General features: G+C 66.1%; 36 protein-coding genes (2 of these 36 running past the window's edge). 22 read left to right on the top strand and 14 right to left on the bottom strand.

Annotated elements, in window-relative coordinates; all coding sequences use genetic code 11:
• The 4 genes from AC1RDJ_RS17140 to AC1RDJ_RS17125 all read left to right on the top strand — a co-directional run.
• Positions 1 to 1,467, top strand: the 3' portion of a protein-coding gene (locus AC1RDJ_RS17140) for an alginate export family protein (RefSeq protein WP_083411700.1). The gene continues 30 nt to the left of window position 1, outside the view; only the last 1,467 of its 1,497 coding nucleotides appear in the window; its start codon lies off the left edge, out of view; the stop codon is at positions 1,465 to 1,467.
• Positions 1,468 to 1,493: 26 nt separating this feature from the next.
• A complete protein-coding gene (locus AC1RDJ_RS17135; protein WP_493028221.1) occupies positions 1,494 to 2,825 on the top strand; it encodes a serine hydrolase domain-containing protein in 1,332 nt (443 codons plus the stop codon).
• A 155-nt stretch (positions 2,826 to 2,980) separates the two neighbouring features.
• On the top strand, positions 2,981 to 4,522 hold the full coding sequence (locus AC1RDJ_RS17130; protein WP_493028220.1) for a CHASE2 domain-containing protein: 1,542 nt from the start codon (positions 2,981 to 2,983) through the stop codon (positions 4,520 to 4,522).
• Positions 4,523 to 4,586: 64 nt separating this feature from the next.
• On the top strand, positions 4,587 to 4,985 hold the full coding sequence (locus AC1RDJ_RS17125) for a GFA family protein (RefSeq protein ID WP_493028219.1): 399 nt from the start codon (positions 4,587 to 4,589) through the stop codon (positions 4,983 to 4,985).
• Positions 4,986 to 5,020: 35 nt separating this feature from the next.
• Here AC1RDJ_RS17125 and AC1RDJ_RS17120 read toward each other — a convergent pair whose 3' ends face one another.
• The 3 genes from AC1RDJ_RS17120 to AC1RDJ_RS17110 are packed head-to-tail and all read right to left on the bottom strand — an operon-like array spanning position 5,021 to position 10,253.
• On the bottom strand, positions 5,021 to 7,795 hold the full coding sequence (locus AC1RDJ_RS17120) for an Hsp70 family protein (protein WP_493028218.1): 2,775 nt from the start codon (positions 7,793 to 7,795) through the stop codon (positions 5,021 to 5,023).
• Positions 7,796 to 7,800: 5 nt separating this feature from the next.
• Positions 7,801 to 9,669, bottom strand: coding sequence for an Hsp70 family protein (locus AC1RDJ_RS17115; protein ID WP_289885920.1), 1,869 nt, complete (start codon positions 9,667 to 9,669; stop codon positions 7,801 to 7,803).
• Complete coding sequence (locus AC1RDJ_RS17110) at positions 9,666 to 10,253, bottom strand: DUF2760 domain-containing protein (protein WP_071322952.1); 588 nt, start codon at positions 10,251 to 10,253, stop codon at positions 9,666 to 9,668. The genes AC1RDJ_RS17115 and AC1RDJ_RS17110 overlap by 4 nt, the downstream gene beginning before the upstream one ends.
• Positions 10,254 to 10,517: 264 nt before the next feature.
• Between AC1RDJ_RS17110 and AC1RDJ_RS17105 the strand changes: the two genes are divergently transcribed.
• From AC1RDJ_RS17105 to urtE, 7 genes are all read left to right on the top strand, one after another.
• On the top strand, positions 10,518 to 11,117 hold the full coding sequence (locus tag AC1RDJ_RS17105) for a transglutaminase-like domain-containing protein (protein WP_071322953.1): 600 nt from the start codon (positions 10,518 to 10,520) through the stop codon (positions 11,115 to 11,117).
• 33 nt (positions 11,118 to 11,150) lie between these two features.
• A complete protein-coding gene (locus AC1RDJ_RS17100; protein WP_493028217.1) occupies positions 11,151 to 11,939 on the top strand; it encodes a DUF4349 domain-containing protein in 789 nt (262 codons plus the stop codon).
• Positions 11,940 to 12,146: 207 nt separating this feature from the next.
• Positions 12,147 to 13,400 (top strand): urea ABC transporter substrate-binding protein, encoded by a 1,254-nt coding sequence (gene urtA, locus AC1RDJ_RS17095; RefSeq protein ID WP_493028216.1) that lies wholly within the window; start codon positions 12,147 to 12,149, stop codon positions 13,398 to 13,400.
• A gap of 109 nt (positions 13,401 to 13,509) precedes the next feature.
• Positions 13,510 to 15,111 carry an urea ABC transporter permease subunit UrtB gene (urtB, locus tag AC1RDJ_RS17090; protein ID WP_493028215.1) on the top strand — a complete coding sequence of 534 codons (1,602 nt, stop codon included), beginning with the start codon at positions 13,510 to 13,512 and terminating at the stop codon, positions 15,109 to 15,111.
• Positions 15,108 to 16,229 carry an urea ABC transporter permease subunit UrtC gene (gene urtC, locus AC1RDJ_RS17085; protein WP_493028214.1) on the top strand — a complete coding sequence of 374 codons (1,122 nt, stop codon included), beginning with the start codon at positions 15,108 to 15,110 and terminating at the stop codon, positions 16,227 to 16,229. The genes urtB and urtC overlap by 4 nt, the downstream gene beginning before the upstream one ends.
• A complete protein-coding gene (gene urtD / locus AC1RDJ_RS17080; RefSeq protein ID WP_493028213.1) occupies positions 16,226 to 17,056 on the top strand; it encodes an urea ABC transporter ATP-binding protein UrtD in 831 nt (276 codons plus the stop codon). The genes urtC and urtD overlap by 4 nt, the downstream gene beginning before the upstream one ends.
• Positions 17,057 to 17,059: 3 nt before the next feature.
• A complete protein-coding gene (gene urtE, locus AC1RDJ_RS17075; RefSeq protein ID WP_071322958.1) occupies positions 17,060 to 17,758 on the top strand; it encodes an urea ABC transporter ATP-binding subunit UrtE in 699 nt (232 codons plus the stop codon).
• A gap of 2 nt (positions 17,759 to 17,760) precedes the next feature.
• Here urtE and AC1RDJ_RS17070 read toward each other — a convergent pair whose 3' ends face one another.
• Entirely contained in the window at positions 17,761 to 18,345 is a 585-nt protein-coding gene (locus tag AC1RDJ_RS17070; protein ID WP_289885927.1) for a chromate transporter, read from the bottom strand.
• Entirely contained in the window at positions 18,342 to 18,929 is a 588-nt protein-coding gene (locus AC1RDJ_RS17065; protein WP_493028212.1) for a chromate transporter, read from the bottom strand. The genes AC1RDJ_RS17070 and AC1RDJ_RS17065 overlap by 4 nt, the downstream gene beginning before the upstream one ends.
• A 224-nt stretch (positions 18,930 to 19,153) precedes the next feature.
• Here AC1RDJ_RS17065 and AC1RDJ_RS17060 point away from each other — a divergent pair, with 224 nt between their 5' ends.
• A complete protein-coding gene (locus tag AC1RDJ_RS17060) occupies positions 19,154 to 19,375 on the top strand; it encodes a hypothetical protein (protein WP_071322961.1) in 222 nt (73 codons plus the stop codon).
• Positions 19,376 to 19,792: 417 nt separating this feature from the next.
• On the opposite strand, the gene AC1RDJ_RS17055 is transcribed toward AC1RDJ_RS17060, so the two are convergent.
• Positions 19,793 to 20,383, bottom strand: a complete 591-nt coding sequence (locus tag AC1RDJ_RS17055; protein WP_232251165.1) for a response regulator — start codon at positions 20,381 to 20,383, stop codon at positions 19,793 to 19,795.
• Between the two features lie 353 nt (positions 20,384 to 20,736).
• The gene (locus AC1RDJ_RS17050; RefSeq protein WP_493028211.1) at positions 20,737 to 21,279 is read right to left on the bottom strand and encodes a phosphohydrolase; all 543 of its coding nucleotides are present in this window, start codon (positions 21,277 to 21,279) and stop codon (positions 20,737 to 20,739) included.
• 216 nt (positions 21,280 to 21,495) lie between these two features.
• On the opposite strand from AC1RDJ_RS17050, the gene AC1RDJ_RS17045 reads away from it, so the two are divergent.
• On the top strand, positions 21,496 to 24,633 hold the full coding sequence (locus AC1RDJ_RS17045) for an NAD(P)-binding protein (protein ID WP_493028210.1): 3,138 nt from the start codon (positions 21,496 to 21,498) through the stop codon (positions 24,631 to 24,633).
• A gap of 44 nt (positions 24,634 to 24,677) precedes the next feature.
• Positions 24,678 to 25,577, top strand: a complete 900-nt coding sequence (locus AC1RDJ_RS17040; protein ID WP_493028208.1) for an alpha/beta hydrolase — start codon at positions 24,678 to 24,680, stop codon at positions 25,575 to 25,577.
• On the opposite strand, the gene AC1RDJ_RS17035 is transcribed toward AC1RDJ_RS17040, so the two are convergent.
• Positions 25,574 to 28,477 carry a hybrid sensor histidine kinase/response regulator gene (locus tag AC1RDJ_RS17035; protein ID WP_493028207.1) on the bottom strand — a complete coding sequence of 968 codons (2,904 nt, stop codon included), beginning with the start codon at positions 28,475 to 28,477 and terminating at the stop codon, positions 25,574 to 25,576. The two genes, AC1RDJ_RS17040 and AC1RDJ_RS17035, sit on opposite strands and share 4 nt — an antisense overlap.
• A 172-nt stretch (positions 28,478 to 28,649) precedes the next feature.
• Here AC1RDJ_RS17035 and AC1RDJ_RS17030 point away from each other — a divergent pair, with 172 nt between their 5' ends.
• The gene (locus tag AC1RDJ_RS17030; protein ID WP_198043890.1) at positions 28,650 to 29,279 is read left to right on the top strand and encodes a LysE family translocator; all 630 of its coding nucleotides are present in this window, start codon (positions 28,650 to 28,652) and stop codon (positions 29,277 to 29,279) included.
• Here AC1RDJ_RS17030 and AC1RDJ_RS17025 read toward each other — a convergent pair.
• Complete coding sequence (locus AC1RDJ_RS17025) at positions 29,242 to 30,012, bottom strand: YceI family protein (protein ID WP_493028205.1); 771 nt, start codon at positions 30,010 to 30,012, stop codon at positions 29,242 to 29,244. The two genes, AC1RDJ_RS17030 and AC1RDJ_RS17025, sit on opposite strands and share 38 nt — an antisense overlap.
• Before the next feature lie 567 nt (positions 30,013 to 30,579).
• Between AC1RDJ_RS17025 and AC1RDJ_RS17020 the strand changes: the two genes are divergently transcribed.
• From AC1RDJ_RS17020 to AC1RDJ_RS17010, 3 genes are read left to right on the top strand one after another with little or no spacing between them, the layout of a single operon-like run.
• Entirely contained in the window at positions 30,580 to 42,228 is an 11,649-nt protein-coding gene (locus tag AC1RDJ_RS17020; protein ID WP_493028204.1) for a hypothetical protein, read from the top strand.
• Between the two features lie 52 nt (positions 42,229 to 42,280).
• Positions 42,281 to 45,586, top strand: a complete 3,306-nt coding sequence (locus AC1RDJ_RS17015) for a hypothetical protein (RefSeq protein ID WP_493028203.1) — start codon at positions 42,281 to 42,283, stop codon at positions 45,584 to 45,586.
• A gap of 8 nt (positions 45,587 to 45,594) precedes the next feature.
• Complete coding sequence (locus AC1RDJ_RS17010; RefSeq protein ID WP_289885936.1) at positions 45,595 to 46,668, top strand: OmpA family protein; 1,074 nt, start codon at positions 45,595 to 45,597, stop codon at positions 46,666 to 46,668.
• 2 nt (positions 46,669 to 46,670) lie between these two features.
• On the opposite strand, the gene AC1RDJ_RS17005 is transcribed toward AC1RDJ_RS17010, so the two are convergent.
• Entirely contained in the window at positions 46,671 to 47,567 is an 897-nt protein-coding gene (locus AC1RDJ_RS17005) for an alpha/beta fold hydrolase (protein WP_493028202.1), read from the bottom strand.
• 110 nt (positions 47,568 to 47,677) lie between these two features.
• On the opposite strand from AC1RDJ_RS17005, the gene AC1RDJ_RS17000 reads away from it, so the two are divergent.
• On the top strand, positions 47,678 to 48,559 hold the full coding sequence (locus AC1RDJ_RS17000) for a LysR substrate-binding domain-containing protein (protein WP_493028200.1): 882 nt from the start codon (positions 47,678 to 47,680) through the stop codon (positions 48,557 to 48,559).
• Between the two features lie 506 nt (positions 48,560 to 49,065).
• Here the strand turns inward: AC1RDJ_RS17000 and AC1RDJ_RS16995 are convergent.
• A complete protein-coding gene (locus AC1RDJ_RS16995; RefSeq protein ID WP_493028199.1) occupies positions 49,066 to 51,759 on the bottom strand; it encodes a M1 family metallopeptidase in 2,694 nt (897 codons plus the stop codon).
• 206 nt (positions 51,760 to 51,965) lie between these two features.
• Here AC1RDJ_RS16995 and AC1RDJ_RS16990 point away from each other — a divergent pair, with 206 nt between their 5' ends.
• Positions 51,966 to 52,676: a glutathione S-transferase family protein gene (locus tag AC1RDJ_RS16990; RefSeq protein ID WP_493028197.1), complete on the top strand. Its 711-nt coding sequence runs from the start codon at positions 51,966 to 51,968 to the stop codon at positions 52,674 to 52,676.
• 35 nt (positions 52,677 to 52,711) lie between these two features.
• Positions 52,712 to 53,335 carry a glutathione S-transferase family protein gene (locus tag AC1RDJ_RS16985; protein ID WP_493028196.1) on the top strand — a complete coding sequence of 208 codons (624 nt, stop codon included), beginning with the start codon at positions 52,712 to 52,714 and terminating at the stop codon, positions 53,333 to 53,335.
• Between the two features lie 89 nt (positions 53,336 to 53,424).
• On the opposite strand, the gene AC1RDJ_RS16980 is transcribed toward AC1RDJ_RS16985, so the two are convergent.
• Both AC1RDJ_RS16980 and AC1RDJ_RS16975 read right to left on the bottom strand, forming a co-directional pair.
• The gene (locus tag AC1RDJ_RS16980) at positions 53,425 to 55,530 is read right to left on the bottom strand and encodes a prolyl oligopeptidase family serine peptidase (RefSeq protein WP_493028195.1); all 2,106 of its coding nucleotides are present in this window, start codon (positions 55,528 to 55,530) and stop codon (positions 53,425 to 53,427) included.
• Positions 55,531 to 55,720: 190 nt separating this feature from the next.
• Complete coding sequence (locus tag AC1RDJ_RS16975; RefSeq protein ID WP_071322973.1) at positions 55,721 to 56,116, bottom strand: RidA family protein; 396 nt, start codon at positions 56,114 to 56,116, stop codon at positions 55,721 to 55,723.
• Between the two features lie 145 nt (positions 56,117 to 56,261).
• Between AC1RDJ_RS16975 and AC1RDJ_RS16970 the strand changes: the two genes are divergently transcribed.
• Entirely contained in the window at positions 56,262 to 57,221 is a 960-nt protein-coding gene (locus AC1RDJ_RS16970; protein WP_493028193.1) for a LysR family transcriptional regulator, read from the top strand.
• Here AC1RDJ_RS16970 and AC1RDJ_RS16965 read toward each other — a convergent pair.
• On the bottom strand, positions 57,206 to 57,671 hold the end of the coding sequence (locus tag AC1RDJ_RS16965; protein WP_493028191.1) for a CehA/McbA family metallohydrolase. Its footprint extends 1,373 nt past the window's final position; the window shows 466 of its 1,839 coding nt (coding positions 1,374-1,839); the start codon falls outside the window, past its right edge — the gene reads right to left on this strand; it ends in the stop codon at positions 57,206 to 57,208. The two genes, AC1RDJ_RS16970 and AC1RDJ_RS16965, sit on opposite strands and share 16 nt — an antisense overlap.

Here is a 57,671-nt window from a genome sequence, read left to right as displayed (position 1 = left end):
CGTGCTGTCGCCGTGGCCCTGCTGGGATGGAGCGCTGCCTGCGGCGCCGCCGGCCAGCTCGATCCCGATGGCCTGAGCAGCATGGAAAAGGAAGTGGCCCGGCGCGCCGCCGTCGAACCGGCCATCGGCGCCGACTGGCAAGTGACGCGTTCCGTGGAAGCGGGCGTGCAGATCGCTGGCGAAAGCAATTTGTTCTGGAAGCTGTCGAACACGCCGGCGCGCAATCCGGACTTCGATTTCCATCCCTACTGGTACGAGTTCTATGCCAAGCCGGCGCTCGGCTTCAAGCGCAACCTTGGCGACGGCAAGCAGCTGTATGCGCGCGTCTCGGCCGTCGGCTCAGGCACTCTGCGCCACGATCCTTTCGGCGCCGGCGATACGGGCCGCATCTCGATCGAGGAATTCGTCGCCGGCATCCGGATGCCGCTCGGCGGCGCCGGCGCGCTCATCGACCTGTCGGCCGGCGCGCAGAATTTCACGCTCGGCACCGGCATGCTGATCGCCAATGGCGGCTCGAACGGCTTTGACCGCGGGGCGCTGAAACTGGGGCCGCGCAAGGCCTTCCAGAATTCCGTGGTGGCCAAGGTGAGCCAGGATGCCTACAGCGCCCAGGCGTTTTATCTCGACCCGAATGAAAACCCCGACAACGATTCGGGCACGCGCGTGGTGGGCGTCGACCTCAGTTACGCCCCCGCGAACGACCGCAAGGCCGGCATCGCGTATGGCAAGGTGCCGCATTCGCGCGCCGCGTATCCGCAGGCGGCGCCGGGCGGCATCGGCGCGCCGCTGGCGGTGCCTGACGGCCGCAAGGACCTGCAATTCGTGTATGGCTACGCGCGCGTTCCCGTGCTGCCCGCCGTGCTGTCGAAAGGCTGGTTCGGCATCGACGCCGCGCGCGAATGGAATACGCGCGAACCGCTGCGGGCCTGGGGCTGGCGCACGGAAGGGGGCTTTTCGCTGCCCGACGTGGCATGGACACCGAAGTTCACCCTGGGCTACCAGAGCTTTTCCGGCGACGATCCGCACACGGCGCGCAACGAGCGCTTCGATCCGCTGTTCTTCGAAGGCACGCCTGGCGCCTGGGCCTCGGGCAGCAAGGCCACCTGGGTCTTCGTCAACTCCAACGTGAATGCCTTGCAGGCGACGATCGAGTTGCACCCGACACCGAAGGACACCGTGACCGCTTACCTGGCCCAGGTGCGCGCCAACCGGATGGGCAGTCCGCTGCAGTTCGGCCAGGCCACGCGCCTCGACGTGCCGGGTGATGCGCCGGTGGTGATAGCGGGCGTGCTGCGTCCCATGCTGGCCAACGATGTCTTCGTCAAGTACGTGCGCGTCGTCAATCCGAATACCTACCTGACCCTGGGTTTCAGCGCCTCGTTCGCGCAGTCCGGCGTCAAGCAGCTGGTGAACGGCCAGGCCAGGACCTGGACGGGCTGGCTGGCGAATGTCGTATGGGTGTATTAAGTATTGTCTATCAAGGAGAGCATCACATGAACGATTTTCCCAGCATGAAACGCCTGGCCCTGGCCGCAGCCTGCCTGGCGCTGGCAGCCGGCGTCCAGGCGGCCGAGACGGCGGGAGCGCCGCTGTCGGCCGCCGCCAGCGATCCGGCAGCGTTGAAATGGATGGTGGGTTCGCCGCCGCCGGCCGACAAGATCATCCGCTTCGACGACGGCAGCTATTTCACTTTCCCGCAGCTGCGCTGGAGCGTCTCGCACTTCCGCCAGCTGATGCCGACGGTGGAGGTGTCGCGCGGCCTGGGCGCGCCGCAGCCCCTGCAGCGCGCGTTGCGCAGCGATATCGACAGCCTGCGCTTCACGCCCCTGGGGGCGAAGGACACGATGACGTGGGAGCAGTCGCTGGGCGCCAATTACACGGATGGCATCGTGGTGCTGCACCGCGGCCGCATCGTGTATGAACGCTACCTGGGCGTGTTGAAGGACAGCGGCCAGCATGGCGCCATGTCGGTGACGAAATCCGTGATGGGCACCATGGGCGCCGCGTTGGTGGCCGAAGGCAAGCTCGATCCCGGCAAGAAAGTGGCCGACTACATACCGGAATTGGGCAAGTCGGCGTTTGGCGACGCCACCGTGCGCCAGGTGCTGGACATGACCACGGGCCTGAAATTCAGCGAAGACTATGCCGATCCGAACGCCGAGGTATGGAAGCATGCGGCGGCCGGCAACCCGCTGCCCAAGCCGAAGGACTACACGGGGCCGCGCAGCTATTTCGAGTACCTGCAAACCGTGCAGCACGAGGGCAGGCATGGCGAGGGCTTCGGCTACCGCACGGTCAATTCCGACGTGCTGGGCTGGATCATCGCGCGCGTCACGGGACAGAACGTCAACGACTACCTGTCCGAACATATCTGGAAGAAGCTGGGTGCCGAGCAGGATGCCTACATGTCTGTCGATTCGACCGGCACGCCGTTCGCCGGCGGCGGCTTGAGCGCGGGCTTGCGCGACCTGGCACGCTTTGGCGAAATGCTGCGCAACGATGGCCGCTACAACGGCCAGCAAATCATCCCGAAGGCGGCGGTTGCCGACATCCGCCGTGGCGGCGACAAGCAGCTGTTCGCCAAGGGCGGCTACGACTTGCTGAAAGGCTGGAGCTACCGCGACATGTGGTGGGTCACGCATAACGACCACGGCGCCTACATGGCGCGCGGCGTGTATGGACAGCGCATCTACATCGACCCGAAAGCGGAAATGGTGATCGTGCGTTTCGCCTCCACGCCGACGGCGGCCAACGCGGCCAACGACCCGACCACCACGCCGGCCTTCGAAGCGCTGGGCAGGCTGCTGCTGGCCAAGCCGAAATAGGGTTGGCCGCCATGCCGGGTGGTCCGCGCGCGGGCCACTGCACCGGCAGCGCGCCAGCCGTGCGGCAGCCTGGACATAATTGCCATACTATATTCCTTTTGTTATCAATTGTTGCCTGAAATATATGCTGGCGGCGACAGACGGGGGAGCGCATCGTGGAAACCAGCCAGCCAGACCACCCGCGCCCGCCGCTCCGGCGGCGCTTGCTGTGGCCATTTTCCCAGCTCGGTTCGGCGTTCAAGCTGACGGGCACCCACTTGCTGCACCACGTGATCGGCGCCAGCCTGATCGCCTCGCTGATGCTGGCGCTGGAAGGCTTCCACGTGCTCGAATGGCTCGATGCGGCCATGCTGCGCGCCAGCGCGGAACAGGCGCCGCTGCTGCACAAGGGCCGCGATCCCGGCGCCGCCTACCGGCCCGGCATCATCGAAATCGACCAGCCCGCGTTTGAACAGGTATTCGACGAGCGCGAACCGCTGGAGCGGGCGCGCCTGGAGCAGTTGCTGGCCAGCGTGGCGCAGCGCGGCGCGCGCGTGCTGGCCATCGACCTGGACCTGGCGCCGGCCGTCTACGAGCAGCACAAGGCAGGCGAGCGGCCGCTGGACCGCCTGCTCGACCGGCTGGCCGCCGATGGCCGGCAGCTGGTGCTGATCCTGCCCGAGCAATCGGACCAGAATGCGAACCTGCCGTGGCTACGCGCGCGCTGCGCGGCCGGCGTGCATTTCGCCAGTCCGCGCATCCGCGAACGCATGGGCGCCGTCACGCGCATCGAACTGAAAAGTCCCGTGCTGGCGGCCGTGGCCTTCGAACTGGCGCACGGCATGCGCCAGCAGGAGCAGAACCAGCCCATGCCGGCCGCGCTGTCCGAGCAAAAGGAAGGCTACCGCCTGGCCGGCCGCGTGTGCCAGCTGGCGCGGCGCACGGGCAGCGAAAAGGAGTTGGCGCGCTGGGCCTTCGAACCGGTCATCCACGGCGACGCCAAGGATGCGGCCGAACAGAATGCCGTCACCGCGCCATTCCATCCGACCGCCATGGCGCCCGCGTTCCTCGACCCCACGCGCGCCGGCGTGCGGCTCGTCGACGGCAAGGCCGGCGTGGCGCAGGACGCGCCGCGCAAGCAGGTGCTGTTCATCGGCGCCAGCTACGACGTACGCGACCGCTATACGACGGCCGAAGGCGAGCAGGCCGGCCTGCACCTGCACGCGGCCGCCTATACCTCGCTGGGCATCGGCACGGCCGACGTGAACAAATACGTGGTGTTCGCGGTCGACATCGTGATCGGCGTGCTGCTGGGCTGCCTGTTCGGCGGCTTGTGGACCCTGTATGGCAGGGCCGAACTGGCCATCGACGAGCGCATGGCCGACCACGACTTCAGCCGCCTGCACCGCATGGGCACCTTGCTGGAATTTTATGGCATCCGCCTGATACTGGTGCTGGTGTGGGCTTCGCCGTTTGCCATCGGCGCGCTGGCAATCTATCTGTCGCGCGGCTTGCTCGAGCAGGGCTGGTGGGTCAACCCCGGGCCGCTCATCGCCGGCATGTTCCTGCACGCGATGTCGCTGCGCGACGAAGCGCACCACCCGCACGAGGAAGTGCCGGGCCTGTCCGTCTGGGCCCAGCTGCGCCGCACGCACCCCGGCATCGTGCTGGTGCAGGCGCCGCTGGCGGTGCTGCTGTTGGTGGTGGCCGTGATCTAGCGCAAACCGTATGGCGTCGCAGCGACGCTAAACTGGGTGCTTTTCCAGCTTGCCGGAGGATGCCATGCTGAGCGGAGGATGTTTATGCGGCGACGTGCGCTACGAAGCGGGCACGGGCGCCTTCCATGAAAGCGCCTGCCATTGCTCGATGTGCCGCCGCGCCTCTGGCGCGCCGTTTGTCGCCTGGTTCAGCGTGCCGCGCGCGAACCTGCGCTGGCTGCAGGGGCAGGCCCGGTCGTATGCTTCCAGCGTGCATGGCAAGCGCAGCTTCTGTCCGCGCTGCGGCACGCAGCTGACGTTCGAAGATAAGCGCTACCCGGACGAGGTCGACCTGACCACTTGCAGCCTCGACGAACCGGAGCGGCTGCCGCCGCAAAGCCATATCCATACCGCCTCGCAAGTGGCGTGGGTCAGGCTGGCCGATGGATTGCCGCGCTATCAGGCGTCGCGCGACGCCGGCTAAGCCGCTTTGATCCCGGCACGGTGCATGAAGCGTGTTCAGGCGATCAGCTTCAAGCCCGGCGGCAGCGCCTCGCCCAGCATGCGTTTGGTATTCGCTTCATCGAGCTGCGTGACTTCGCTGACCATCGCCTGCCACAGGGGCGGGGCGCCGACGGCTTTCAGGCGGGCGAGGATGGTGGCGCGCAGCCCGTCGGCGATGTCGCGCGAGCGGTCGCCCGTCATGCGCGCCAGGTGGGTGGCGGCAAAGGCAGCCGGCTCGGTCTTTTTCCAGTCCAGTGCCAGCAGCGCGGCCAGCCAGTCGGCCACGGTGGCGCTGTCGACCACTTCGTGCGCGCTGCCATGGAAGGGCTGGCGCGCGCCGACCCTGGCCAGCGCCCACAGGGTGTTCGTGTCGGCTGTGCCGGCCTTGTCCAGGCGTTTCAGCAGCCAGGCGCCCACTTCCGCCTTGTAGGCGCCGGGGATGCGCTCGAGCGACGCGCCCAGGCGCAGCATATCGTCGTCGCTGCCGTTCACCAGGGTGACGGGGCGGCTGCCGCGCTGGGCCGCATCGGCTTGCAGGTTGAAGGCGAAATCGTCGAGCAGGCGCAGTTGCTGCTCCGTGCTCAAGCCGCCGGCCACGCGGCGCCACAGTGTCCACCATTCGGCGCACACCTGGTTATCCTTGTGGTGCTGCACGCCCGTGTCGAACATGGCCCACAGCTGCTCGATGCGCCATGGGTCGAGCGCATCGCCATAGCCGGGACGCAGGCAGTAGCCGGCCAGGTTCAGCCAGACCCGCTCATGTTCGGCGGAGCGCCGCCGGCCACGCGCGCGTTGCAGCAAGGCGTCGAACAGCTGGCGCAGCAGCGGCGTGTCCCAGCTTTCGCGTCCGCCGAGTCCCTGTTCCAGGTGCTGGCGCAGCTGGCGCACTTCCTTGCTCTCGACCTTTTGCGCCTTGCCGCCAAAGATGCGCTCGATCTTTTCGATGGCTTCCTTGATGCGCGGCGAGACCGTGGATGCTTCCGTTTCCGGCTCATCGCCGCCGCGCAACTGGAATTCCAGCAGCCAGCGGTCGCTGGCATCGGCTGCGGCCACGCAATGGACTTCCAGCGTGCCCACCTCCGTCATGACGGTGGCCAGTTGCACGGTGATTTCGCGCTTGTCATTGCTGCCGTCTTTGGCATGCAGCACGCTGGCCAGCGGCGGCAGGCGCAGGTAGTCGCCTTCGCCCAGGTCGACGATGTCGCCCAGCCTGGGCGGCGTACCCGCTTCGGCGAGGGAAGTGGCCAGGTGGAAGCGCACGGGGCGGCCCAGGCGCAGCGCGAACAGGCGCTGCGTCAGGCGGATTTCCTCGCCGCTGGCGCTGCCGCGCGGCAGGATGCAGACGGCGCGGTGGTCCTTGCCCGCCTCGCCCAGCACGAGGAAGTAGCTGCGCGGCGAACCGCCGCCGATGCGCGGCGCCTGGCCGCGGCGGGCCAGCGCGTAGGCGACGGCGCCGCGCGCCACGGCCACGTCGGGGTTGTCGTTGTGCAGCAGGGTGAGGGGCGCGCCGCGCCAGTGCGCCAGCGTCTCGGCCAGGCGGCGCGCCAGCGCATCGGCGCGGAACACGCCGCCGTTCAGCAGCAGGGTATCGGGCAGTGCACCCGCATGCTGCTGTAAAAAGCTGGCCAGGTGGCGCGTGATGGCCGCATCCTGCGCGTAGGGCAGGCCGAATTCGACGATGCCGGCGCGGCCCTTTTTCGCGACGTCGCCCGCATCGACGAGCGGGAAGAAGCCGTCGACCACCATGGCCGCCACTTCTTCGCGCGTGACGTCGGCGGAGCGGCTGCCGCCGATCAGGCGCGAGCCGGCGCCCAGCAGGGTGACGGTGGCGCTGCCGGGCGCATCGTTCGAGAGCAGCAGCTCCTTGGCGGCGCGGCAGCGCTCCATCAGCTGCGACAGGCGCGCGGCGGACAGCTTCATGCCGCCTTCCATGCCGGCCGCCATGCGCGTTTCCACCAGGTGGGCCAGCGCCAGGTCCATATTGTCGCCGCCGAGGATCAGATGGTTGCCCACGCTGCTGCGCGTGAGCTGCGGCGCGCCATCGTCGCCGAAGGCCACGTCGATCAGGCTGAAATCCGTGGTGCCGCCGCCCACGTCGCAGACTAAAATGCGGCGCGTATCGGCCAGGTCCTCGCGCAGGGTGGCGCGCCGGCGCTGCAGGAAATCATAGAAGGCCGCCTGCGGTTCTTCCACCAGGCGCAGGGTCGGCAGCCCCGCCATGCGCGCGGCTTCCAGTGTGAGTGCGCGCGCACCCTCGTCGAACGAGGCGGGAATGGTCAGCACCAGTTCCTGCCCTTCCAGCGGAGCGTGCGGGAAGCGGTGATTCCACGCGGCGCGCACGTAGGCCAGGTAGCTGGCGCTGGCGGCCACGGGTGAGATTTTCGGCACATCCGCTTGCGCGCCCCACGGCAGGATGGGCGCCTGGCGGTCGACATTCGCATGCGACAGCCAGCTCTTGGCGCTGGTGACCAGCCGGCCCGGTACCTGCGCGCCGAGCTGGCGCGCCAGGGCGCCCAGCACGGGCTGCACAGCGTCGGCGACATCGTCCTGCGGCCACGGCAGCGGCAAGTCGCCCGCCGCCAGTTCGCCGGCGGCAGGGTGGTAGCGCACGGAGGGCAGCAGGGGGCGTGCGCCCACTTCGCCGGGGGCCAGCAGCTGTTCGATGGCGAACAGGTGGATGCCTGCCTGCGCATTGCCGGCTTCGGCCGTAGCGGCATAGGCGACCACCGTATTGGTGGTGCCCAGGTCGATGCCGACCAGGAAGGCCGGCTTGCCCGCAGCGCTGCCCATGGCGCTTATTGCGGCGTGCCGCGCACGTCGAATTCCACCTTCCAGCGCTCGGCGCCGTCAAGGGAGACGGCCAGCAGTTCCAGGGTGCCCGCTTCCGTCACGCGTGCGTGTAGTCTGACCTGCACCACGTCGCCGGCCGACCGGCCTTCGGCGGACAGGGTGGCCTGGATTTCGCTCAGCTCCTGCAATTCATCGGGACCCCAGAAGTCCAGCAAGTCGCCGATCTGGTCGTTGCGCCGCGTGGAGGAGGCGAAGAAGCGGAAGTGCACGGGCTCGCCCACCACCAGGCCGAATTGCTGGCCCGGCAGTTCCAGCTCGCTGCCTTCTTCCATGCCGAACGGCGCCACGCACAGGGCCTGGATCGGCGGTTCCATGCCGGGGATGGCCGGCATGGCCGATTCGATGGCCACGTAGAACGCGCTGGCCGTGCCGCCGCGGATGCGCACGCCATGGCCGCGCCGCACGTAGCTGTAATACGCGGCGCCGCGCGCCACGGCCAGGTCCAGGTCGGCGCCGGCCAGCATGCGTGCCGGTTCCGCGCCCTCCATGTACAGCCAGTCGTTGACGGTGGCCATGATGCGCTGCGCCAGCAGGTCGGACTTGAAGACGCCGCCGTTGAACAGCACGGCCGTCGGGTGCAGGAAGCTGGCGTCCTGCGTCTGGCGGCCGGCGAAGCCTTCCAGCTCGCTGGTGGCCGCCACTTGCCGGCCCAGGAAGGCGGCCAGGTGGCGCGTGATGGCCGCGTCCTGGGCATATGGCAGACCCAGTTGCGTCAGGCCGGCGCGCGTGCGCACGGCAGGGCGGCTCGACGCCTCCACCTGCGGGAAGAAGCCGTCGAGGATGAAGGTGGACACTTCGGCGCGCGTCAGCTCCGTGCGGATGGAGCCGCCGATCAGTTTCGAGCCGCGGCTCGGCACGACGATGGGCGCCGTTTCCATGCCGCTGTCGGCCAGCAGGCTTTCCTTGGCGCTGCGGCAGCCATAGGTCAGCGCGCGCATTTGCCAGGCATCGAGCTGGGTGCCGTTGGCGGCGAGCTTGCGCGCCACCAGGTGGGCCAGGGCCAGGTCCATATTGTCGCCACCGAGCAGGATATGCTCGCCGACGGCGACGCGGTGCGGTTCCAGCACGCCGTCGCGCTCCAGTACGGCGATCAGCGAAAAGTCGCTGGTGCCGCCGCCCACGTCGACGACCAGAATGATGTCGCCCGGCTTGACTTCCTTGCGCCAGCGGCCTTCGCTGGTCTGGATCCAGCTGTACAGGGCCGCCTGCGGCTCTTCCAGCAGGGTCAATGCCGTGTAGCCGGCCGCCTGCGCCGCCTCCATCGTCAGCTCGCGCGCGGCCGGATCGAACGATGCCGGAATCGTCACGGTGATTTCCTGCTCGGCGAACGGCGCTTGTGGGTGGGCCGTGTCCCAGGCCTGGCGCAAGTGCGTCAGGTAGCGCGTGGCGGCCGTGATCGGCGAGATGCGCGCCACTTCGGCCGGCGCGTCGTTCGGCAAAATCGCCGCGCGGCGGTCCACGCCCGGGTGGCACAGCCAGCTCTTCGCGCTCGAGACCAGACGGATCGGCGTGGTGGCGCCGCGGCTGCGGGCCATTTCACCGACGACGAACGGCGCTTCCGCTGCCTCGGTGACCCAGGGCAGTGCCAGGTCGCCGGCCGCCACTTCCTCGGCGTGCGGCAGGTAGACGAACGACGGCAGCAGCGACAGCTCTTCGACGGTGCCCGGCGCCGACAATTGCGGCACTTTCAGCACGCCGTGGCTGGACTGCTCGCCGTCGCTTTCATCCAGGTTCACGTACGACAGGGCGCTGTGGGTGGTGCCCAGGTCGATGCCGATGGCGTAGCGCGGGGTGTTGTTGGCTTGATCGCTCACAGTTCCACCTCGGCCGGGGCCAGGATGGCGGCGTCGTGCTGCTCGCTCAGTTTCGGCAGGCGCACGCTGGACGCGCGCCAGCCGCGATGGCTGAGGGTGCCCGTAAACGGCGCCGAACCGACGACATTGCCCGTCAGGCGCACGCTGGCCGAGTCAAAGCCTTCCTGCAGCACGATGCGGCTGCCTTCGGCTTCCTGGCGCACGGCGTCGATGGTGAAATATTCGCGCATGACCTTGGCGCAGCCTTCGTGCACCACGCGCGCGGCCGCGCCGATGTCGGCGTCGGCATGGCTGCCCAGGTTTTCCTGGGTGAAGTCGATCAGGCGCGCTTCGCGTTGCAGCAGGGCCAGCAGCTGCAGGGCGGCGTCCGGCGTCGCTTCTTTTAATATGACGGGGGCGGCCGCTGGCGTCGGCACGGGAGCCGGGGCGGGCGCAGGGGGCACCGGCGCGACAGGTGCAGCCTCGGGCAAGGACAGCTTTTCCACGCGGGCCGCATAGGCGGCGTCCGACAGGGTGCTGAAGAAGGCGCCGAAAGCCAGCGGGACTCTGCGCCAGAACGATGGGTGGGACGATGATGCGCTCATAGGAACTCGTTTCTCTGATCTGTAGGGGAGGCGTCGGCGGCGCGGGGCCGCTTCGCATGGTGTTGCATGCGCCGGCCCATCTTGCGTGTCGGACCGGCTGGCGTTTGCCCGCATGATACCAGCTACGGCGCCGGCGCCAAAGTCGCCGGCCCCCGCAAAGCCGGCCGATGGCGTGCCTTTCCTTTGTTTTTGCGCAAGGAAACGGCAGATTCGGCACGGCTTCGACTAAAATCGCGCATTCTCTCGGCTTACCTTGTATATACGATGGCCATGCATTCCGACTTTTCCCTGTATCTGGCGAGCAGCACGCAGATCGACAGCGACCACCCCGCCGTGCGCGCCAGGGCGGCCGCGCTGGCCGCCGGCGCGACAGGCGACGCCGCCATCGCGCGCCGCTGCTTTGAATTCGTGCGCGACGAGATAGCCCACAGCTGGGATTACCAGCGCAATCCCGTCACCTGCCGCGCTTCCGACGTCTTGCAGCATGGCACCGGCTATTGTTATGCGAAGAGCCACCTGCTGGCCGCGCTGCTGCGCGCCAATGGCATTCCTGCCGGCCTGTGCTACCAGCGCCTGGCCGTCGGCGAGGTGGGGCCGCCGTTTTGCCTGCATGGCTTGAACGCCGTGTATCTGCAGGATTTCGGCTGGTACCGCATCGATGCGCGCGGCAACAAGCCGGGCGTCGACGCCGCCTTCGTGCCGCCGCGCGAGCAGCTGGCTTTTCCCGTGCTGGCGGCCGAGGAGCGCGACTTGCCCGAAATCTGGCCGGAACCGTTGCCGCAAGTGGTGGCCGCGCTGACACGGCACGCCACCGTGCACGACGTGGCCGCGCACTTGCCCGATCTGCAGATGCTGCCGAAATAATGCAAAAGTAAAAATAATCTAAAGAAAGCAATAATGAAAATAGTCTATATGAGTCTGATGGGCGTCCTGCTGCTGGCCGGTTGCGGCAGCAAGGGCGAGAGCGGCGGGCAATCGAGCGCCGCGCGCCTCGATGGCAAGGAAAAGGGCAGCGAGTTTCTTGCCTATGAGCACAACGTCAGCGTCGATACGCATGAGGCCCAGGTGCGGCCCCTGTATGAAAAAGTGGTCGCCGCCTGCAAGGCCGATACGGACAATGGCTGCCTGCTGCTCGATTCAGGCATCGACAGCGGCCGTTACGTGCACGCGCGCATCAGCATGCGGGCCAAGCCGGCCGGCATCAGGAAGCTCGTCGCGCTCGTTGCCGCCGAAGGCGACGTCATCAGCCAGGGCACCAAGGTGGAAGACCTGGGCCGCCCCGTGCTCGACAGCAAGAAGCGCCTGGACATGCTCAAGCAATACCAGGCGCAGCTGCAAGACCTGGAAAAGCGTTCGGGCGCGAATGTCGACGCCCTGATCAAGGTGACCAAGGAACTGGCCACCGTGCAGGTGGAGCTGGAGCAGGCGACGGCGGCCAACGCGCTGTTGATGCAGCGCATCGACACGGACTTGCTGAACGTGGCCATCAGCGCCGAAGGCCGCCAGTCGTTCTGGACGCCCGTCAAGCGCGCGCTGGGCAATTTCACGGAGAACCTGTCGGAAGGCGTGGCCAACGCCATCACGGCCATGGCCTACATCCTGCCTTGGCTGCTTGCCTTCGTGCTGCTGTTCCCGCTGGGGCGCAAGGGCTGGCGCCGCCTGCGCGCCGCGCCGCGCAAGGCTTGACGCGCCCGGCGCACCGTTTTACGGCAAGTTGAAACCTGGCTGCACAGTCCTTGTGCAGCCAGGTTTTTTTTCGTGCGGGATTGTCTCGGGTGCACCATGGCGTGGCGCGCGCCCCATGCCGCACGCCTGCCGGCGCTGGCATGCATTCTGCTTTAACAACAGCGTATGCCCCAGTCCGACAACCACGCACCCACCACAGGAGTCTCCATGTCACGACGCATCATCTTGAAAGCGGCAGCAGCAGGCGCACTGGCCCTGGCCGCCTCGGTATTCACGCAGGCGGCGCTGGCCGCCGACACGATCAAGGTGGGCATCTTGCACTCCTTGTCGGGCACCATGGCCATTTCCGAAACGTCGCTGAAAGACGTGGCCTTGATGACGATTGCGGAAATCAATGCCAAGGGCGGCGTGCTGGGCAGGAAGCTGGAAGCCGTCGTCGTCGACCCGGCATCGAACTGGCCGCTGTTCGCGGAAAAGGCGCGCCAGCTGGTGGCGCAGGACAAGGTGGCTGTCGTGTTCGGCTGCTGGACGTCCGTGTCGCGCAAGTCGGTCTTGCCGGTGTTCAAGGAACTCAACAGCCTGCTGTTCTACCCCGTGCAATACGAGGGTGAGGAACTGGAAAAGAATGTGTTTTATACGGGCGCCGCACCGAACCAGCAGGCGATCCCGGCCGTGGAATACCTGATGAGCAAGGATGGCGGCGGCGCCAGGCGTTTCGTGCTGCTGGGCACGGATTATGTGTATCCGCGCACCACCAACAAGATCCTGCGCGCCTTCCTGAAAAGCAAAGGCGTCAAGGACAGCGATATCAGCGAGGTCTACACGCCATTCGGCCACGCCGACTATCAAACGATCGTCGCCAACATCAAGAAGTTTTCCGCGGGCGGCAAGACGGCCGTCATTTCCACCATCAATGGCGATTCCAACGTGCCGTTCTACAAGGAGCTGGGCAATGCGGGCTTGAAAGCCACCGACGTGCCCGTCGTCGCGTTTTCCGTGGGCGAGGAAGAGCTGCGCGGCATCGATGCCAGGCCGCTGCTGGGGCATCTGGCGGCGTGGAATTATTTCGAATCCGTCAAGAATCCCGTCAACACGGCCTTCATCAAGCAGTGGAAGGCGTATGCCGTGGCGCAAAAGTTGCCGAACGCGGCTTCGGTCGTGACGAACGACCCGATGGAAGCGACCTATGTCGGCATCCACATGTGGGCACAAGCCGTGGAAAAGGCGAAATCGACGGACACGGACAAGGTGATCGCCGCCATGGCGGGCCAGAGCGTGAAAGCACCATCGGGCTTTACCCTGACCATGGATGCGACGAATCACCACTTGCACAAGCCCGTGATGATAGGCGAGATCAAGGCCGATGGGCAATTCAATGTCGTGTGGAAAACCAGGGAGCCGATACGCGCCCAGCCGTGGAGCCCATTTATCAAGGGCAATGAGGGCAAGCAGAAGCTGTAGACGCTATTCACCCACCAGCAAATGCCGGGGTCGGATCCTGAGGGGCCGACCCCAGTCCTCGCCTTTGGGGTAAGCGCTCGCCCCGTGCAGTTTTTCCATGGAACTTACAATGAGGTTCATTCCCAAACTGCTGCTCCTTGCCTGTCTATTGATATTCCCGCTCGCGCAGGCCGCCATCCCTCCCGACCTGCTCAAGCCGCTGGCCGGCGACGACCCCGACGCCCGCGTGGCCGCCGTCGCGCAGATCGCCGCCCTCGCCACGCCCGAGGCCATCCGCGTCCTGCAAGCCTTGCAGGACGACGCCTTGTATGCGGCGCCCGACGGCCAGGTGTATATCGTCGATGGCGAGCAAGCGTATGACCCGGCAAGCGGCAAGAGCGTGCCGCTGCCCGATGGCATCGATGGCGTGATGGTCAACAACCGCTTGCGTGCGGCCGTGGCGGGCGCCCTGTCGGGGCTGAAGCTGCTGGCGCCGGAACGGGCCACGCGCCTGGCTGCCGCGCAGGCGCTGCAACAGGCCGTCGACCCCGCGCAGCTCCCCCTGATCCGCACGGCGCTGGCGCAGGAAAACGATGCTGACATCAAACAGATCTTGCAGGTGCTGATCGCCAGCGCCAACCTGCAGGCGCCGGACGCGGCTACGCGCAGGCAAGCCGTGCAGGCGCTGGCGGGCAGCAGCGATGCGCGCCTGCTGCCCGTGCTGCACGCCATGCTGGAGCGCGGTGCCGATGGCAAGGCCAGCGAGCCCGATGAAGCCGTGCAGCTGGCGGCCATCGACACCATGCGCCAGATCAAGGGACGAGTGTCGCGCATGGAGATCGCCGGCAATGTGTTTTACGGCATCTCGCTGGGCAGCGTGCTGCTGCTGGCGGCGCTGGGCCTGGCCATCACATTCGGCTTGATGGGCATCATCAACATGGCGCATGGCGAACTGCTGATGATAGGCGCTTACACGACGTATCTGTGCCAGCTGTTTTTCCGCACCTACTTGCCCGCCATGCAGGATGCGTATTTGCTGGCCGCCTTGCCGGCCGCCTTTCTCGTGGCCGGCCTGGTCGGCGTGGCGCTCGAGCGCACGGTGATCCGCTGGCTGTACGGGCGGCCGCTGGAAACCTTGCTGGCCACCTCGGGCATCAGCCTGATCCTCATGCAGCTGGTGCGCACGATCTTTGGCGCGCAAAACGTGGAAGTGGCCAACCCGGCCTGGATGTCGGGCGGCGTCACCGTGCTGGGCGGCCTCGTGCTGCCGTACAACCGCCTGGCCATCATCGGCTTTGCCATCGTCGTCGTGGCGGCCGTGTGGCTGATCCTGAACAGGACGCGGCTGGGCCTGTTCGTGCGCGCCGTCACGCAAAACCGCCGCATGGCCGACTGCGTGGGCGTGGCCACGGGCAAGGTCGACATGCTGACCTTTGGCCTCGGTTCCGGCATCGCCGGGCTGGGCGGCGTGGCGCTGTCGCAGCTGGGCAATGTGGGGCCGGACCTGGGGCAAAGCTATATCGTCGATTCCTTCATGGTGGTGGTGCTGGGCGGCGTGGGCCAGCTGGCCGGCACGGTCATCGCCGCGCTGGGCCTGGGCGAAGTGAATAAATTCCTCGAGCCGGTGGCGGGCGCCGTGCTGGCGAAGATCGCCATTTTGATATTCATCATCATTTTTATCCAGCGCCGGCCGCAGGGCCTGTTTGCCATGAAGGGACGCAGCGTCGAATGATTACCTCCTATCGAGTCCAGGCTGGCCTGTTCACGCTGCCGATGTGGATGGCGATTGCCGCCTGCACGGTGCTGGCGGCCATGCTGCCAGTTTTCAATCTGCTCTTTCCTGACGGGCATGCGCTGCATGTGTCCGCCTACACGGTGGCGCTGGTGGGCAAGTTCCTGTGCTACGCGCTGGCCGCGCTGGCGCTGGACCTCGTGTGGGGCTACACGGGCATCCTGTCGCTGGGACACGGCGTGTTCTTTGCGCTGGGCGCGTATGCGCACGGCATGTATCTGATGCGCGCCATCGGCGAGCAGGGCCAGTACCGCAGCAGCTTGCCCGACTTCATGGTCTTTCTCGACTGGAAAACCTACCCGTGGTACTGGGCGTTTACCGACCATTTCTGGTACTGCATGGCGCTGGTCGTGCTGGTGCCGGGCGTGCTGGCCTTTGTGTTTGGCTACTTTGCCTTCCGTTCGCGCATCAAGGGCGTGTATTTTTCCATCATCACGCAGGCCATGACGTATGCCTTCATGCTCCTGTTCTTCCGCAATGACACCGGCTTTGGCGGCAACAACGGTTTCACGGACTTCAAGACGATATTGGGCCACAGCGTCACGGCGCCCGCCACCCGCGCCGTGCTGTTCCTGCTGACCCTGGCCATCCTGCTGGCCGCGCTGGTGGGCGCGCGCGCCATCGTGACATCCAAGCTGGGCAGGGTCTTGCAGGGCGTGCGCGACAGCGAGGCGCGGCTGATGTTCCTCGGCTACAACCCGCTGTGGTTCAAGCTATTTGTCTGGACCCTGTCCGCCATGCTGTGCGGCATCGCCGGCGCCCTGTACGTGCCGCAGGTGGGCATCATCAACCCGTCCGAAATGTCGCCGGCCAATTCCATCGAAATGGTGGTGTGGGTGGCCGTGGGCGGGCGCGGCACCCTGATCGGCCCCATCCTGGGCGCCTTTACCGTGAACGGCTTGAAGAGCTGGTTCACGGCGGCCATGCCGGAACTGTGGCTGTTCGCGCTGGGCTTGCTGTTCATCGTCGTCACCCTGTTCATGCAGCAGGGCATGCTCGGTGTATTGCGCAAGCTCAAGCGCAACAAGACTGCCGTCGTGGCGGAGGAGGCCGCATGAGCATCCGCATGTTGCCCGGCATGGCCAGCGCCGAAGCTGGCCCGACCTACTCGCGCGTGAAAGGCGAGGGCGTCGACACGACGCATGGCGCCATTCTTTACCTGGAAGACATCACCGTCGCATTCGACGGCTTCAAGGCCATCAACAAGCTCAGTCTCGATATTTCCGTGGGCGAGTTGCGCTGCATTATCGGCCCGAACGGGGCGGGCAAGACGACGATGATGGATGTGATCACCGGCAAGACGCGGCCCACGTCCGGCACGGCCTGGTTCGGCCAGACCATGAACCTGGCCGCCATGACGGAGGTGGAGATCGCCCACGCGGGCATCGGCCGCAAGTTCCAGCGTCCCACCGTGTTCGAGCAGCATACGGTGTTCGACAACCTGGAGCTGGCCATGAAGATGGACAAGCGCGTGGCGCCCACCTTGTTTGCCCGGATCACGTCCGAGCAGGAAGGCAAGATCGCATCCATATTGCGCTTGATCCGCCTCAATGGCCACGAGGCGCGGCTGGCTAGCTTGCTGTCGCATGGGCAAAAGCAGTGGCTGGAAATCGGCATGCTGCTGATGCAGGAGCCGCAGCTGATCCTGCTGGACGAGCCCGTGGCCGGCATGTCGGATGCGGAAACGGCGCGCACGGCCGAGCTGCTCAATGAATTGCGCGGCAAACATTCCATCATGGTGGTCGAGCATGACATGGGTTTCGTCACGGACATCGCACAGCAGGGCATCGTCACCGTGCTGCACGAAGGGTCCGTGCTGGCGCAGGGCCGCATGGAGCAGGTGCAAGCCGACGAGCGCGTCATCGAAGTCTACTTGGGAAGGTAAGCCATGCTGGAAGTCGAACAACTGAACCAATATTATGGCTCCTCGCACACTTTGCGCGGTGTCAATCTCACGGCGCGCCAGGGCCAATGCCTGGCCTTGCTGGGCAGGAATGGCGTGGGCAAGACGACGCTCCTGAAATGCCTGATGGGCGTGTTGCCCGTGGCGCAGGGCAAGGTGATATTCAATGGCCGCGACATCACGCGGCTGGCGCCGCATGCGCGCGCCAGGCTGGGCATCGCCTACGTGCCGCAGGGGCGCGACATCTTTGCGCGACTGACGGTCGAGGAAAACCTGCTGATGGGCATGGCGGCCAGGAAGGGCAGGCAGGCTTCGCGCATCGATCCGCACGTGTATGAACTGTTTCCGGTATTAAAAGAGATGCTGCAGCGGCGCGGCGGCGACCTGTCCGGCGGGCAACAGCAGCAACTGGCCATCGCGCGCGCCTTGCTGGCCGAGCCGCAATTGATCATCTTCGACGAGCCGACGGAAGGCATTCAGCCCTCCGTCATCAAGGATATCGGCCGCGTGATCGCGCTGCTGAAACAGCGTGGCGACATGGCCATCGTGCTGTGCGAACAGTATTTCGATTTCGCCCGTGAACTGGCTGACGAGTTTATCGTGCTCTCGCGCGGCAGTGTCGTCGCCAGCGGCACGGCGGCGCAGATGGCGGGCGACGAGGTGAAGCGGCACCTGGCCGTGTGAGGTCAGACGAGCTGGAACCAGCCCAGCACGGCGCCGGCCGCCAGCAGCCACAGCAAATGAATCTTCGTGCGCCAGATGAGGATGCCCGCGACGATGGACAGGCTCCACAGGGGCCAGTCGGTGGCCAGGGTATGGTTGGCGCCGCCCAGTATCATGCCGGTGGAAATGAGCAGGGCGACGACGATGGGCGCCATGCCTTGCTTGAAGGCGCGCACGGGGCGCAGGTCGCGGTTGCGGTAGGCCCAGCGGGCCGCCACGTAGGTGAGGGTGGTGCTGGGCAACATGATGCCGACCATGGTCACGAATACGCCGAAATAGGCGGCCGCGTAGCTGCCCGCGTTCATGCCCACGTTCCAGCCCATCAGGGCGACGAACAGTACGTTGGGGCCTGGTGCGGCCTGGGCGATGGCGATCGACTCATTGAACTGGACCTGCGTCAGCCAGCCGTGCTGTTCGACGAGGAAGCGGTGCATTTCCGCCGTGGTGGATATGGCGCCGCCGATCGACATCATGGACAGCATCAGATAGTGGCCGAACAGGTTCAGCCAGTCCGCCGTGCTCAACACCAGTTGCACGGGCGGGTTCATGGCGACAGCTTGCGGTAGGTCAAACAGCAGCCGATGCCACCGAGCCCCAGCAGGATGTACAGCAGGGGCCAGCGCAGCACGGCCACCATCAGCACGCCCAGCCCGGCGAGGGGCAAGGTCAGCCACAGGGACAGCGGGTGCTTGCCCAGCGCGGCAGCCAGTTTCACGCCCGTGGCGGCGATCATGCCGGCCGAGACGGCGGCCATGCCGCGCAAGGCGCCCGCCACCTGCGGGTTGGCGCCGAGGCGCGTGTACAGCACGCCGAGCACGAGCACGATGACGAGCGGCACGGCCAGCATGCCGGCCATGGCCGTGAGCGCGCCTTTCAAGCCGAAATAGCGCCCACCCACCATCAATGACAGGTTGATCACGTTCGGGCCGGGCATGATTTGCGCCACGGCCCAGTCCTCGAGGAATTCCTCCTGCGTCAGCCAGCGCTTGCGTTCCACCATCTCGCGCTGGATCACGGCCAGCACGCCGCCGAAACCCTGCAGGGCCAGCCAGGTGAACGAGAAAAACAGGTCGGCAAGCGAGGCGGGCTGCGGGCGGGGGAGGTCGGACGGGGCGGGGGAGGGCGAGGACATGGCTGATTATCACCGTGGCCGAGCGCGCTTGTCCATCGCTTTCAGGAAGGACTGTGGCGGCAGGAAAAAAAGCCGTGGCTCATGTTCGCCTGCCATTGACATCGAGAATTTATCGGCAATACTTTATCGGCAATACTGCCGCTGTCCATGTCCGTACGGGCGCCGGGCTTCCACCCGCTGCGCCTTTCCCGCCCCCATGTCCCCCTTCGCAGGAGTTGTCTACCATGCTTAATTCCCAAGAAACGCTGCATATGCCCGACAAGACAGTGGCGCGCCATGCCAGGGTCGACCAGAAGATGTGCGATATCGTCAACCTGGGTATCGCCGTGCAGGCTGCCTTCAGCACCTTGTGTGCGCTGGAATACCTGAAGTCATACAATATCGACCCTGTACTGATCGAGCGCGTGCTGCTGCATCCGGAGCAGCGGCGCCAGACCGTGCATTGAGTATCTGTGCAGCAACTGTGTTGCCGGTAGCGCCGACCCCGGCGTTATCGAATTGATCATTACGGCTCAGTTATGCACAAATGATGGGTTAGCGAAATTGCCGAAATAATTTTCATGTGATTATGTGTGAGTTTCTAAGTGTTTGATTTTATTCTGTTTTATTTTTGCTGTTTGATTGAGCAGTTTATTGAAAGCCGCACTGGCTGCGGCTTTGAGGGCTGTCAATAGGCGCTTATCCACAAAGATATCCACAGTCCGTGTGGATATCTGAAAAAGCGCTTAACAATCCGCCACTTAGGATATTGAGGCAAATCAGCGTCTGCGATTTGCCGCCGCGAGCGGGGAAAAGCGGCCGTGAGCAAGGGCTGTATGCCCATCCAGTGCTCTTGTTTTTTGACTAAAAGTAGCGCGCGCCGCCTACGGCTTGCCGCCGGATGGCAAGGCGGCCTGGTCGCCGCGCCGGGCCAGGGCCGCGGCCAGGTCGCTCACCTGCTGCTGCGCTTCGCGCAGCGTGGCGTAGGTGCGCAGCGAAGCGATCACGGTGGTAAACAGCTTGCGCGTCGTCAAGTCGGTCTTGCACCAGAAATCGTTGATGTCGTAGTCGATGATGATGCGGTGTTCGAGTGCCTGGCCGGGCTGGCCCGTGCGCAGGATGATGCGCACGGCGCTGTTGTGCAACTCCTCGCGGATCTGGCGCGCCACTTGCAGGCCGGCATCCTGGGTTTCCATGATGACGTCGAGCAGCACGACGGCGATGTCGGGCGTGCCGCGCAGCACGGTGAGCGCCTCGGCGCCCGAATACGCGTGCAGAAAACTCAGCCTGCGCCCCTGGAAGCTGGCCTGGCTCAGGGCGAACTTGGTCACCACGTGCACGTCGACATCGTCGTCGACGATCAGCACGCGCCAGGGCGGGGCGCTGGCCGCTTCGGGCGCGGTGTCGCTGTGCAGCGGCTCGTCCACCAACCAGTCCGGTTCGCCTGCCGTCTTGCTGTCGCTATCCATATCCATGCATTTATCCAACGTTGATCGTGCCCGCCTACTCCACACTATGCCAGTCCGCGGGGTTTGTCAAAACAATGCTGTTCAGGCAAGCTCGTGCCAGCCGCTGCCCGCCTTCGCGGCAAAAATATATTTTCATGGTGGCAAAGAAACTTTGATCAAGCGCAAAAACCTGACTGCAAGTCATTGATTTCATTGGGGTAAAAAAATGCCTGTGAAATCAGCAAATTGTTGAAACCCGCATCAATACTGGCGTTGCGGCTTGTCAAGAGGGGCTTATCAACAACTTTATCCACAGTTGCTGTGGATATCTAAAAAAGCCGTGCAAAAACCGGGGCTTAGGGGCCGATGGCGAGCCTGCTTCACGCGGCCTGGCCAGACGCTGTCAGCGCGGCAAACGCATGCAGGAAGCGTTGCTTGGCTTCGGCCGGTCCCATGGCGTCGATTATACCGGGCAAGGGGGCGATGCCGTCAAGGTAGGCCCAGCGTTCGGCCGAGTGGGGCATCAGGTCGCGCTTTTCCGTGGCCAGCGCGATCAGGTCGGCCCGCTTGATGGGCGCGTAATCGGAGAAATCCAGGCCGTAGGTGGCGGCGATGATGGCGCTGACCTTGTCTTCCAGCGCGGCAAATTCCGGCAGCAGCACCTTCAGCGGCTTGACCATGTCGCCCAGGTAGGCTTCGGCCGCGTCGTGCAGCAGGGCGGCCAGGCGCAGCGGTGGCGGCACGAGGCTGGCAACGATCAGGCTGTGCTGGGCCACGGAATAAAACACTTGCGTCTGGCCATTGAAGCGGCACTGGTAGGCGAGGCCGTGGGCGATATCCTCGATGGCAACCTTGTCGATATGCGGGCGCAAGGGATAAAAACGGTTGCCGGAAAAGGTGGAAACGTAGTCGGTGGTAATCATTGCTGGATCGCTTAGCCTGCTGTGCATGGATGATCCATCGTACACCGGATGACGGCGATCCGCCTTCCCGCAGGGCTCCGCCAGCCGCCGCCAGCCGCTTCTGCTAAGCCTATGCATGTTGGCATTTCCTTTAATTAATTTCATATCATTCATTGATATTTCTCAAATACACTATGAGAATCTTGTTTGTCTGAAACTTACATTAGGGGCAGAGCAATGGCGGCGATACCTTCGGCAAGACCTTCGTACATCTATCAGGGCGGCTCGGTGATGATGCATTCGCCGCTGCAGTTGAAGCAGTCGGAAATGTTCGGTTATTTCGTCAAGGGCGAGCTGGCGAAGCTGCAGGCCACCGTCAATACCACCTTGAACCAGGTGGCGGGCCAGCGCATGACCCTGAAAGCCCTGTCGCCGTATGTGATGCTGACCTTTACGCGCGTCAACCATGCGGACTCGGCCAATCCTGTCGACCAGGCCAAGGGCTGGATCACGGAAGTCGACATCGTCACCTGGATCATGGTGGGGCAGATGGATGCGGCGGGCAAGCTGGCGCACATCTACTGGTACCCGTGCCATATTTTCGTGGACGACGCCATGGCCCTGATCAACGGGCGCGAACTGTTCGGCTATCCGAAATACCTGTGCGACTACGAGATTCCCGCGGCCGGCAGCGAGCCGCTGCGCTGTTCCGTGGCCGCCAAGGGTTTCCAGCATTTTTCGCCGGAAACGAAACTGGCCCTGCACCCGCTGCTGGAAGTCAATGCCACCGTGCAGACGGGGCCGCACAAGAGCGTCAACAGTTTCCTCGAGCTCATCGAGCAGGCGTTCCAGCTCTTCCTGTCCATTCCCGACTTCTTTGACATGGATCAAGCCGGCTGGGCCGATATTCTGTCGCTGTTGCGCAACCCCCGCATCGACCAGATCTTCCTCAAGCAGTTTCCCGACAGCGCGGGCGTGAAGGCCGTGTACCAGGCCCTGGTGGCCGCGCCGGCCGAGGTCAACCGCCTGCACAGTGCGCGCCTGCTCGGCTATGAATACGAATGCACGGTGCACGCGTTCGACAGCTTCCCGCTGGACCAGACCCTGGGCCTGAAGCTGGGGCCGCAGGCGGCGATCCTGCCGTTCAACGTGAACTTCGACTTCACGGCCATGCCGGGCGAGGAGCTGGTCGACAATTCGAGCATCGCGCCGGAAAAGATCGCCATCCTCGGCGGCGGCGTGGCGGCCATGACCACCGCGTATTATCTGACGAACCAGCCGGGCTGGCAAAACCAGCACGACATCACCGTCTACCAGCTGGGCTGGCGCCTCGGCGGCAAGGGCGCCAGCGGGCGCAATGCGCAAGTGGGCCAGCGCATCGAGGAGCATGGCCTGCACATCTGGTTCGGCTTTTATGCGAACGCCTTCAAGATGATCAAGGAAGCGTATGCCAGCCTGGAGCGCCCGCCCGGCGCGCCGCTGGCCACCTGGCGCGACGCCTTCAAGCAGCACGATTACGTGGCCCTGTCGGAAGACGTCAAGGGGCAGTGGCGCAACTGGTCCATCGTCTTTCCCACCCTGCCGGGCGAGCCGGGCGAGGGCGGCGAGGACATCACCCTGTGGCAGATGGCCATCGCCATGGTGGGCTGGATCGAGCAGTGGATACGCCAGATCCGGCAGGTGGCGGACGCGGACGCGCGCATCGTCCGCGCCAGCGCCTCGCAGGGCGAGGGTGTGTGGCCGGGCTGGCTGCGCCGCCTGGCCGACGAAGTGGTGGGGCAGGCCGACGAGCTGGGGCTGGACGTGGGCCTGTCCGTGGGCGCCCTGGCGGCGCTGGTGGCCGACCTGGCGCCCGATTCCGCGCGCCACGACCAGGCCCGCCACCAGCTGCTGGCCAGCACCCTGAACGGCATCCGCGCCTGGCTGCGCCTGCGCTACCGCGCGCTGATCGACGGCGACGACGAATTGCGCCGCCTGTTCATTTGCCTGGACCTGGGCATCACGGTGATGAAGGGCATGTTCGAGGATGGCGTGTTCAAGAACGGCTTCGACGTCATCAACGACATCGATTTCCGCGACTGGCTGCGCAAGCATGGCGGCGACGAGCAGTTCAGCGTCAATTCAGCGCCCGTGCGCGGCTTCTACGACCTGGTCTTCGCCTACGAGGGCGGCGACTTTGCAAAGCCGAACATCGAGGCGGGCACCTTGCTGCGGGCGATGGCGCGCATCGGCCTGGCCTACAAGGGCGGCATCATGTTCAAGATGCAGGCCGGCATGGGCGACACGATCTTCACGCCGCTGTACGAGGTGCTGGAAAAGCGCGGCGTGAAATTCAAGTTCTTCCAGCGCGTCGAGGAACTGGTGCCGGGCGCGGGCGACATCGACAGCATTCGCATCACCGAGCAGGCGCAGTTGCGCGACCCGGCCGCCGGCTATGCGCCGCTGGTCGACGTGAAAGGCCTGGCTTGCTGGCCCAGCGCGCCCGATTACGCCCAGCTCGACCCGGCGCAGGCGGCCCTGCTGCAGGAGCAGGAGGTCAACCTGGAGTCGTACTGGAGCGACTGGCCGCAGCAGTACCAGCAGGCGTTCGGCCGCGCGCTGCCCGCCACGGTATTGAAGAAGGGCGTCGATTTCGACAAGGTGGTGTTCGGCATCTCGATCGGCTCGCTGCCGGCCCTGTGCCCGCAGCTGCTGGTGCAAAGCCCGGCCTTGAAGCTGAGCGTCGAGAAGGTGAAGACGGTGGCCACGCAGGCGTACCAGGTATGGCTGAACAAGAACCTGGCGCAGATGGGCTGGACCACGCAGCCGAAGGGCCAGCAGCCGGTGCTGTCGGCCTTTACGGAACCCTACGACACGTGGGCGCCGATGGACCAGTTGCTGGCGCATGAAGACTGGCCGGCGGGCCTGGCGCCGAAGAATGTGTCCTACTTTTGCAGCGCCTTCCCCGTCGACAGCTATCCGCCCGTGACGGATACGGGTTTCCCGGCGCGCTGCGCCGAGCGGGCGAAACAGGGCGCGCTGCACCAGCTGGAGCGCGACATCGGCGCGCTGTGGCCCGAGGCGGGCGGACCCGGCGGCTTTCCCTGGCAGTGGCTGGTCGATGCGAAGGCGGGCACGGGACCGGCCCGCTTCGACAGCCAGTACTGGCGCGCGAACGTCGATCCGTCCGAGCGCTACGTGATGTCGGTGGTGAACAGCACGCAGTACCGGCTGGCCACCGACCAGTCGGGCTTCAGCAACCTGTTCCTGACGGGCGACTGGATCAGGACCGGCATCAACGCGGGCTGCGTGGAGGCGGCCGTGATGGCGGGCATGCAGACGTCGCGCGCCATGAGCGGGTATCCGGCCGTGATCCAGGGCGAGACGGATTTCTAGGCTTGCTATGATGGCGTTTCATTGTCCCCTGCGCGAGGATATCCATGCGACGCCTGCTATTGCTGTGCCTGATCTGTACCAACCTGCATGCCGGCGCCGCGCCGCCCGGCGCGATCGTGCTGTGGCCGGGCGCGCCGCCTGGCGGCGCGGCGGCGGGCCCGCAGCGCGACAGCGCCAGGGGTTCCATCACGCAGGTAAGCGAGCCCTATCTGATCGCGCACCGCCCGGCGCGGCCGAATGGCCTGGCCATCCTGCTGGTCAGCGGCGGCGGCTATGCGCATATCGAGGCGGGCAAGGAAAGCGGCCCGGCCGCCGCCTGGCTGCAGGCGCAGGGCGTCACGGCGTTTGAACTCGTGTACCGGCTGCCGCAGGAGGGCGGCGGGACGGCCGCGCCATTCCAGGATGCGCAGCGCGCCATGCGTTTGATACGCTCGCGCGCCGCCGAGTGGAGCCTCGACCCGGCGCGCATCGGCATCCTCGGCTTTTCCGCCGGCGCGCACCTGGCCGGCATGACGGCGGCCACGCCGGACGCCAGCCTGTATGCGCCCGTCGATGCGCAAGATGCGGCGTCGGCGCGGCCCGCCTTTGCCGTGTTGCTGTATCCGGTGCTGACCATGCAGCCGCCGTTCGACACGACGCACGCGAAGAAGCAGTTGCTGGGCGCCCATCCCGCGCCGGGCGCGCGCGACGCGCTGTCGGTGGAGCGGCAGGTCGATGCGCGCACGCCGCCCGTGTTCCTGGCGCAGGCGCTGGACGACCCCATCGCCGCACCCGACAACAGCCTGCTGATGGCCGCCGCCCTGCGCCGCGTCGGCGTGCCCGTCGAGCTGCACCTGTTCCAGCACGGCGGCCATGGCTGGGGACTGGGCAAGCCGGGCAGCGAGCCGGCCGCCTGGCCGCCCTTGCTGCTGGCGTGGCTGCGGGGGAACGGCTGGCTCGATTAGCCGGCGGCGACCCTGCCTGGCTGGTCGCCCAGGTCGCGCCGCGCCTCGGCCAGCGCCGCTTCGATATGCGGCAGGAATTGCTCCACGTTGTCGAGCTGGCCGTTCGATGCCAGCGTTTCCATCTGGTGGCACAGGCCGTGCAGGGTGGGGCGGCTCAGGTAGCCGGCGCTGCCCTTCAAGGCGTGGAAGGCGGCCGCCGCCGCGCTGGCGTTGCCGTTGCGCACGGCGTGGCAGGCCAGGTCCAGGCGCCGCGGCGCCTCCACCAGGAAGGCTTGCGCGATGCGCTGCAAGTGCTGCGGCGACAGGCCTGCCAGCGGCAGGATATGCACGGGCGCCGTCATGGGATCGGCGGGCGCCGGCGCGTCTGCCTTGGCGCCGGCGTCGGCGCCGTCCAGGCCGAACTGGCGCGCCAGCATGTCGTCGTCGACGGGCAGGGCGGGCGGCAGCGCCTGGCCGCGCGCCAGCAGCAGGTCGATGACGGTGTCGATTTTTTCAAACAGCAGCGCTTCGTCGACCGGCTTGCTGAGGAAGTCGTCCATGCCGGCCTCCAGGTAGCGTTGCCGGTCATGTTCGCTGGCGTTGGCCGTCAGCGCGATGATGGGGATGTGCGCGTCGGGAATCGGGAAACTGGCATTGCCGCCGTCGCGGATCAGGCGCGCGGCCTGCTCGCCATCCATCAGCGGCATGCGGCCATCCATCAGCACGCAATCGTAGGTGCCCGTGCCCAGCGCCTGCAGCGCCTGCTCGCCGTTTTCCACGATGGTCACGGCATGTCCCATGGCCTCGAGCAAGGTACCGATGATGATCTGGTTGGTGCGCACATCCTCGGCGCACAGGATGCGCAGGCGGCAGGCGTGGTGTGCATGGCGCGGCGCCAGGCGGGCGTCGGCCGCCGGCGCGCTGCCCTCCTGCAGCGGCAGCGTGAAATGGAAGCGCGAGCCGATGCCGACGCGGCTTTCCACGCCGATGCTGCCCTGCATCAGTTCGACCAGCTCCTTGCAGATGGCCAGGCCGAGGCCCGTGCCGCCGTAGCGGCGCGTGGTGGAGTGGTCGGCTTGCTCGAATTTCTGGAACAGGCGCGGCAAGGTGTCGGCGTCGATGCCGGGGCCCGTGTCGCTGATGATGAATTCGATCTCGCTGCGGCCATCGCGGCGCGGCGGCGTGCGGGCGCGCCGCACTTCCAGCAGCACTTCGCCATTCGCCGTGAACTTCAGCGCATTGCCCAGCAGGTTGATGAGGATCTGGCGCAAACGGGTGGGGTCGGCGCGCACATAGCGGGGCAGGTCCAGCGCCAGTTCGCGGCGCAGCAGCAGGCTCTTGGCGTCGGCCTGGCCCTGCACGATGCCGGCCGCGTCGCCGATCAGGGCCAGCAAGTCGAAGTCCAGCGTTTCCAGGGTCAGCTTGCCGGCGTCGATCTTCGAGAAATCGAGGATGTCATTGAGGATGGTCAGCAGCGACTCGCCATTGTGCAGGCCGATGCGCAGGTATTCCTGTGTGCGCCCGCGGATGGACTGGTCGCGCAGGGCGAATTTCAGCATGCCGATGACGCCGGCCAGCGGCGTGCGGATGTCGTGGCTCATGGCCGACAGGAAATCGATGCGGTGGCGGCTGACCACTTCCGCATGTTCCTTGGCCGTCAGCAGGGCGTCGTTGCTGAGGGTGAGCGCCAGCGTGCGTTCGCGCACGCGCTGCTCGAGGTTGTTGCGCAGCAGGCGGATCTGGTCGGCCAGGGCAAAGGCCAGCAGCAGGCCGTCGAGGGTGCCGCCGAGCAGGGTCACCAGCTGGGCGTTGGCCACCATGGCCGGCATCAGGCCCAGGTTGGCCGGCAGGATCAGAAAGCCGGGCAGCATCAGGGCGACGAAGGCGAGCACGAAGAAGCGCGCCGGCTGGTAGCCGCGGCACCAGACGACGATGCCGCAGGTGAGCGCCAGCAGCATCCAGATGGTGATGACGATGGTGGCCAGCGTGTGCGCATATTGCAGGGCGAAGAAACAGCTGGGCAGCAGCAGCAGGGGCAGCACCAGGTTGACCTTGCTGATGCGGTCGAGCAGCGGCGAGTATTCGCGCAGGCGCAGGAAATGCGTGTAGAACAGGGTGCTGAAGACGGGCAGCAGGAAGAAGGGCACGTAATGCAGCTGCAGCATGTGCCAGTCGAACAGGTCGGCGAAGACGTGGAAGGTCATGGCCCAGGCCAGGCCATACGTGAGCACGTACAGCGCGTAGTACGCCGAGGCCTTTTCCAGCGTGATGGAAAAGATGAAGAAATTGAACAGGCCCAGCGCCAGCAGGGCGCCGATCGAGGCCACCATCAGGAAGTTTTCCTTGCCCACCAGCTTGCGGTAATCCGCTTGCGTCCGCACGCCGAACATGGGCGCGCGCGCATAGTAGGGACTGGAAAAATGGATCAGGACGGCGTAGGTGGCGCCCGGTTCCAGCTGCACGTTCTTGCCGTAATGCAGCAAATATTCGTGCGGGCGCTGGTAGCCCGTCAGCAGGGTCTGCGGCGGGCTGTGCGGACCGGGGCCATACACATGGATGTCGACCAGGTCGATCAGGGTGTCGTTCGGGTCGATGACCCAGGCGCTCTGGGCGCTGTCGTTGCGCACCTGCGCGACCAGCCAGTAGGCGCCGCCGAACAGGTCGACGCCGGTGGCCGGACGCTGGCGCGCCAGCCAGGCGGGCAGGGCGGCCGCATCGGCGGGCGCCACATCGTCGCTGGCGAGAAACAGCTGGCCGCCGCTGCCCAGGTGATGGATGCCTTGCGGCGTCAGGGCCAGCGGCGCGGCCTGGCCGGCGCCGCCCAGGATCAGCAGGCCCAGCATGAGCAGCCAGCGCCATAGCCAGGCGCTGATGCGGGAATGGGAAGCGCTGTGGCTGGATGGTGGCGGGTGGGCTGGCATCGGTCGGTGTGGTGATGGTCGCGCGGGATAGGCGGCAAAGCCCTGTGCTCATGGAGTGCCCATTTTAATCGACTCTCGGTGATGCACGCGCAATTTCATGTCGTGCAAGCATCTTTCCGATGGCGGCGGCGGCGGGCTCCGGTATCATGTCGCCTTTTGCCTGCGAGTCATTATGCTCAGTCCCGACCAGTTCCTGGCCTTCCTGGCCGCCGCCGTCCTCATCACCGCCAGTCCCGGCCCCGACAACCTGATGGTGCTGGGCGTGGGCATGTCGCGCGGGCGGCGCCAGGGCATGGCGTTCGGCCTCGGCTGCGCCCTCGGTTGCCTTACGCATACCGTGCTGGCGACCATCGGCGTGTCGGCCCTGCTGGCCGCTTCGCCCACGGCGTTTACGGCGCTGAAAGTGGCTGGCGGCCTGTACCTGGTGTGGCTCGGTATCGGCGCCCTGCGCAGCCGTGGCGGCGCGCACGTCGATGGCGCGGCCGCGCTGCCGGACGAGTCGCTGCTGCGCCTGTTCGGCAAGGGCCTGTTCGCCAACAGTATCAATCCGAAAGTCGTGCTGTTCTTCCTGTCGTTCCTGCCGCAATTCATCGTCACGGGGCAGGGCAGCGCCAGCTGGCAGACGGCGCAGCTGGGCCTCGTGTTTACGGCCCAGGCTTGCGTGCTGTTCGGTTTGCTCGGCTATTTCTCCGGCGCCGTCGGCACGTGGCTGAACCGCCGCCCGCGCGCCGGCCTGTGGCTCGACCGCGTGGCCGGCACCATCTTCATCGCCCTGGGCCTGCGCCTGATCCTGGCCCGCTAGGGCCGGCGGCGGCGGCATCGTCCGTGGCGGTGATGCGGAACGCCAGTTCCATCTGGTCCTGCACGGCCATGGCGCCGCCCAGGATGGCGAACGGCACGATGCCGAAATCGCTCTGTTTCAACAGCAGGCTGCCGCTGGCCTGCAGCCGGCGTCCGTCGGCCGCCTCCGTGATTTGCACCGGCACCCGCACGCTGCGCGTCACGCCATGCAGGGTGATGTCGGCGTCGAGCACCTCGCTGCCGCTTTCGCGCCGCGCCTCGACACGCACCCATGGATAGCGCTCGGCGTCGAGAACGCGCGCCAGCATGTTGTGCCGCGTGCCGGCGATGGCGTCGGCCGACGGCGTCGTCGTCAAGCCTGCCGCCTGGCGCAATTCCTCTTCATCCACGCTCATCTCGTCCAGCCTGAACTGGAATTGCGCGCGTCCCAGCGCGGGCGCCACCGTGCCCTGCAAGGTGCGGCTGGCCACCACGTGGTCGTGCCCGAGCCGCGCCAGCGCGCCGCCACGCCGCACGGTGATGGTCAGCAGCGATTCTTGCGGCGCGAGGTACAGCATGCGCACGCCCGATTGCTGCCAGGAAGGGAGGGGCGCGGCCGGCGCGGGCGGGCCGGGGAGCTGGGCGGCGGGCGGCGGCGCAAATGGCGAACAGGCTGCCAGCAGCAAGGCGCAGGCGCCGGCCAGCAGCGCGCGGCGACGAATCGGGGGCAGTAACGGAAATTCCTGGCAAGGCATGGGCAGAGACCGGTATTGGCGCTAGGTTGGCGCAAGGCGCGATGAGGCGATAGTAAGCGATCCGGCCCGCCACGGGAAAGTCCTGCGTGCATGCGCGCACTGCCGCGTGGCGCTGCGGCAAGCGCAATGCGCGGCGCGGCATGGGCACTTCATGCGGCGCTGGCATGGCCGCCATGGCGAAAATGAAACGGCATGACGGATTAACTGCCGGCCATGCCTGAATTGAAATGGAGATTATTGAAAATAATTATTATTAATTAACAATAATAATTTCTTTGAAAAAACAAGCTATGTATTTGATAGTTTCTCATCATTAGGTAAATGATAAGTTAAATATTATGTCGAGCTGGCCAGTATGAAGTAGAAAAAGAATGGCGTCAGCACTACGCGGTTAATTCGATCAATGTGTTGTGAAATATCAACGAAATAATTTAATTTCTTTATTGAAAACAAAAAAATCACTGTTGACGTACGCTTGAACTGTTACTTGGTCATATGATCATGACAATTAAATGTCATTTTTATATGCATCTTTGTCTTGCAGAGATAGATTTTTTAGCGAACAACATGATAAAAACACCACAGGAAACGGCAGGCCATTCCGGCCGCCATGCAGTCTCTTCATCGGCCGCGCGCATCGCCCGGGCGTTCGCCGCGATTGGGCGCCGCGTGCGCCGTTCGCCGTCTCCTGCGTCTCCTGTTGCGCCGCTGCTGGCGCTGGCCGCCGCGCTGCTGGGCGCCGCCGCGCCCGCCACTGCGCAGGTGTTGTGGGAAGACTACCGCGGCATCGAGCGGGTGCCGGCCAATCCGGCCACGCCCAATTACAACAACGGTTTCAACGCGGGCAGCACGGGCCGCCTGGCCAGCCTGATGGCGCTGGCCGCCAATCCTGGCGTCAACGCGGCCCGCACGGGGTCTTCGCCGCAGCTGGACTGGGCCAACGGCACGGCCGCCAATCCAGCGCAGTTGTGCAACCTCGATACGCAGCAGACGTCGGCTTCCTGCCGGGCCTGGATCATGGGCCGCGCCATGTACACCCTGGTGGTGTTTCCGCAGGCGGGCAATTACAAATTCAGCGTCGCGCACGACGATGACGTGAAAGTCGATTTTTCGACCCAGTATTCGACCAATTACCGCAATACCGTGTACAACGTGGCCGTGGGCAGCGTGGCCGAATATTCGAATAATGAAACGGATTTCCAGAATCTGGCCGGTAATTTCAATAGCGCCACGCCGGGCGGCTGTTATCTGGCCCGCGTGCTGTGGAATAACGTGGGCGGCATCAATTACCTGCACATGCGCTGGACGCGTCCCGACAATGTGACGGAAATTATTCCCGCGGCGCAATTGCGCGATCCCAGCCTGGCCAGTTCGTATGCCAGCTGCACCAACAGCAAGACCGACCTGGCCGTCGGCAAGGTGGGCCCGGCGCAGTTCTCCGTCGGCAAGCCATTGAGCTATACCATGAAGGTGTGGAACCGCGGCCCGGCCCTCAGCACGGGCGCCACCTTCAGCGACGTGCTGCCCGCCAGCTTGAGCAACGTCAGCTGGACGTGCGCCGCCAGCGGCAGCGCTTCCTGCGGCACGAAAACGTCGGGCTCGGGCAGCAACAACGTCAGCATCACCATGGGCAACCTGCCCCTGAATGCGGCCGTCAGCGATCCCACCACGGGTTCCTACCTGACGGTGACGATCACGGCCACGCCGGGCGACGCCGCCAGCATCGTGAATACGGCCAATGTGACCGTCTCGCCCAACGAAACGGACACGGACCTGAGCAACAACAGCAGCAGCACCACGGCCACGGTCAAAACGAATACCTTGACGGTGGTCAAGGCGCTGGCGCCCACCGGCGACAGCGGCCTGTTCATCATGAATGCCAACGGCACGGCTGGCGTGCAGGGTGGCAATGGCGCCACGGCCAGCGCCGTCGTGCGCGTGGGCAATCTCGTGACGTTCGCGGAAAGCGCGGGCGCGGCCACCATCCTGGCGCAGTACCAGAGCAGCTACAGCTGCGTGCGCACGGATACGGCCGCCGTCATCGGCGCCGGCGCGGCCACCACGGGCAACTTCACCATGCCCGAAGCGCCCGTCACCTGCACCATCAGCAACCGGCGCCTGCAGGCGGACATGCAAGCCGTCACCACGGTGCCCGCCGGCCCCTACAATGCCGGGTCCCCCGTGACGGTCACGGGCGTGTGCACGAATAACGGTCCCGACAACCCGGCCGCGCCCACCTGCGTGATGAGCGGCTTGCCGGCCGGCGCCACCGCCACCTGCAGCGCGCCCGTGTCGCCGTTCATTCCCGGTTCGCGCATCAATTGCAGCGCGACCTTCAATCTGCCCGCCAGCGGCAGCCTGACGATCACGACGACGGCCGGTTCGACGACGCTCGATCCGATTCCCGCGAATAACGTCGACAGCGACACGCTGGGCATCGTCAGCCCGCTCGTGCGCGTGCAAAAGAGCGTCGATAAGACCAGCGCCTACGTGGGCGAGACCGTGCAGTGGACTGTGACGGCCAACAATACCGGCACGGGCGCCACGACGGCCGCGCTGACCCTGACCGACACCCTGCCGGCCAACCTGGCCAGCATCGTCGTCACGCCCACGGCGCCCGTCACCTGCGCGCCGCTGGCCGGCAACACCCTCGTTTGCAGCGTGCCGGCCGGCCTGGCGCCTGGCGCCAGCGCCCAGGTCGGCATCAGCGCCGCGCCGACGGTCGCCGGCAGTTTCGTCAACAGCGTGACGCCGTCGGGCGGCAATGGCGCCAGCTGCGTCACGCCCGGCGCCTGCCAGACCACCACCACCGTGCAAAAGCCGCTGGTCGACGTGACCACCACCTTGAACGGCTTTCCCGGTTCGACGAATGCCGGCGACGCCATCAACGGCAGCGTCACCTACCGCAACGTGGGGCCAGGCACGGCCGAGAACCTGACGTACACGCTGCAATTGCCGCCAGGGTTGACGGGCGTCTCCGTCGGCGGCGTGACGGGCGTGTACAACGCGGGCACGGGCTTCATCGTCCTCTCGGGCCTGCCCCCGAACCTGGCGGCAGGGCAGGGCGTGACCTTTAGCCTCAGCTACACGCAACCGGCCTCGAACAGCTCCTTCGTCACCAGCGTGATCGCCACCACTTCGGTCGAGGTGGCCAACGACTTGCCGAATACGGCCACCGTCATGGTGCCGGGGCCGAACGTGCGCGTCACCAAGGTGGCCGACAAGCTGACGGCCAACGTGGGCGAGAACATCACGTGGACGATCACGGCCAGCAATACGGGCAATATCGCCAACCAGGGCGTGGTTGCCCTGGCCGACCTGTTGCCGCCCAACCTGGTGGTGACGAACGTGGTGGCCGCGCCCGGCGTGACGTGCCCGCCGCTGGCCAGCTGGGTGGCGTCGAGCACCCAGACCTGCACCGTGGCCGCCGGCCAGCTGGCGGCCATCAACGGCAGCCGCAGCGTCACCATCACGGCGCATGCGACGGCGGGCGGCAGCCTGGCCAACCGCATCATGCCGAGCGGGACAGACAATCCGGCCTGCGCCACGGCCGAAAATTGCAGCACGGTGACCAGCATCACCAGCCCGAAAGTGGCCGTGCAGAAGAGCGTTGACCATGCCACGATCAATATCGGCGCCACCCTGACCTGGAGCGTCACGGCGACCAATAGCGGCGACGGCGTCAGCACGGCGTCCATCACCCTGACCGATACGCTGCCGGCCAACCTGACGGGCATAAACGTGGCGCTGGTCGGCAGCGCCACCTGCGCCGCACCGGTGGGCAATATCCTCACGTGCACGGTGCCGGCCGGCCTGGCCGCGAACGGCGGCGTCGCCGGTTTCACCGTCACGGGCCAGCCTGCCGCGGCGGGTACCTACGCCAACAGCGTCGTGCCTTCGGGCGCCGACAACCCTGCCTGCGCCACGCCAGCCGCCTGCGCCACCACCAGCACGGTGACCAGCCCCAGCGTGGCCGTGACGAAAGGCGTCGACAGGACCACCGTCAACCTGGGTGACACCATCACCTGGACCCTGAAAGCCATCAACAGCGGCAGCGGCCCGACGAATGGTCCGATCACGCTGACCGATACCTTGCCGGCGAACGTGGGCGCGCTGCAGATCCTGCCCGTGGCGCCCGCCAGTTGCGGCGTGCCCGCCGGCACCACGCTGACCTGCACCGTGCCCCCTGGCCTGGCCAGCGGCATGCAGGCGACGGTGATCATCAAGGCTGTGGCGAATGCGTCCGGCACGGTGGCCAACAGCCTCGTGCCGGGCGGCGTCGACAATCCTGCCTGCGCCACGCCGGGCGATTGCCAGACGACGACCACCGTCAGCAGCCCGAACGTGACGGTGAAGAAGACCGTCGACAAGGCCAGCGTCAACGTGGGCGACACGATCACGTGGACCTTGACGGTGAGTAATAGCGGCACGGGCGCCAGCACGGGCCTCGTCACGCTGGCCGACACCTTGCCGGCCGGACTGGCGAATGTCGTCGTCAGCCCGCAGGCACCCGCCAGCTGCGCGCCAGTGGCGGGCCAGAACCTGACCTGCAGCGTGCCGGCCGGCCTGGCTCCCGGCGCCTCGGCGAAGGTCATCGTCAGCGCCACGGCCACGCTGGCCGGCTCCGCCGTCAACAGCGTGCTGCCGTCCGGTCCCGACAATCCAGCCTGCGTGCTGCCCGGCGATTGCGGCACCACCACGACGGTGGTCAAGCTGCTCGTCGACGTCACCACCACCCTGAACAATTTCCCGCCGAATACCCTGGCGGGCGACACGATCTCCGGCACCGTCACCTACGCCAACGTGGGACCGGGCCCGGCCGAAGGCGTGAGCTACACCCTGCAGCTGACGCCGGGCCTGAGCAACGTCACCCTGACGGGCGCCGTCGGCAGCTACAATCCCGCCACGGGCGTCGTCACCCTCAGCGGCTTGCCCGTGACCCTGGCGAATGGCCAGAGCACCAGCTTTAACGTCAGCTACACGCAGCCGGCCGACAACCTGTCGATGGTGACGTCGACCATCGCCACCACGTCCGTGGAAGTGGCGAACCACTTGCCGAACACGGCCACGGCAACCGTGCCCGGCCCCATCATCCGCGTGACGAAACTGGCCGACAAGTCCACGGCCAACGTGGGCGAGACGATCACGTGGACCATCACGGCGACGAATACGGGCAGCCTGGCCAACCTGGGCATGGTGACCCTGACCGACATCCTGCCCGCCAACGTGGCCGTGCTGTCCGTCGCGCCGGGCGCGGGCGTGAGCTGTCCGCCGCTGGCCAGCTGGCTGGCCAACAGCGCCCAGGCGTGCACCGTCGCGGCTGGCCAGCTGGCTGCCGTGAATGGCAGCCGCAGCATCGTCATCACGGCCAGGGGCACGGCCGGTGGCAGCCTGGGCAACAAGGTCTTGCCGAGCGGGCCAGACAATCCCGCCTGCGCCCAGGCCGCTTCCTGCCAGACCGCCACCACCATCCTCAGCCCGCAGGTGGCCGTGCATAAGACTGTCGACAAGAGCAATATCAACGTGGGCGACGCGCTGACGTGGACGATCGCCGTGGCCAATACGGGCACGGGTGCGACCATGGGCGTGCTCACCCTGACCGATACCTTGCCGGCCAACCTGACCCTGTGGCAAGTGCTGCCCGCGTCGCCCGCCACGTGCGCGGTGCCCAGCGGCAATCAGCTTGTCTGTTCCATTCCTGCCGGCATGGCGGCGGGTGCCACGCTGAATATCGTCGTCAAGGGCGTGGCCAATGCGGCCGGCGCCTACGTCAATACCGTCGTGCCGAGCGGCCCCGACAATCCCGTCTGCCCGCAACCCGGCGATTGCAGCACGACCAGCACGGCCGTGAAGCTGCTGGTCGACGTCACCACCACCCTGAACGGCTTCCCCGGCAGCACGCATGCGGGCGACACGATTACCGGCACGGTCAATTTCAGCAATATCGGCCCCGGTCCCGCCGAAGGCGTGACGTACAGCCTGCAGCTGGCGCCCGGCCTGACCGGCGTCAACATCAGCGGCGTGGCGGGCAGCTACAACGCGGGTTCCGGCCTGGTGACCTTCAGCGGCGTGCCGGCCACCCTGGCGCTGGGGCAGGGCTTCAGCTTCCAGCTCAGCTATATCCAGCCGGCCAGCAACCTGTCGACCGTGGTCAGCCGCATCGCCACGACATCGACGGAAGTGCCGAACGACCAGCCGAACGTGGCCACCGTCACCATGCCGGGCTCCATCATCCGCGTCAGCAAGACGGCCAACAAGGCCGTGGCAAATGTCGGCGAGGAAATTATCTGGACGATTACGGCCAGCAACACGGGCAGCCTGGCCAACCAGGGCGCCGTCATCTTGACGGACTTGCTGCCAGCCCATATCGTCGTGACGAATGTGGCGCCCGACAGCGGCGTCACGTGTCCGCCGCTGGCCAGCTGGGTGGCCAACAGCAGCCAGAGCTGCAGCGTGGCCATCGGCCAGCTGGCGGCAGGCAATGGCCAGCGCCAGATCGTGCTGACCGGCAAGGCCAGTGCGGGCGGCACCCTGGCCAACCAGGTCATGCCGAGCGGCCCGGACAATCCAGCCTGCTTCCAGGCCAACAGCTGCCAGACGCAGACCACCATCACCAGCCCCAGCCTGGTGCTGAGCAAGAGCGTCGACAAGCTGGCCTTGAACATCGGCGACAGCCTGACGTGGACGGTCACCCTGGCCAACAGCGGCACGGGCGCCAGCACGGCCGTCGCCACCATCACCGACACCTTGCCGGCCGGCCTGGCGAATATCGTCGTCACGCCCGCCGCGCCCGTCACCTGCGCGCCGCTGGCTGGCAATGTGCTCACGTGCAGCGTGCCGGCCGGCCTGGCCGGCGGCGCCAATGCCACGCTGCAAGTGACGGCGCGCGCCGTCGTCGCAGGCAGCCTCGTCAATGGCGTCAGCGCCAGCGGCACGGATAACCCGGCCTGCCTGCAGGCGGGCGACTGCAGCACCACCAGCACCGTCAGTTCGCCCTTGCTGAACGCCAGCAAGAGCGTCGACAAGACGGCGGCCAACGTGGGCGATACCCTGACGTGGACCTTGACCTTGCGCAATACCGGCACGGGACCGAGCACGGCCATCGCCACCCTGAGCGATACCCTGCCTGCGGGCCTGGCGAATGTGCTGGTCACACCGACGGCGCCCGTCACCTGCGCCGCGCCGGCGGGCAACGTCGTCAGCTGCAGCGTGCCGGCCGGCCTGGCCGCCGGCGCCAGCGCCACCGTCAAGCTGAGCGCCACGGCCACCGTGTCGGGCAGCCTCGTCAATGCGCTCGTGCCGGGCGGACCGGACAACCCCGTCTGCGCCGTCCCCGGCGATTGCCAGACCACCACGGTGGTGTCGAAACTGCTGGTCGATGTGACCACCACCCTCAACGGGTTCCCTGCCAGCAGCAATGCGGGCGACGCCATCCGTGGCGTGGTGACGTTTGCCAACGTGGGGCCGGGCGTGGCGGAAACGGTGACCTACAGCCTGCAACTGGAAGCGGGCTTGAGCGGCGTCTCCGTCAGCCCCGTCAGCGGCGCGCCCGGCATCAGCGGCGTCTACAACAGCGGCACGGGCCTGTATGTGCTGAGCGGCTTGCCGGCCACCCTGATCAGCGGGCAAAGCGCCAGCTTCAACCTGTTCTACACCCAGCCGGCCAGCAACAGTTCGCGCATCACCAGCGTGGTGGGCACCAGTTCCACGGAAATCGCCAACGACTTGCCGAACACGGCGACGACGAACTTGCCTGGCCCCGTGATCCGCGCCAGCAAGACGGTCGACAAGGTGAACGCGGCCGTGGGCGATACCCTGACCTGGACCATCACGGCGACGAATACGGGCAACTTGCCGAATCAAAATCCGGTCGTCGTCAGCGATGTGCTGCCGGCCAACATCGTCGTGCTCAGCGTGACGCCCGATGCGGGCGTGAGCTGCCCGCCGGCCGCCAGCTGGACGGCGGGCAGCGTGCAGGCCTGCACGATTGCGGTAGGTCAATTAGCGGCCACGAATGGTAGCCGCAAGGTCGTCATCACGGGCCGGGGTTCATTGGGCGGCAACCTGTCGAACCGTGTCGTGCCCAGCGGTGGCGACAATCCCGCCTGCGATACGGCCAGCGCCTGCCAGGCCACGACGACGCTGGTGGCGCCGCAGGTGACGGTGCGCAAGAGCGTCGACAAGAGCAATGTCAGCGTGGGCGACTTGCTGACCTGGACCATTACCGCCAGCAATGGCGGCACGGGCGCGACCAAGTCCGCCATCGTGCTGACCGATAACCTGCCAGCCGGGGTCAGCGGCGTGCAAGTGCTGTCGACGCAACTGGCCACTTGCGCGCCCGTGGCCGGCAATATCGTCACGTGCAGCGTGACGGCCGGCCTGGCGCCGGGCGGACAGGCGCAAGTGGTGCTGCGCGCCACGGCCAGCGTGGCCGGCGTGCTGCAGAACACGGTGTTGCCAAGCGGCCCGGACAATCCTGTCTGCGTGCAGCCGGCGGACTGCACCACCAGCACCACGGCCATCAAGCTGCTGGTCGACGTGACGACCACCCTGAACGGTTTCCCCGGCATCACCAGCGCCGGCGACCAGATCAACGGCATCGTCAGCTACAGCAATGTGGGTCCAGGCACGGCCGAGAACGTGACATACAGCCTGAAACTGGCGCAGGGCCTGATGGGCGTGACCCTGAGCGGCGCGGCCGGCAGCTATGACGCCGTCAGCGGCATGCTGACGGTGACGGGCTTGCCAACGACGCTGGCGCCCGGCGAGCTGCACAGCTTTGGCCTGTCGTATATCCAGCCGGCCAGCAATGTCTCGACCATCGTCAGCATCATCGCCACCAGCTCGACGGAAGTGCAGTACGATTTGCCGAACACGGCCACGGTGACCATGCCTGGCCCCGTGATTCGCGTCAGCAAGACGGCCAATCTCGGCAGCGCCAACGTGGGCGACAGCATCATCTGGACGATTACCGCCGTCAACAGCGGCGGCGTGGCCAACCAGGGCGTGGTGACCCTGGCGGATATCCTGCCGCCGAACCTGACGGTGCTGGCGGTCAGTGCCGATGCCGGCGTGACGTGCCCGCCGCTGGCGAGCTGGGTGGCGAACAGCGTGCAAAGCTGCAGCATTGCCGTAGGTCAATTGGCTATCGGCAATGGCACGCGCAGCGTGCGCGTGACGGCCACGGGCTTGCTGGAAGGAACGCTGTCGAACCGCGTCATGCCTAGCGGATCCGATAATCCAGCCTGCGCGCAGGCGAGCAATTGCGAGTCCAGCATCGTGCTGACGGGACCCAAGGTGGCGGTGCGCAAAAGCGTCAACCGCGCGGCGGCGAACGTGGGCGACACCGTCGTGTGGACCATCACGGCCAGCAACACGGGCAGCGGTCCCACGCGTGCGGCGATGACCCTGGTCGACACCTTGCCGCCCGGTTTGACGAATGTGCAAGTGACGCCGCTGCGCGCCACCTGCGCACCAGTGGCCGGTAATGTGCTCAATTGCAGCGTGCAGGCCGGCCTGATCGGCAATGGCGGCGAGGCCAGCGTGGAAGTGTCGGCCACCGTCACCCAGGCCGGCACGGCGCTCAACCGCGTCGTGCCGTCGGGTCCCGATGCGCCGCTGTGCCTGGCGCCGGCCGATTGCCAGACCAGCACCAATGTCACCAGTCCCAGCGTGATGGTGAAGAAAGTGGCGGACAAGGCCAATGCCAGCATCGGCGACACCGTCAGCTGGACGATTACCGCCACCAACGGCGGCAGCGGCGCCACCACGGCGGCCATCACCCTGACGGACGACCTGGCCGCCAGTCTGGCCGAGATCGTCGTCACGCCCGCCGCGCCCACCACTTGCGCGCCGCTGGCGGCGAACAAGCTGGTGTGCACGGTGCCGGCCGGCCTGGCGCCCAATGCCGTGGCCGCCGTCACGGTGAGCGCGAAAGTGGCCGCCAGCGGCACACTGAGCAATACCATCGTGCCGACCGGCACGGATCTGCCGCGTTGCGCGCAAGCAGCCGACTGCACGGCCGTCACGGAAGTGGCCAATCCCGCCGTCGGCGCGGCGCTGGGCGTGGGCAAGGTGACCCAGCTGTCGGCCAAGGTCTTCAGCGTGCCGTACACGGTGGTGCTCAGGAACGTGGGCAAGGGCGCGGCGCAGAATGTGCAGGCGCTCGACAGCCTGCGCGCCGCCTTCCCCGAACCGGTGACGTGCCGCATCGCCACGCCACCTGCCGCGCCCGCCATTGGCGGCAGCAGGCAGCTGGCCGTCAACCCCGGCTTCGGCGGCGGTTGCGGCGGCAGCGACCTGCGTCTGCTCAGCGGCGACGCGGCCCTGGGCGAGGGCGAGTTCAGCGTCATCACCTTCACCGTGGAAATCACGGTGCAGGATGTGACCTTGCCGCAGTACAACAACAGCGTGTTTGCCAGCGCACTGGCCGGCAATGTCGCCAATGCGGGCGGCAGCATCAGCGTGCCGCCGGCTCCGGCCGCCGGCGTCATCGCCGCCAATCCCGTCTATACCCCGCCCGTGGGCAGCCTCGTGTTTGACGCCTCCAACAATGGCGGCAGCCATGCGGGCGTGGTGGCGACGGCGGCCGAAGTGGCCGCGCTGGTGGAAAAAGTCGACCCCAACCGCAACGGCAACGCTTCGGACACCGTCGGCGGCGTCGCCTTCACGGGCGAAGACACGCCCACGCCCGTGGTCTTGCTGCGGCAGGTGGTGGACGTCATCAAGGCGGTGTCGGCGCAACAGCAGGTCGACGCCAGCAAGTTCGAGATCAGCTACACCGTGCAGGCGGCCAACCGCTATCCTGCCGGTTACCCGACCTCGACCATGGTGCAGGTGGCGGAAAACCTGAAGGCGGTCTTCCCCACGGCCACCAGCGTCACCTTCAAGCCGGGCAGCCTGGCTGTCACGGCCCGGCCCGCCAGCGCCACGGCCTGCGTCGCGAATGCCGACTTCAACGGCGCCACCGTCTATGGCTTGTTGAACGGCAAGGGTGACTTGCAGCCGCAGGAAAGCTGCAACATCGTCTTCACGGTGCTGGTCGACTTTGGCAGCGTGGCGGCGATTCCCACCGTGCCGCAGCTGAACCAGGTGTATGCAAGCACCATGCTGGGCACGGAAACGGGTGGCCGCAATATCGGCCACAGCTATAGCGGCACGGACGGCGGCAACACGCCGGTGGCGCCTGTCAGCGTGCTGGCCCTGGCCAGCTCGGCCGACACCTTGCTGCTGCCGGCCACGCCAGGCGCCACGCCGCCGAGCTTTACGCCCGTGGTGTTCAATACGACGGACAAGCCGATGTTGTTGATCAGCAAGAGCGTCAACAAGACCCAGGCCGAGATCGGCGACAGCCTGCAATACACGATCGAGGTGAAGAACACGGGCGTGGCGACGGCGTTCGGCGTCAGCGTGCTCGATAAGCTGCCGGCCGGCTTCCGCTACATCGACGGCACCACCACGCGCAACAATGTGGTGCAGCCCGACCCGGGCGGCAAGCCGGGTCCGCACCTGAGCTTCAAGCTCGAGTCGCTGGCGCCGAACGCCAGCGCCAGCTTCCGCTACCGCCTGCGCGTGGGCGTCGGCTCGCTGCAGGGCGACGGCATCAACCGCGCCCAGGCATCGACCACCAACGGCCCGCCCTCGAACGAGGCGCGCGCGAAAGTCAAGGTGACGGGCGGCGTGTTCACGACGGATGCCTGCATCGCCGGCAAGGTGTTTGTCGATTGCAACAACAACCACGTGCAGGACGCCGAGGAGCTGGGCATTCCGGGCGTGCGCCTGTACATGGAAGATGGCACGAACTTCACCACGGATGTGGAAGGCAAGTACAGCTATTGCGGCATCACGCCGAACAGCCATGTCATCAAGGTCGATGGCGCAACGCTGCCGCGCGCCAGCCGCATGATGGAAGCGTCGAACCGCAACCTGGGCGACCCGCACAGCCTGTTCCTCGATACCAAGAATGGCGAGCTGCTGCGCGCCGACTTCATCGAGGGCTCGTGCTCGAATCCCGTGCTCGAGCAAGTCAAGGCGCGCCGCGCGCAGGGCGAGGTGCGCAGCGTGGAAAGGGAGGGCGGCAAGGGAGGAGCGGGCCTGAGTTTCAGCAGCCAGCCCGCCGCCGCACCGGCGCAGGCGACGGACAGCGCGAACCAGCCTGTCGTCGCGCCGCGCGCCCCCGCCGCCACGCCAGCCACGGGAGGCAGCCATGCGCCATAAGCATCTTTCCCATCACTTGCCGCTTGCCAATGCTGCTAAAGAGAAACAGGCCATGAAGAGAACCCTCCCCGCGCCCCGGCGCATGGCCGCCGCGCTGGCCATGCTGGCCTTCCCGGCGTTCGGCCACGCGCAGCTGCCCTTGCCGGACAATGCGGCAGGCTCCGCCGTGGCGGCGCCATCCTTCCTTGCCGGCAAGGTGGGTGGCACCGACTATGCGATCAACCGCGGCGTGGCGCGCATCGCCGTCGAGACGGACCGCAACGACGTGCCGGCCGATGGCCAGAGTCCCGTCACGGTGACGGTCAGGCTGTACGACGAGCACGGCAAGCCCCTGGCGGGCACGGCCTTGCTCACCATCGAGGCCAGCGGCGGGCGCATCCTGCTGCCCGGCGCGCGTACGGACGAGCTGGGCCCCGAGCGGCGCGATGTCGACAGGGTCACGCCCGGCACGCAGCTGACGGTGGAGAACGGCGAAGCGAGCTTCAGCCTGCTGGCCCCTGCCACGCCGCAGGACGTGCTGCTGCGCGTGTCGGCCGGCAGCGTGGCGGCGCAGGGCACCATCAGTTTTCTGCCGGAACTGCGCGACATGCTGGCCGTGGGTTTGATCGACGGCATCATCAGCAAGCGCAGCCTGTCGAGCAGCGACATTGCGCCGTCGCGCTTCAACGACGGTTTCGAACGCGACATCGTGCGCTGGAGCCGCGCCTTCAACAATGGCAAGGCCAACGTCGCGGGCCGCGCGGCCATGTTCCTGAAAGGCACGATACGTGGCGACGCCTTGCTGACGGCCGCCTACGATTCGGACAAGGATACGCGCGCGCGGCTCTTGCGCGATGTCAATCCGGAAGAGTTTTATCCCGTGTACGGGGACAGTTCCGTGCGCAACTTCGACGCCCGCTCCAGCGACCGCCTGTACGTGCGCATCGACAAGCAGAAAAGCTATGTGCTGTACGGCGACTTTGCCACCGGCGACGGCTTCAGCCAGATGACGGGCGGCGGCGCCGTGGCCAACTTGCAGCAGAGAAAATTGGGCCAGTACAACCGCACGGCCACGGGCGGGCGCGGCCATTACGAACACGATGGCATCGTCGCCAATGCCTTCGCCATCAACGATAGCCTGAAGCAGGTGGTCGAGGAATACCGCGCGAACGGCACCTCGGGACCGTTTGCCGTGCGCAACAACAACGCCATCGAAAACTCGGAAAAGATCGAGATCGTCGTGCGCGACAAGAACCAGAACGGCAATATCGTGCAGGTGACGCAGCTGCGCCGTTTCGAGGATTACAGTTTCGAACCGTTCAGCGGGCGCATCCTGTTCAAGCAGGCGATCCCCGCGCTGACGCCGAATGGCGATCCGCAATCGATACGCATCAGCTATGAGGTGGACCAGGGCGGCGAGAAATTCTGGACCCTGGGCGTCGATGGGCAGGTGCAGCTGGGCAAGATGGTCTCGCTTGGCGGCTCGGCCGTGGAAGACAGGAACCCCTTGTCGCCGTACAAATTGCACAGCGTCAACGCGGGCCTGCGCTTCGGTGAGCACAGCCTGCTGGTAATCGAGGTGGCGCGCACCACGTCCACCAGCTACAGTGCGGGCGGCAATATCTACACGACGCCGTCGGGCCAGGCGGGCGAGCTGCGCGATGAAGTGAGCGGCAATGCGGCGCGGGTCGAGTTGCAGCACAAGGATGAGAAGCTGGAAGCGAAAGCGTACTGGAGCCGCTCGGACCGGGACTTCAATAATACGGCGGCCGGCATCACGGGCGGGCGGGGCGAGGCGGGCGTGAAGGCTGGCTACAAGCTCAGTCCCGCCGTCACCGTGTATGGCGAGGCCATCCGCAGCGACGAGCGCAGCACGGACGCGCGCCGCGATGCGCAACGCCTGGGTGTGGCGTGGAACGCCAGCGAACGCTGGCTGCTCGACGTGTCCGTCCAGCACATGAAGGAGAGCGGCGGCATGCCGTCGACGGCCGGCATCGCGCCGAATACGTCGCCGCTGGGCACGGGCCTCAATCCCACGGGCGGCTTCTTCGGCAACGGTACGGCGAACACGGCCATCGACCCCGTGACGGGCGGCAGCATCACCACGTTTGCGCCGATCAATCCCGGCGCGGGCACGGGCACGACGGTGCCGCTGGACGCCACCACCGTGCGCCTGGGCGTGCAATACAAGGCCACCGAGCGCTGGACCCTGAATGGCGACGTGGAAAAAAGCGTCTCCGACACGGACCAGCACCGCTATGGCCTGGGCGCGCAATACCAGCTGGCCGAACGCAGCCGCCTGTACGCGCGCTATGAAAACCAGACGGGACTGGCGTCCGCCTACTCGCTCAATCCGGCCGACCGCAGCACCAGCTTCGTCGCCGGCGCGGACACCGGTTACATGTCAGGCGGCACCGTGTTTGGCGAGTACCGCATGCGCGACGCCATGGATTACAGCCTCAGCAATCAGCGCGACCTGCAGCTGGCATCCGGCTTGCGCAACACGTGGAACCTGGGCGAAGGGCTGGCGGCAAACACGAATATCGAATACCTGAAAGTCATGAACGGCCAGCAACAGCAAGCCGTGGCCGTGGCGGCGGGCTTCGACTACTCGGCCAATCCGCTGTGGCGCGCCTCCGTCAAGCTCGAATACCGGCGCCTGTTCGACAGCGAGATCGCGCCGGGCGACCAGCGCCAGGATCAATGGCTCAACACCATTGCCTGGGCGCGCAAGCTGAGCCGCGACTGGACTTTCCTCGCCCGCAACTACCTGCTGTACACGCGCAACAACGACGACGCCAGCGGCGCGCCCGTCGGCAACGTGCTGCAGGACCGGGCACAGCTGGGCTTTGCCTGGCGCCCCGTGGACGACAACCGTTTCAACGGCCTGGCCCGCTACGAGTACAAGACGGTGCGCGACCAGTCGCAGATCGATGGCGACAATTACCGCGCGCATATCGTTTCCACCCACTTCGACTACCACCCCAGCCGGCCATGGTGGTTCACGGGCAGGGTCGCCGCCAAGCACAACAACGACAAGAACTTGCCTGTCGGGCAGGAAAAGTACACGGCGTGGCTGTTTTCCGGGCGCACCGTGTATGACATCAGCAAGAACTGGGACATCGGCGTGCTGGCGGCCGTGATGGGCAGTCCGCAGGGCGGCAGCCGCCAGTGGGCCAACGGCGTCGAAGTCGGTTATCTGCTGGCGCAAAACCTGTGGCTGTCGGCCGGCCACAACTGGTCGGGCTTTTCCGACCGCGACCTGACGGGCGCCGACTACACGGCGCGCGGCCCCTACCTGCGCCTGCGCTTCAAGTTCGATGAAAACCTGTTCAAAGGCAAAGACGCCACCATCAACCGTACCCTGGCCCGGCCATGACCTATACCATGCGAAAACTCTCCAATATGAAACTGACCCCGATACCGACGATGATGCTGCCGCTCGCCAGCCTGCTGGCCATGGGCCTGGCCCAGGCGGCCACGCCCACCTTGCCGGCGGCGCCGCTGGCCATGCCCGAGCTGCGCATCAGCGACCGGGCCGTCTCGGCCGACCAGCAGGCGTATCGCGTGCTGCAGGAACGCATCAAAAAGCTCAACGACGGCGGCGTGCGCGTGGGCGACTATTACCTGTCCAAGGCGCAATGCTGGCTCGACGTGTCGTTCCATGAATACACGCGCAACGACCGCTCGGCCTTCCCCCTGCAGGCGCTGCAGGAATCGGCAAAGATCGTTGCCGCACTGGAAGACGGCAGCACGCCCAATCCCGGCGACGCCACGCCGCTGGTGAACGATGCCACGCGCTTGCGTGACGATTTGTGGCACAGCTTCACGCAGCTGCGCCAGTCGCCCGGTTTCGCCTGCGCGGCGCAGAAGGTGGCGTGCGGCGAAGTGGAGCTGGTGCATGCGGGTAATGAGTACAAGCAGCAGGGCTGGCGCCACGCGAACCCGTACGTGCAGCTGGCCGAGGATGCGCAGGCCGCCGCCCAGTCCGCTGCTGCCGCGTGCCCGGCCGACAAGCCGAAGCCGGAACCGCAGCCGGACATTTTGCCGCCGCGCATCGAGCATGAGCGCATCACGCTGGACATGGATGCCCTGTTCCGTTTCGACAAGGCCGGTGCGGCCGACATGCTGCCGCAGGGCATTGATAAAATCCGCGAACTGGCGGCGCGCCTGAAGCAGGGCTATGTGCAGATCGATACCCTGAGCGTGACGGGCCACACGGACCGCCTGGGTACGGACAGCTACAACCAGGCCCTGTCGGAGCGGCGCGCGCTGACGGTGAAGCAATTGCTGCGCGAGCAAGGCATCGCCAATGTCATCAGCGCATATGGCAAGGGCAAGGCGGAACCGCTCGTGTCCTGCGAGAAGGTGGCGCCGCGCGCGGCCCTGATCGCCTGCCTGCAGCCGAACCGCAGGGTGGAGATCGAGTTGACGGGTATCAAGAGCGCGCGCAAGGACTGAACTTAACGCGTTTGCCCGTCGACAAACATCAGGATGGCGCCCGCCACGGCCTGCGGCGCTTCGCGCTGCGGGAAGTGGCCTATGCCTTCGAGCAACACGCGCTGGTAGGGGCCGCTGAAATGGCGTTCGCGTCCGGCCGAACTGTCCGGCTGGTTGCAGGCGTCGGCCGCGCCGTGCAGCACCAGGGTGGGCAGGCTGAGCACGGGCGCCGGCTGCAGCAGCGCTTCGTCGGCCGCATACGCGGGGTCGCCTTCGGCAAAGGCCCAGCGGTGGCGGTAGGAATGCAGCACCACCTCGGCCCAGTCGGGGCCGTCGAAGGCCTGGCTGGCCTGGGCGAAAGCGGCTTCGCCATACCAGCCGGCGGGCGACCAGCTATCCCACATCATGCGGGTAAAGGCGTGGCGGTCATGCTCGACCGCATGCCGGCCCCGGGGCGTGGCCATGAACCAGTGGTACCAGTAATTGCGCGCTTGCTGGTAGGACAGCGCTTGCCGCGGATCGTTCGTGCCATAGCCGACGGACAGCATGACCAGGCCGCAGGCCGCATCGTGGCGCAAGCCGCAGGCGTTGGCCACGGCGCGCGCGCCCCAGTCGTGTCCCACCAGCAAGGGCTGCTCCAGTCGCATGGCGTCGATAAAATCGAGCAAGTCGCGTCCCAGCGCGGCCAGCTGGCCGCTGCGCGGCGTGTCCGCATGGCGGAAGCGCGTGGGCGCGAAGCCGCGCAGGGCGGGCGCCAGCACGCGGTAGCCGGCGGCCGCCAGCACCGTGGCCGTGCCGGCCCAGCTTTCCGGACTGTCGGGCCAGCCGTGCACGAGCACGGCGCAGCGCTGCCCGGCCGGGTTCCATTCCAGGTAAGCCACGTCCAGCAGCGGCGTGGCGATGTGTTGATAGTCTTGCATGGCATTTCCTGATGAAGGGTGAGCAGGTCTTCATCGTAGTGCCAGAAAACAGTTTGATTCGTGATGAATTCTTCGATATTATGTTCATATCTTGATGAATTGGAGGAGCCATGCCTGGCTCGGAATCACTGACACTCGATATCGTCCTGCTGCGCAGCCTGCTTGAAGTGGTGGACGCCGGCGGCTTCGCGCTGGCCGCGCAAAACCTGGCACTGACGCCGTCGGCCGTCAGCGGCCATATCAAGCGCCTGGAACGCAGCGCCGGTAAACAATTGCTGGTACGCACGACGCGCAGCCTGGAGCTGACGGCCGCCGGCGAACTGCTGTATATGTATGCGCGCAATATCGTCGACCTGGAACGCGAGGCCCGTGCCAGGCTTGGCGGTGCATCGCTGCAGGGCCGGCTGGTCCTGGGGGCGTCGGAGGATTTCGCTGGCGCCTGGCTGCCGCAGGTGCTGCACACCTTCCAGCGCTGGCATCCGCAAGCGTCGATCGAATTGAAGGTGGGCATCACGGCCGACCTGCTGCGGCGCCAGGCGCACGAGCAGATCGATGTCATCTTCGGCAAGCAATGCAGCCGCACGGAAGGAGAAGGCGAGCTGTTGTGGTCTGAACCGTTGGTGTGGGCGTATGCGGCCGGCCGCCTGCCCGATGCCGCGCAGGCCTTGCCATTGGCATTGTTTCCCGCACCGTGCGTCTACCGCGAGGCGGCCCTTGCCGCGCTGGCCCAGGCGGAGCATCGCTGGCGGCTGGCGTTTGACAGCGCCAGCATGGCCGGTTGCCTGGCGGCGGCGCTGTCCGGCTTTGCCGTGACGCCGGTGGCCCGCAGCCAGATGCGCGACGGCTTGCGCATCCTGGGTGCGGCGGAAGGCTTGCCGGCGCTGCCGGACGCCCGCTTTTATGCGTTTCCTCGGAATAAGACGCCCGCCGTGCTGGCGCTGGTCGAGGCCGTGCGCGGCGCCGGGCAGCGGCAGCAGTTTCATGCCGCGTGAACACACCATTGTTTAGCCTGCGTCATGGGGCGGTCATATGCCGCTGTTATGATGTTCTTGTTGGCACACAGCATGCGTTGCGCAGATCACTACGCTCCGGGAGCGATAGGATGCAGGCATGACTCAACAGCTTAGCCGGTGAGCTCAACCATCGGCACCAGACAGGTCGGCGCGGCAAGAAATATTGCCGCGCTGATAAGCAAAGCAGGGCAGGGCGGGGAAAAGACAGGAAACGGCCGGGGATTTAATGAAGTCCTAAGCCTGCTGCAGGGAAGGACTGGCATAGTGGATACATGGCGCACGGAAACCCCGGGCCCAAGGTTGCCGGACACCTCAATGACCGGCACGATTTCCACTTTTCAAGTGTTTTCCGTTTTATCCCTGCGCTCTGAAACAGCGTTTCAACCGGCTGCCGCGACTTGCGAAGCCGGTTTTTTTTGCCTGGTTTTTCGTACGCGGAGGGAAAACGCCCGGTGCCGCTGGAGTGCGGTGCCGGGCATGGGGCCTTAGCCCGCCTGTTGCGCCAGCCACGCATCGACGGCCGGCAGGCGCTCGGCGCGCACCTTGATGCGGTACTTGATGCCGGCCACGGAGCTGTCGGCGTCGCCGCGCGCGCCTTCCGGCAGGTTCGCCTGCGCATACGCTTCCAGCTTGGCGATCATCTGCGGCTGCGCCGAGCCGGCGGCCAGGCGCGGGAAGTAGCGGCTGCGCGAGCTGGCGTCGACGCGCGCATTGACTTGCTCCAGGTGCGCCAGCGCAAAGTCGAAGGCCAGTTCCGGATGCGTGCGCGAGACGCGCGAGATCATGGCCGGGCTGTTGGTCACGCCCGGTTCATCCGTCAGCGCCAGCGCCAGCGCGCGCTGCGCCAGGGCCGTGTCGTCGCTGGAAGCGAGCAGGTCGTACAGCTGGTTCTTGATCAGCGGCGTCTTTTCCTGCTGCGCCTTGGCGCGCAGCTGCTCCCAGGTGGCGCTGTCGGCATGCTGCGCCACCACGCCCAGGATGGTGCGGCGCAACGGCGCGGGCATGGCGGCCGGATCCTGTTCGCTGGCCGCATAGCGGCGGCGCGCTTCGGCGATCACGCCCGGCTCGCCCATGTCGCCGAGGATGGCGATCAGGCGCCCGCGCAGGGTCGCCACGCTCGACGCTTCGCCGGCGCGCGCTTCCCAGCCCGTCTGCGCCATCATCGGCGCCAGGCGCGCCATGGCGAAGCGGCCGAAAGCCTGCTGGCGCGCGGGGTCGCCCGCATACTGCTCATACAGGCCGTTCAGCGATCCGGCCACGCGGCCCAGCACCTGCGGGTCGGCCGACAGCGGCGTGGCTTTCACCAGTTCCAGGAAATCGGCCGGGTTTTGCACGCCCGCCATGCCCAGCGACTGGCTGTCGGCCAGCAGGCCCAGCTGGTCGATGGGCGCCAGGCGCGCGAAGCTGCCGGCCAGCGCGCGCGTGTTGGCCGGGGCGTACACGGTGCGGTAGTAGCCGCTCTGGCCAGCATTGACCAGCAGCGCGCCGCAACCGGGCACGTTCAGGGTCGCCTTGCCATCCTTGAGCACCACCTTGGCCAGCTTGCCGTTGCCGACCGTCGAGGCGATGACGGGCACGCGCCACGACAGCGGCTTCTTGTCCGGCTGGTCCTTGGAAAATTCCGTCTGCGTCAGGTTCACGCGCGTGCTGCCCTTCCTGCAGACGGCTTCGCCCACGGTGATCATCGGCACGCCCGGCTGCAGGGTGAAGTCGTGGGCGATGGCGCTGACCGGCTTGCCGGCGGCCGCGTCGACTTCGCGCCACAGGTCGTCGGACACCGTATTGCCGTAGGCATGCTTGCGCATGTAGCTGCGCACGGCCGTGCGCCACGTGTCGGCGCCCACATAGGCTTCGAGCATGCGGATCACCGCTTCGCCCTTCTGGTAGGTGATGCCGTCGAAGGCCTGGCTGGCCTGTTCCACGGTGGCGATGCGCTGCACCACCGGATGCGTGGTGCGCAGCGCGTCCTGGCTCATGGCCGATTCGCGGCCGGCCACGTTGGACAGGGCCGTGTTCCACTCCGGATGCAAACGCTCCGTGGTGCGGCTTTCCATCCACGAGGCGAAGCCTTCGTTGAGCCACAGGTCGTCCCACCAGCGCATGGTGACCAGGTCGCCGAACCACTGGTGCGCCATTTCATGCGACAGCGTGGTGTAGATGTTTTCCTTGTCGGCCTGGGTCGAGATGGCCGGGTCGAGCAGCAGCCCGTATTCGAAGGTGAAGACGGCGCCCCAGTTTTCCATGGCGCCGAAGAACTGGCTGCGCCCCGGCGCGGCGATGTTGTCGAGCTTGGGCAGCGGGTAGCGCACGCCAAAATAATCGTTGTATTCGCGCAGCAGGGCGGCCGATTCGTCGAGCGCGAAGCGGCTTTGCGCCAGCGCGCCTTTCTTCGTGATGACGCCCACTTCCGTGCCGTCGGAGATCGCCGTGGCGCGCTCGAAGTCGCCCAGGCCGAAGAACAGCAGGTACGTCGACATGCGCGGCGTGGTGGCGAAGCGCACGTGCTTGGTGCCATTGCCCAGTTCTTCGCTGCTGGCGATCGGCATGTTGCCGACGGCCATCTGATTGCTCGGCACGATCACGTCCAGCGCGAAGGTGGCCTTGTAGTCCGGTTCATCCCACGACGGCAGCATGCTGCGCGCGTCCGAATTCTCGAACTGCGTGTACAGCGCGCGCCGGCGGCCTTCGGGGGTGTCGTAGTCGAGCGAGAACAGGCCCGTGGCCTGCGTGCCGATCTTGCCGCTGTAGTCTATGCGCAGCAGGTACTCCCCCTTGGCCAGCGGCTCGGCGAAATGCACGGTGGCCGTCTGCTTGTCCGCATCGATATCGATCTTGCGCGTCACCTGCTTGCTGCCGCCCGCGCCTTCGATGGCGGCGGCGGTAAACGCCAGGTTCAAGGCATTGAAGGTGATGCTGCTCGTCGGCGCCTCGACGGCCACCTTGATGGCGGCTGCGCCCTTGAAGGTGGAGGCGGCGGCGTCCGGCGTGATCGACAGGATATAGTGCAAGGGCGTGACGCCGCGCGGCAGCTGCGTGGTGGTCGTGCTGGCGTGGCTGGCCGAGGCGTACCTGGCGGCGGGAGCGGCGTGGCCCGAGTTGAAGGCGGTGACGGCGGTCAGTGCGAGGACGGCGGCGGCCAGTTGGCTGCGGCGGAAGCGCGGAGTCGTTGTGCGATGCATGGTATGCCCTAGGTTCATGAGTAAAACGCCCGCCAGCCGGGTAGGCTGCGAGCGTCATGGCGGTTGGGGGACATCGCTGGAACTGAAAGCCAGCGTTCCCGTACAGCAATCTAAGACGAAATCCGGGCAAAGTCAACGCACTGTGGCCGGCGCGCCGCATCCTGGCGCTGGTATGATGGGCGCCTGACTTCATTCATGGGGGACGCATGACCGAACCGATGATCGACCTGTACACGGCCGCCACGCCGAACGGCCACAAGGTTTCCGTGGCGCTGGAAGAGCTGGCGCTGCCCTATGCGCTGCACGCGCTGGAGCTGTCGCAGCACCCGCAAAAGGCGCCGTGGTTCCTGGCCATCAATCCGAACGGCCGCATCCCGGCCATCGTCGACCGCGCGAACGACGATTTTGCCGTCTTCGAGTCGGGTGCCATCCTCGTCTACCTGGCGGAAAAGACGGGCCGGCTGATGCCGCAGGACGCCAAGGGGCGTTCGCGCGTGATGCAGTGGCTGATGTTCCAGATGGGTGGCGTCGGTCCCATGATGGGCCAGGCGAACGTGTTCTACCGCTATTTCCCCGAGAAGATCCAGCCGGCCATCGACCGCTACCAGGGCGAGAGCCGGCGCTTGCTGCGCGTGCTTGACACGCACCTGGCAAGCCACGAATACCTGGCGGGCGACTATTCCATTGCCGATATCGCCAACTGGGCCTGGGCGCGCACCTATAAATGGTCGGGCCTGGCCATCGACGACATGCCGCACCTGCGGCGCTGGATGGCCGCCATCTACGCGCGCCCGGCGGCGCAGCGCGGCATCCTGCTGCCACCGTCGCCCATCGACAGCGACGCCGATGCGCAAGCCACGGCTGCTTTTTCCGCGCGCGCCCGCGGCATGGTCGAAATGGGCAAGCCGCACTCCTGATTTTTCAACCACCATAACGATACCGAGACCAGCACATGAAACTGTATATCAGCCCCTGCACGCCGAATCCACGCCGCGTCACCATGTTCATCGCCGAAAAAGGCATCGCCGGCATCGAGGAAGTGGCGCTCGACCTGATGGCGGGCCAGCACCGCGATCCCGCCTTCCTGGAAAAGAACCCGATGGGCCGCGTGCCGGCGCTGGAATTGCCGGACGGACGCGTGCTGGCCGAGACGCGCGCCATCTGCACCTACCTGGAAGGCCTGCAGCCGCAGCCCAACCTGATGGGAGAAGGTTTTGAAGAACGCGCCTTCATCGAAATGGCCGACCGCAGGGTGGAACTGCACCTGTTCATGGGTATCGCCAACTGCATCCGCCACAGCCATCCGGCCCTGGTGGCGCTGGAAAACCCGCAGTTTCCCGACTTCGGCGCGGCGCAGGGCGCGAAAATGCGCGAGACGGCGCAGTGGCTCGACCAGCTGCTGGCCAGCCAGCCGTATATCGCCGGCGACCGCTTCACCATCGCCGACATCACGGCCTTCTGCGCGCTGGAGTTTGCGCGCGGCCTGATGAAATACAAGCCGGGTGCGGAAGGCTTGCAGCATCTGCAGGCTTACCGCGACCGCATCGCCGAGCGTCCCAGCGCGCAGGCCAAATAAACGATTCCAGCAGAAAAAACGCCTGCGCCGGAGGCTCCGGCGCAGGCGTTTGCGCGTACGGGCGGCGCGTCAGGCCGCGCGCGCCGGGCTTACTTCAGCTGCTTGAGCAGAAAGGTGTAGGTCAGCGCCCACATCTGCGCCTGCTGGTCGTTGTTGGCGGCGCCCGCATGGCCGCCTTCCGTGTTTTCCCAGTACAGCACGTCGTGACCCTGCTCTTCCATCTTCGCCACCATCTTGCGCGCATGGCCGGGGTGGACGCGGTCGTCGCGCGTCGAGGTGGTCAACAGCACGCGTGGATATTTCTTGTCCTTGAAGACGTTCTGGTAGGGCGAGTACTTGCTGATGTAAGCCCATTGTTCGGCCACATCCGGGTCGCCGTATTCTCCCATCCACGAGGCGCCCGCCAGCATCTTGTTGTAGCGACGCATGTCGAGCAAGGGCACCTGGCTGACGACGGCGTTGAACAGGTCGGGCCGCTGCACCAGGACGGCGCCCGTCAGCAGGCCGCCATTGCTGCCGCCCATGATGCCCAGGTGGCGCGGGCTGCTGACTTTGCGCTTGATCAAGTCCTGCGCCACCGAGATGAAATCGTCGTAGGCGCGCTGGCGGTTTTCCTTTAGCGCCGCCTGGTGCCAGCGCGGGCCGAATTCGCCGCCGCCGCGGATATTCGCCAGCACGTATACGCCGCCCTTGTTCAGCCATGCTTCGCCGATGATGCCGCTGTAACTCGGTTTCAGCGATACTTCGAAGCCGCCATAGCCATACAGCACGGTGGGGTTGCTGCCGTTGAATTTCGTCGCCTTGTTCATGATGACGAAGTAGGGCACTTTCGTGCCATCCTTCGACGTCGATTCGAACTGCTCGACTTTGTACGGCGCGGCGTCGAAGAAGGCGGGCAGCGACTTGATTTTCGTGCGCTGGTCGCTTTGCGCGGTGCCCAGGTACAGCGTGGTCGGGTTGAGGAAGTCGGTCACCGTCAGGAAGTACTGGTCGGAGTCGACCGGGTCGAGCGCGCTGACGGCCAGGGTGCCCAGTGCGGGCGCGTCGACGGCGCGGCGCAGCCACTTGCCATCCACATGGCGCAATTCCGTCAGGCGGTTCTTGACCTTGTCCAGGGTCGTCACGAGGATGGCCGATTTGGTCGCCGTGACATTGTCCAGCGAGGACGTGGCGCTCGGCGCATACAGCACTTCCAGGTCCTGCTTGCCCTGCATGAAGGCATGGAAATCCGTAGCCAGCAGCGCGCCCTGCGGATAGGTCTTGCCGTTGACCTTCCAGTCCGAGCGCAGGGTGATGACCAGCTGGTCGCGCACGGTGAAGGCCGTGGCGTCGTCCGGCTTCGGCACTTTCTTCAGGTTCGCGCCCTCGCGCAGGAACATTTCGCCGCTATAGAAATCGATCTGGCGCTCGACGAACTGGTGTTCGTAGCCGGGCGTGAAATCCTTGTAGGCGCCGGCGCTCAGGTCATCGGGTTTGGCTTCATACACCATCTGCGCCTGCGCCAGCGGCGTGCCGCGCCGCCACTGCTTGATGATGCGCGGGTAGCCGGAACTGGTCATCGAGCCGGGGCCGAAGTCGGTGGAGACGAACAGCGTGTCCTCGTCGATCCAGCTGGCGCTGCCCTTCGCTTCGGGCAGGTTGAAGCCGCCGTCGACAAACGCGCGCTTGGCCACATCGTATTCGCGGATGACCTTGGCGTCGCCGCCGCCGCGCGACAGGGAAATGAGGCAACGCTCGCCCTTCGGATACAGGCAGGAGGCGCCGCCCCACACCCAGTTTTCCTGCTCGCCGGCAGCCAGCTGGTCGAGGTCGATCACGGTTTCCCACGCGGGTTCCGCCTGCTGGTACTGCGCCAGCGTGGTGCGGCGCCAGATGCCGCGCACGTGCTGGGCGTCGCGCCAGAAATTATAGTAATACGCGCCTTCCTTGCTGACGTAGGGGATGCGCTCCTTGGAATTGAGGATGGTTTTCAGGCGCGCCTGCAGGGCAGGGAAGCCGGGCTGGCTTTCCAGTTCCTTGACGCTGACGGCATTGTGCTGCTTGACCCAGGCCAGCGGCTTGTCGCCGAGGACTTCTTCCAGCCACAGGTAGGGATCGGCGGGGGCGGCGGCAGGGGCGGGCGCCTGTGCATGGGCGATGCCCGCTGCGGCCAGGCCGAACAGCATGCTGCCGGCGAAGGTGCGATATGACGACATATGGGGGTTCCTTGTTGGTCCGATGGAGGCCGCGTTGCAGGCAAAACGGCGCACCCATGGTGCCACGGATTGCTGCGGGGAACCAGTATGTCGAGGATATTAGTAAAGAGACGGCATGTTTTTCCTATAATATTTGCCGCTCGCCCGCCCAGCCGTATATTCTGCGGCGCGTATTTCCCGGCCTGCCGCGCTAGCTGGGCAACTTCGCCACCACCTTGATCTCGAACTGGAAACCATACAGCCACGTGACGCCCACGGCCGTGACGGTGGGATGGGGGGCGTCACCCCAGTACTCGGCCTGTACGATGTCCCAGATGCGCTGGAACGTCGCTTGCGGATCGACGATGAAGACGGTCACGTCGACCACGTCGTCGAAGGTGCAGCGGGCGGCGTGCAGGATGGCGTTCAGGTTGTCGAACGCCAGCCTGACCTGGGCTTCCAGTCCGGGTTCCGGCGTGCCGTCCGCGCGGCTGCCCACCTGGCCGGAGACGAACAACAAGCCATTGGCCCGCACGGCGGGTGAATAGCGGTTTTTGTCGTACAGCGCCTGGCGTCCGGGCGGAAAGACGACGTCGCGTGTGGTCATTGCATTACTCATGGCATGGTTTCCTGGAGGTTGCCGCCCGACGGCGGCCTGGATAGAACTTTAGCGCCGGCAGCCGTACAGATAAAGGGGGAAACTCCCCCATGACTGTTTGTATAATCCAAACAATCGGGATGCGGAGGTGATGATGGACAAGTTGGATACGATGCGGGCCTTCGTGCGGGTGGTCGAGACGGGCAGTTTTACCCGGGCGGCCCATACCTTGCACATGAGCCGCACGAGCGTGACGCAGCTGGTGCAGCAGCTCGAGGCGCGGCTGCGCTTGAAGTTGCTGAACCGCACGACGCGCAAGGTCAATGTCACGGCCGATGGCGCCGCTTATTACGAGCGCATCGTGCAGGTGCTGGCCACCCTGGACGAACTTGAAGCCAGCTTGCCCGGCGCCGCGGCGCTGCCCCGCGGCCAGTTGCGGGTGGACGTGCCCAGTCCGCTTGCCAGCCTGCTGCTGGTGCCGGCGCTGCCGCAGTTTCACGCCCGCTACCCGGACATCCAGCTGGACATGGGCGCCAGCGACCGCATGGTCGACGTGATAGGCGATAACGTCGATTGCGTCATCCGCGGTGGCGAGTTGCGCGACCAGTCCCTGATGGCACGCAAGATCGGCGACTTGCAGCTGGCCGTGTACGCCGCGCCCGCGTATCTGCGGCGCGCCGGCACGCCCAGCCATCCGCAGGAACTGGACGGCGCGCAGCACCGCATCGTGCGCTTTCGCTGGGGGCATGGCGGCAATGCTTACTGCGCCGTGATGCAGCAGGGCAGCAAGAGCGTGACGATCCGGGGCCAGTACGTGCTGTCGATAGACGACGGCAACGCTTACCTGGCGGCAGGGCTGGCGGGGCTGGGCGCCTTGTGGCTGCCGGACTATATGGCCAGGGCGCATGTGGCGACCGGGGCCCTGATTCCCCTGTTTGCCGGCTGGCAGATCGCTCCCATGCCGCTGTACCTCGCCTATCCGCCGAATCGCCATGTCAGCATGAAGCTGCGCGTCTTCATCGACTGGGTGGTCGAGTTGATGGCGCGGCATGCGCCGCCGCAGTTCCATGAAACGGTGTCGGTGACGACACCAGGCACTCATTCGGGCAGTTGATTGACCCACACGGGCGCCGACCAGACGATATTGCCATCGTCCTGCGTCAGCCGCGCGTAATAGAAGTGGGGGCCGGGCGCGGGCGTGACGGTGAGCTCGGCCTGCTCCGATAGTTGTGTGACGGAGCCATTGCCGCCAGGCACGCCGTGGAAAATGGCAACGACCGCCGCTTGCCGCCCGGCGCTGTTGCTGAAACTGGTGGCCAGGTGCAGCGGACCATGGCTGTCGAAGCGCTCGCCCATCAGCTTGCCATTGGCCGTGAACAGCAGTTGCGCGTGCTTGTCCATGGTGGCAAACACGCGGCGCGCGCGCAGCGCCTCGAGGAAACTGTCGCGTGACAGGGGCGTGCCGGCAGCCGGGCTGGCCACCAGCACGGCCGTGCGGTTGCCATATGCCGCGCCCCAGTTGGCGCAGTGGTTGTCCTGGTTGCTGCTGAAGGCCACGTGGTAG

The organism is Janthinobacterium sp. GW822-FHT07H10 (assembly GCF_058798675.1).
Note: the sequence above shows the minus strand (reverse complement) of the source record. Positions and strands in the feature narration are given on the sequence as shown.

Excerpts from the sequence above, each read along its gene's own strand:
- AC1RDJ_RS17135 (WP_493028221.1), top strand. The coding sequence starts at position 1,494 with ATGAACGATTTTCCCAGCATGAAACGCCTGGCCCTGGCCGCAGCCTGC.
- AC1RDJ_RS17125 (WP_493028219.1), top strand. The coding sequence starts at position 4,587 with ATGCTGAGCGGAGGATGTTTATGCGGCGACGTGCGCTACGAAGCGGGC.
- AC1RDJ_RS17120 (WP_493028218.1), bottom strand. The coding sequence starts at position 7,795 with ATGGGCAGCGCTGCGGGCAAGCCGGCCTTCCTGGTCGGCATCGACCTG.
- AC1RDJ_RS17110 (WP_071322952.1), bottom strand. The coding sequence starts at position 10,253 with ATGAGCGCATCATCGTCCCACCCATCGTTCTGGCGCAGAGTCCCGCTG.
- AC1RDJ_RS17105 (WP_071322953.1), top strand. The coding sequence starts at position 10,518 with ATGGCCATGCATTCCGACTTTTCCCTGTATCTGGCGAGCAGCACGCAG.
- AC1RDJ_RS17100 (WP_493028217.1), top strand. The coding sequence starts at position 11,151 with ATGAAAATAGTCTATATGAGTCTGATGGGCGTCCTGCTGCTGGCCGGT.
- urtA (WP_493028216.1), top strand. The coding sequence starts at position 12,147 with ATGTCACGACGCATCATCTTGAAAGCGGCAGCAGCAGGCGCACTGGCC.
- urtB (WP_493028215.1), top strand. The coding sequence starts at position 13,510 with ATGAGGTTCATTCCCAAACTGCTGCTCCTTGCCTGTCTATTGATATTC.
- urtC (WP_493028214.1), top strand. The coding sequence starts at position 15,108 with ATGATTACCTCCTATCGAGTCCAGGCTGGCCTGTTCACGCTGCCGATG.
- urtD (WP_493028213.1), top strand. The coding sequence starts at position 16,226 with ATGAGCATCCGCATGTTGCCCGGCATGGCCAGCGCCGAAGCTGGCCCG.
- urtE (WP_071322958.1), top strand. The coding sequence starts at position 17,060 with ATGCTGGAAGTCGAACAACTGAACCAATATTATGGCTCCTCGCACACT.
- AC1RDJ_RS17070 (WP_289885927.1), bottom strand. The coding sequence starts at position 18,345 with ATGAACCCGCCCGTGCAACTGGTGTTGAGCACGGCGGACTGGCTGAAC.
- AC1RDJ_RS17065 (WP_493028212.1), bottom strand. The coding sequence starts at position 18,929 with ATGTCCTCGCCCTCCCCCGCCCCGTCCGACCTCCCCCGCCCGCAGCCC.
- AC1RDJ_RS17060 (WP_071322961.1), top strand. The coding sequence starts at position 19,154 with ATGCTTAATTCCCAAGAAACGCTGCATATGCCCGACAAGACAGTGGCG.
- AC1RDJ_RS17055 (WP_232251165.1), bottom strand. The coding sequence starts at position 20,383 with ATGGATATGGATAGCGACAGCAAGACGGCAGGCGAACCGGACTGGTTG.
- AC1RDJ_RS17050 (WP_493028211.1), bottom strand. The coding sequence starts at position 21,279 with ATGATTACCACCGACTACGTTTCCACCTTTTCCGGCAACCGTTTTTAT.
- AC1RDJ_RS17045 (WP_493028210.1), top strand. The coding sequence starts at position 21,496 with ATGGCGGCGATACCTTCGGCAAGACCTTCGTACATCTATCAGGGCGGC.
- AC1RDJ_RS17040 (WP_493028208.1), top strand. The coding sequence starts at position 24,678 with ATGCGACGCCTGCTATTGCTGTGCCTGATCTGTACCAACCTGCATGCC.
- AC1RDJ_RS17035 (WP_493028207.1), bottom strand. The coding sequence starts at position 28,477 with ATGCCAGCCCACCCGCCACCATCCAGCCACAGCGCTTCCCATTCCCGC.
- AC1RDJ_RS17030 (WP_198043890.1), top strand. The coding sequence starts at position 28,650 with ATGCTCAGTCCCGACCAGTTCCTGGCCTTCCTGGCCGCCGCCGTCCTC.
- AC1RDJ_RS17025 (WP_493028205.1), bottom strand. The coding sequence starts at position 30,012 with ATGCCTTGCCAGGAATTTCCGTTACTGCCCCCGATTCGTCGCCGCGCG.
- AC1RDJ_RS17020 (WP_493028204.1), top strand. The coding sequence starts at position 30,580 with ATGATAAAAACACCACAGGAAACGGCAGGCCATTCCGGCCGCCATGCA.
- AC1RDJ_RS17015 (WP_493028203.1), top strand. The coding sequence starts at position 42,281 with ATGAAGAGAACCCTCCCCGCGCCCCGGCGCATGGCCGCCGCGCTGGCC.
- AC1RDJ_RS17010 (WP_289885936.1), top strand. The coding sequence starts at position 45,595 with ATGCGAAAACTCTCCAATATGAAACTGACCCCGATACCGACGATGATG.
- AC1RDJ_RS17005 (WP_493028202.1), bottom strand. The coding sequence starts at position 47,567 with ATGCAAGACTATCAACACATCGCCACGCCGCTGCTGGACGTGGCTTAC.
- AC1RDJ_RS17000 (WP_493028200.1), top strand. The coding sequence starts at position 47,678 with ATGCCTGGCTCGGAATCACTGACACTCGATATCGTCCTGCTGCGCAGC.
- AC1RDJ_RS16995 (WP_493028199.1), bottom strand. The coding sequence starts at position 51,759 with ATGCATCGCACAACGACTCCGCGCTTCCGCCGCAGCCAACTGGCCGCC.
- AC1RDJ_RS16990 (WP_493028197.1), top strand. The coding sequence starts at position 51,966 with ATGACCGAACCGATGATCGACCTGTACACGGCCGCCACGCCGAACGGC.
- AC1RDJ_RS16985 (WP_493028196.1), top strand. The coding sequence starts at position 52,712 with ATGAAACTGTATATCAGCCCCTGCACGCCGAATCCACGCCGCGTCACC.
- AC1RDJ_RS16980 (WP_493028195.1), bottom strand. The coding sequence starts at position 55,530 with ATGTCGTCATATCGCACCTTCGCCGGCAGCATGCTGTTCGGCCTGGCC.
- AC1RDJ_RS16975 (WP_071322973.1), bottom strand. The coding sequence starts at position 56,116 with ATGACCACACGCGACGTCGTCTTTCCGCCCGGACGCCAGGCGCTGTAC.
- AC1RDJ_RS16970 (WP_493028193.1), top strand. The coding sequence starts at position 56,262 with ATGGACAAGTTGGATACGATGCGGGCCTTCGTGCGGGTGGTCGAGACG.